At 57.7% G+C, this 57,671-nt stretch carries 34 protein-coding genes (1 of these 34 running past the window's edge); 17 read left to right on the forward strand and 17 right to left on the reverse strand.

The features are described 5' to 3' along the window. On the reverse strand, positions 1 to 1,279 hold the 5' portion of the coding sequence (locus SH410x_RS23245; protein ID WP_473671187.1) for a hypothetical protein. 2,612 nt of this gene lie to the left of the window's left edge; only the first 1,279 of its 3,891 coding nucleotides appear in the window; the start codon lies at positions 1,277 to 1,279; its stop codon lies beyond the left edge, outside the window. A gap of 438 nt (positions 1,280 to 1,717) precedes the next feature. Then, positions 1,718 to 4,417 (reverse strand): DNA translocase FtsK, encoded by a 2,700-nt coding sequence (locus SH410x_RS23250; RefSeq protein WP_473671189.1) that lies wholly within the window; start codon positions 4,415 to 4,417, stop codon positions 1,718 to 1,720. A 370-nt stretch (positions 4,418 to 4,787) separates the two neighbouring features. On the opposite strand from SH410x_RS23250, the gene guaB reads away from it, so the two are divergent. From guaB to SH410x_RS23280, 6 genes are all read left to right on the forward strand, one after another. Further along, complete coding sequence (guaB, locus tag SH410x_RS23255; RefSeq protein ID WP_473671191.1) at positions 4,788 to 6,272, forward strand: IMP dehydrogenase; 1,485 nt, start codon at positions 4,788 to 4,790, stop codon at positions 6,270 to 6,272. Beyond that, the gene (locus SH410x_RS23260) at positions 6,205 to 8,016 is read left to right on the forward strand and encodes a hypothetical protein (RefSeq protein WP_473671193.1); all 1,812 of its coding nucleotides are present in this window, start codon (positions 6,205 to 6,207) and stop codon (positions 8,014 to 8,016) included. Before guaB ends, SH410x_RS23260 begins: the two co-directional genes overlap by 68 nt. Positions 8,017 to 8,128: 112 nt before the next feature. Continuing rightward, entirely contained in the window at positions 8,129 to 8,914 is a 786-nt protein-coding gene (locus SH410x_RS23265) for a hypothetical protein (protein ID WP_473671195.1), read from the forward strand. 293 nt (positions 8,915 to 9,207) lie between these two features. Then, positions 9,208 to 10,395, forward strand: a complete 1,188-nt coding sequence (locus tag SH410x_RS23270; protein ID WP_473671197.1) for a DUF2786 domain-containing protein — start codon at positions 9,208 to 9,210, stop codon at positions 10,393 to 10,395. 16 nt (positions 10,396 to 10,411) lie between these two features. Continuing rightward, the gene (locus tag SH410x_RS23275; RefSeq protein ID WP_473671198.1) at positions 10,412 to 11,314 is read left to right on the forward strand and encodes a phosphatidylserine decarboxylase; all 903 of its coding nucleotides are present in this window, start codon (positions 10,412 to 10,414) and stop codon (positions 11,312 to 11,314) included. A 72-nt stretch (positions 11,315 to 11,386) separates the two neighbouring features. Next, complete coding sequence (locus tag SH410x_RS23280; RefSeq protein WP_473671200.1) at positions 11,387 to 12,217, forward strand: M48 family metallopeptidase; 831 nt, start codon at positions 11,387 to 11,389, stop codon at positions 12,215 to 12,217. A 128-nt stretch (positions 12,218 to 12,345) separates the two neighbouring features. On the opposite strand, the gene SH410x_RS23285 is transcribed toward SH410x_RS23280, so the two are convergent. From SH410x_RS23285 to SH410x_RS23305, 5 genes are all read right to left on the reverse strand, one after another. Beyond that, positions 12,346 to 12,933, reverse strand: a complete 588-nt coding sequence (locus SH410x_RS23285) for an EF-hand domain-containing protein (RefSeq protein ID WP_473671202.1) — start codon at positions 12,931 to 12,933, stop codon at positions 12,346 to 12,348. A gap of 224 nt (positions 12,934 to 13,157) precedes the next feature. Further along, complete coding sequence (locus SH410x_RS23290) at positions 13,158 to 14,474, reverse strand: MFS transporter (RefSeq protein WP_473677382.1); 1,317 nt, start codon at positions 14,472 to 14,474, stop codon at positions 13,158 to 13,160. A 329-nt stretch (positions 14,475 to 14,803) separates the two neighbouring features. Then, a complete protein-coding gene (locus SH410x_RS23295; RefSeq protein WP_473671204.1) occupies positions 14,804 to 15,004 on the reverse strand; it encodes a hypothetical protein in 201 nt (66 codons plus the stop codon). Positions 15,005 to 15,073: 69 nt separating this feature from the next. Next, entirely contained in the window at positions 15,074 to 16,006 is a 933-nt protein-coding gene (locus SH410x_RS23300) for a sugar phosphate isomerase family (RefSeq protein ID WP_473671206.1), read from the reverse strand. Positions 16,007 to 16,189: 183 nt separating this feature from the next. Further along, on the reverse strand, positions 16,190 to 18,730 hold the full coding sequence (locus SH410x_RS23305) for a hypothetical protein (protein WP_473671208.1): 2,541 nt from the start codon (positions 18,728 to 18,730) through the stop codon (positions 16,190 to 16,192). A gap of 181 nt (positions 18,731 to 18,911) precedes the next feature. Here SH410x_RS23305 and SH410x_RS23310 point away from each other — a divergent pair, with 181 nt between their 5' ends. The 3 genes from SH410x_RS23310 to SH410x_RS23320 all read left to right on the forward strand — a co-directional run bounded on the left by SH410x_RS23310 (position 18,912) and on the right by SH410x_RS23320 (position 24,069). Beyond that, positions 18,912 to 21,995 (forward strand): outer membrane protein assembly factor BamD, encoded by a 3,084-nt coding sequence (locus SH410x_RS23310; RefSeq protein ID WP_473671210.1) that lies wholly within the window; start codon positions 18,912 to 18,914, stop codon positions 21,993 to 21,995. A gap of 133 nt (positions 21,996 to 22,128) precedes the next feature. Next, positions 22,129 to 23,163 carry a tetratricopeptide repeat protein gene (locus SH410x_RS23315; RefSeq protein WP_473671212.1) on the forward strand — a complete coding sequence of 345 codons (1,035 nt, stop codon included), beginning with the start codon at positions 22,129 to 22,131 and terminating at the stop codon, positions 23,161 to 23,163. A 198-nt stretch (positions 23,164 to 23,361) separates the two neighbouring features. Beyond that, a complete protein-coding gene (locus tag SH410x_RS23320) occupies positions 23,362 to 24,069 on the forward strand; it encodes a hypothetical protein (RefSeq protein ID WP_473671213.1) in 708 nt (235 codons plus the stop codon). A gap of 432 nt (positions 24,070 to 24,501) precedes the next feature. Here SH410x_RS23320 and SH410x_RS23325 read toward each other — a convergent pair whose 3' ends face one another. Next, the gene (locus tag SH410x_RS23325; RefSeq protein ID WP_473671215.1) at positions 24,502 to 25,773 is read right to left on the reverse strand and encodes a DUF1559 family PulG-like putative transporter; all 1,272 of its coding nucleotides are present in this window, start codon (positions 25,771 to 25,773) and stop codon (positions 24,502 to 24,504) included. 963 nt (positions 25,774 to 26,736) lie between these two features. After that, on the reverse strand, positions 26,737 to 26,913 hold the full coding sequence (locus tag SH410x_RS23330) for a hypothetical protein (protein ID WP_473671217.1): 177 nt from the start codon (positions 26,911 to 26,913) through the stop codon (positions 26,737 to 26,739). Positions 26,914 to 27,364: 451 nt separating this feature from the next. Between SH410x_RS23330 and SH410x_RS23335 the strand changes: the two genes are divergently transcribed. From SH410x_RS23335 to SH410x_RS23360, 6 genes are all read left to right on the forward strand, one after another. Then, positions 27,365 to 30,463: a CRTAC1 family protein gene (locus tag SH410x_RS23335; protein ID WP_473671219.1), complete on the forward strand. Its 3,099-nt coding sequence runs from the start codon at positions 27,365 to 27,367 to the stop codon at positions 30,461 to 30,463. 136 nt (positions 30,464 to 30,599) lie between these two features. After that, positions 30,600 to 31,766, forward strand: a complete 1,167-nt coding sequence (locus tag SH410x_RS23340) for a sialidase family protein (protein WP_473671221.1) — start codon at positions 30,600 to 30,602, stop codon at positions 31,764 to 31,766. Positions 31,767 to 31,889: 123 nt separating this feature from the next. Next, positions 31,890 to 33,149, forward strand: a complete 1,260-nt coding sequence (locus tag SH410x_RS23345) for an N-acetylglucosamine-6-phosphate deacetylase (RefSeq protein ID WP_473671223.1) — start codon at positions 31,890 to 31,892, stop codon at positions 33,147 to 33,149. 1 nt (position 33,150) lies between these two features. Further along, positions 33,151 to 33,330, forward strand: a complete 180-nt coding sequence (locus SH410x_RS23350) for a hypothetical protein (RefSeq protein WP_473671225.1) — start codon at positions 33,151 to 33,153, stop codon at positions 33,328 to 33,330. A 309-nt stretch (positions 33,331 to 33,639) separates the two neighbouring features. Next, positions 33,640 to 36,069 carry a DUF1588 domain-containing protein gene (locus SH410x_RS23355; protein ID WP_473671227.1) on the forward strand — a complete coding sequence of 810 codons (2,430 nt, stop codon included), beginning with the start codon at positions 33,640 to 33,642 and terminating at the stop codon, positions 36,067 to 36,069. A 195-nt stretch (positions 36,070 to 36,264) separates the two neighbouring features. Then, on the forward strand, positions 36,265 to 37,596 hold the full coding sequence (locus SH410x_RS23360; RefSeq protein WP_473671229.1) for a DUF1552 domain-containing protein: 1,332 nt from the start codon (positions 36,265 to 36,267) through the stop codon (positions 37,594 to 37,596). A 64-nt stretch (positions 37,597 to 37,660) separates the two neighbouring features. On the opposite strand, the gene SH410x_RS23365 is transcribed toward SH410x_RS23360, so the two are convergent. The 3 genes from SH410x_RS23365 to SH410x_RS23375 all read right to left on the reverse strand — a co-directional run bounded on the left by SH410x_RS23365 (position 37,661) and on the right by SH410x_RS23375 (position 43,115). Then, positions 37,661 to 39,559 (reverse strand): CRTAC1 family protein, encoded by a 1,899-nt coding sequence (locus SH410x_RS23365; RefSeq protein ID WP_473671231.1) that lies wholly within the window; start codon positions 39,557 to 39,559, stop codon positions 37,661 to 37,663. Continuing rightward, positions 39,549 to 42,473, reverse strand: coding sequence for a tetratricopeptide repeat protein (locus SH410x_RS23370; RefSeq protein ID WP_473671233.1), 2,925 nt, complete (start codon positions 42,471 to 42,473; stop codon positions 39,549 to 39,551). The genes SH410x_RS23365 and SH410x_RS23370 overlap by 11 nt, the downstream gene beginning before the upstream one ends. 228 nt (positions 42,474 to 42,701) lie before the next feature. Continuing rightward, on the reverse strand, positions 42,702 to 43,115 hold the full coding sequence (locus tag SH410x_RS23375; RefSeq protein WP_473671235.1) for a hypothetical protein: 414 nt from the start codon (positions 43,113 to 43,115) through the stop codon (positions 42,702 to 42,704). Between the two features lie 234 nt (positions 43,116 to 43,349). On the opposite strand from SH410x_RS23375, the gene SH410x_RS23380 reads away from it, so the two are divergent. Beyond that, on the forward strand, positions 43,350 to 44,147 hold the full coding sequence (locus SH410x_RS23380) for an endonuclease/exonuclease/phosphatase family protein (RefSeq protein WP_473671237.1): 798 nt from the start codon (positions 43,350 to 43,352) through the stop codon (positions 44,145 to 44,147). Positions 44,148 to 44,376: 229 nt separating this feature from the next. Here the strand turns inward: SH410x_RS23380 and SH410x_RS23385 are convergent, their stop codons facing one another. Next, complete coding sequence (locus SH410x_RS23385) at positions 44,377 to 45,732, reverse strand: APC family permease (RefSeq protein ID WP_473677383.1); 1,356 nt, start codon at positions 45,730 to 45,732, stop codon at positions 44,377 to 44,379. A gap of 32 nt (positions 45,733 to 45,764) precedes the next feature. Continuing rightward, complete coding sequence (locus tag SH410x_RS23390; RefSeq protein ID WP_473671239.1) at positions 45,765 to 48,899, reverse strand: tetratricopeptide repeat protein; 3,135 nt, start codon at positions 48,897 to 48,899, stop codon at positions 45,765 to 45,767. Positions 48,900 to 49,243: 344 nt separating this feature from the next. Between SH410x_RS23390 and SH410x_RS23395 the strand changes: the two genes are divergently transcribed. Further along, positions 49,244 to 50,872 (forward strand): FAD-dependent oxidoreductase, encoded by a 1,629-nt coding sequence (locus SH410x_RS23395; RefSeq protein WP_473677384.1) that lies wholly within the window; start codon positions 49,244 to 49,246, stop codon positions 50,870 to 50,872. A gap of 232 nt (positions 50,873 to 51,104) precedes the next feature. On the opposite strand, the gene nhaD is transcribed toward SH410x_RS23395, so the two are convergent. The 3 genes from nhaD to SH410x_RS23410 form a co-directional block, all read right to left on the reverse strand. Then, positions 51,105 to 52,445 (reverse strand): sodium:proton antiporter NhaD, encoded by a 1,341-nt coding sequence (nhaD, locus tag SH410x_RS23400; protein ID WP_473671241.1) that lies wholly within the window; start codon positions 52,443 to 52,445, stop codon positions 51,105 to 51,107. 280 nt (positions 52,446 to 52,725) lie between these two features. Then, entirely contained in the window at positions 52,726 to 54,951 is a 2,226-nt protein-coding gene (locus tag SH410x_RS23405; protein WP_473671243.1) for an NADP-dependent isocitrate dehydrogenase, read from the reverse strand. Between the two features lie 98 nt (positions 54,952 to 55,049). After that, positions 55,050 to 57,404, reverse strand: coding sequence for an ATP-dependent helicase (locus tag SH410x_RS23410; RefSeq protein ID WP_473671245.1), 2,355 nt, complete (start codon positions 57,402 to 57,404; stop codon positions 55,050 to 55,052). Positions 57,405 to 57,671: the final 267 nt, after the last annotated feature.

Raw genomic sequence — 57,671 nt, forward strand, 5'->3', positions numbered from 1 at the left:
TCGTCGCGAACGAACCTTTTAAAACGCCCTGGAGTGGGTGCACTGCACCCGTTGAAAACGTGCCGTGTGTGCTCACCTGCGCCGTCACCGCTGGAAACACCATTGAATCAAACGCAATTTCTTGCAATTCGGGTTTCGCATCCCCCTGAAAATCGAGTTTGCCATCATGCCATGCCATGCTTGCCGACGCTTGCCCCATCGCGATGGCAGCAAGCTCTGCCAACTCCGGGAAATGTTTCGTTACGTGGCCAATTTGGCAATTTTGCAGCGTCGTTTTCATCTCCGCCGTGATCGCCGGGTGATTGAAATCTGCGGATGCCTGCAATCGGAAGTCGCCACCGAGCGGGTCCGCGTGGGTGTCGATGCGAGCCACACCATCGGCCTGTTTGACGTCCACGTCGAACCGGTGACACAGCCTGCCATATCGTTGCGAGCGAACATCACGCGTGGAGACGATACACTCCAGAGCATGCTGCCGAAGGTCGGTTTCGCTCGGTGGATGCGTCCCCCGCATAGACAGGGCCAAGGACGCGGTGGCAGGCTCGTCGCCGAGTGTCTTGGGAAGCAACGGCAGACGCGCCAACTGCTGCGTGTCGAGTTTGATGCCAAGCACATTCAATTTTGTCGTGCCAGCAAACGTTTTCGCATCGAGATCGCATTGAAAATCAATTTCACCTGCCAAGATCGATGGCACCCGGGCTCGGGCAACAATCGCATCTGAAAACTCGGCTGTCACATCAACGTTCTCGACTCGCAAATCGGTTCGTCCCACCTGATGCACCACCAGACCCGCGTCCTGGACCGTCAGGTACCGCAAAGGGATCGCGCCGACAGCCGGGTTGGTGTCACCTCCGGAACCCTGCGGGAACACCGACAGGAGCTCGCCCTGCTCGTCAAACCTCACATGCAACGTTGGCCGCGAAATCGCGATGCGTTCGACCCATATGCCTTCTGACATGCCACGCCATAGCGTTGGAGCGACCGCAATTCGAGCGACCTGCAGCTGAATCTGGTTGGGAACGGCAGGTTCAAAAACAGTGACGTCGTCAACAACAATTTGTGACCACTGGATATCGAGCTTTCCGATGTCGACACGGGTGTTGAGCGCATAGGAACCAGCAAACATTCCCGCTCGGCGGGCAATAGGATTGCGTGCCAAGAGGCACAAACCCAGCAGCACGCCACTGCCGCAAACCAGGCGCAGCCAAAACGTTCGATTGCGTCGGGCCGCAACTCGGGCGAACCAACTCAGTGGATTCCAGATTGCGACACGTCTCATGCTCGTGGCCGCGTCGCATTCATCTGAGTAGTCGCAATCTTCATTTGCCTTCCAGGACGCGGGGAAACGGCCCAGTCTTCTGACTAGACACTCAATCTCTCCGCTCACTGTTAGGAAATCCCCGGCGGCCAGGTCAAGCCGATGTGAGGAGATTCCAGCTATACCGCGATCCGAACGCGAACATGGCGAAAAACGCGAGCAAGTAGGGCCGGTTCCCACCGGCCACATGCGTTGGACGAGCAAATAGGGCCGGTTCCCACCGGCCACAAGCGTTGGACGAGCAAGTAGGGCCGGTTCCCACCGGCCACATGCGTTGGACGAGCGATGTCGACAGCGTGGCACAGGGGAACCGGCCCACCTTGGACTGTCGGCGGTGCGTCTGGAGAAGCATGCATTGCACTCAAGGAACGCCCCCGCTGCGGACATCGGTGCGTCAACTCACTCGTCAACGTCCTCATACTCATACTCGTCGTCTTCATCGGAGACATACTCCTCCGGTGCCTCGTCTTGCACGACAGCAGCCACACGTTGTGACATGGCGTTGACGGAGGCTGCTGGTTCGTCGGCCTCGACGGGCAAGCCTTGCATCTGTTGCCACTGTGCCATCGTGAGGAGAACCTCGCGTGACTTCGCACCATTGTACTGGCCGACGATACCATCCTCGGCCATATAGTCGACCAGTCGGGCGGCCCGACCGTACCCGATGCCGAGACAACGTTGAATCAACGACAGCGAACCACGGCCTTCGCGCACGACGACTTCGATCGCGCTCTCATAGAGTTCGTCTTTCTTGCGGAGGTTCTCCACATTCAGCCCCCCGGCACCGCCTTCGCCATCGGCGTCAACCTTCAGGTTCATCAATTCACCGATGAATTTCTGTTCGCCACCGCTACTGCAATGCTCGCACACCCGGTCAATCTCGGCATCCGAAAGATACGTGCCTTGACCGCGAATCAATGTGCTCGTGCCGGGCCACAGGAACAACATGTCGCCGTTGCCGAGCAGTTTGTCGGCCCCGTTTTCGTCGAGCACAACGCGACTGTCTGTCTTACTGGCGACCTGAAAGCTCAATCGGGCCGGCAGGTTACTCTTGATCAGCCCCGTGATCACATCGACGGTGGGTTTCTGCGTCGCGAGGATCAGGTGAATCCCCACCGCTCGGCTCTTTTGAGCCAAGCGAATAATGTGCTGTTCAACATCTTTGCCGGCCGTCATCATCAAGTCTGCCATTTCGTCGGCGATGATCACGATGAAGGGCAGTTTGTCGGGCACGTCGCTGCCGCCGTCTGCCTCGTCGATTTCAAGTCGACGCAGGACTTCTTCGCGGCCCAGATCGTTGTAGCTGTTGATGTGCCGCACTCCGGCCTTCGCGAGCAACGAGTACCGTTCTTCCATCTTGTCGACGGCCCAGCCGAGAATGGCTTCTGCCTTCTTCATGTCCGTGATCACGGGGTGCATGAGATGCGGCAAGCGACCATACCCGCTCAGTTCGACCATCTTGGGGTCGATCATCAACATCCGCACTTCGTCGGGTTTGCAGCACATTAGGATGCTGACAATGATCGCATTGAGACACACCGATTTCCCCGTTCCCGTACGTCCCGCGATCAACAGGTGAGGCATCTTGGCGAGATCCACGGGCATGGGCGAACCCGAGACATCTTGGCCCAGAAACACGGGAATGTTCATCTTGTGGACGCGCGAGTCGGATTGTTCGATCACGTCGCGAAGACGCACGACTTGGCGAATTTCATTGGGGACTTCGATGCCCACGGTATTCTTGCCGGGAATGGGCGCGACCACGCGAACGCTCGGTACCCGCAGCGCGATGGCGAGGTCGTCGGCGAGGGCGCTGATTTTATTGAGCCGCAGGCCGGCTTCGAGTTCGATCTCGTACTGCGCGATGACCGGGCCGAGCTGAATGTCGGTGACCCGCACGTTGCACCCGAAGTTGCAAATCGTTTCCTGCAGTAGGATTGCTTTGCGACGGGCCTCGGCCTCCTGCTCGTCGTAATCGAATCCGTCGCTGCTCTCGAGCAATTCGAGGCTGGGCAAGTGGTAATCCGACAGATCTCCACTGGAGTCCTGGACCGCATCGTCGAGTTGTTCCCGCATATCTTTTTTGCGGGGGATTTGAATATTGGGTTCATGCGGCTCTTCGTGAGCCGCGTCGTTGCGGAGGGCATGCACCTCGTCGTCGTACTCGAGTTCGCGGGTGACGCTCTCGTCTTCCTCCTCGTATTCGTATTCCTCCTCATTGGACTCCGGCGGGGCTGCGGCAGTTTTTTTGGCGGGAGTCGAGATCGGAGGTGCCGGCGCTGCAGCGGTTGGTTCTTCCGCATCTTCGCTCGGCCGACGCGGTTGGCGGATCTGGAATTCAGGCGTAACCGTGGCTTTGCCACTGGCGGCTTCCGCGGGCTGCTCTCCATCGAGCACGATCGGCGACTCGGTATCGCTGAAGGGTTGACGTCGACGTTTGAGTGTCACTGGCATTGCGCCAGCCGCACGTGAAATGCCTCGCCGTGACACTTTCGCGCCCCCCAACACCACCCGGCGACCCGCGTAGATCAGCATGTAATCGGTCGTCAGCAGCAAACCAACGGCTAGCGTCGTGAGGGTCAGGATCCACGATCCGATCGGATTGAAATGCTGCAACAGGAACGCCGCACCCATCGCACCAAGGTAGCCACCGTTTCCGACAACCGGCATGCCCGCAAGCTGGATCGTCGTCATCGCGGCTCCGGTGCAAACCGCGATCAACGTCACGCAGCCGCCGAGCGACCGCAGCACGGGCGCATTCATTTGGCCGCGAATCAGCAATGCTGTGGCAACTCCACCACCGGCTCCGATCAGTAGAGCCACGCCGATGCCAACCAGGTCGAGCAAGAACGAAGCGACTAGCGCACCGAGCGAGCCACAGGCATTATGAATGTTCTCGTTGAGCGGATAGACCGAAACGTCGGGCGAATAGAATTGCGAGAATGGCCAGATCGAATTTGGGACCGGGTCGGCTGGATCGTGCGTCAACACCGCCACAAACGTCAACAACGTCGCGGCCACGATGGCGAGCGCAGGAATGTCCCGTCGCAGCGAAACACTGCGGAGGGGCGCGGCGGTATCGAGTTTGGCTTCGGACATGGACGAGCTGAGGAGCTTCTAGCGACTAGCGATTAGGAGAACGTGCGGGCGATTTCGTCATTCGATGCGTTGGTTTCAATGTTGCGTTTTTCGTAGGTCTCGGACGGGAACAAGGCTCTCGTCCTACGCTCCAGTCTTCCTGGGACCGACGGCCCAGGCCAAATGCGACCGCCGATCCGCCATTTTCGAACTGCGTTCGCAGCCAATTTGGGGCAGCCATCGATCCATTGACGGAGAGCTAGTAGCTAGACGCTCGTAGCTATCAACTTCTTTATCGTCATCTTCGGGCCGGGCCCTACAACAGACTTCGCTTTCGCGTCATAATCGCTCGCCTTCCCGACCCATTCCTCGGCAATGGCAGCCCCCAGCGATGTTTCACGACAAAATCGGCGATCTTGGCATTACTTTTGACGACGTTCTCCTGTTGCCTGCCTACAGCGAGGTGGTGCCCAGCGAAGTCGACGTCAGCAGCCAGCTGACGCAGCGGATTCGACTGCAAATCCCGCTCATCTCATCGCCGATGGACACCGTCACCGAAGCGGAAATGGCGATCGCGCTCGCCAAAGAGGGGGGCATGGGCATCATCCACAAAAACCTCTCGGTGCGGCAGCAGACCGAAGAAGTCCTCAAAGTAAAACGGTCGGCCAACGGCATCATCATCGACCCTGTCACCCTCGGCCCTGAAGAACAGGTCGGCAGAGCGGCGGAAATGATGGATCGAGCCAATGTCTCGGGGATCCCCATCGTGACGGGCGACCGGACCCTCGTCGGCATTCTGACACGTCGCGATTTGCGGTTCCTCGAAGATCCGAATCTGCCGGTTTCCGAGGTCATGACAAAAAATAATTTGGTGACGGCTGTAGGGAATGTGAGTCTTGCGCAAGCTGAGAAGATTTTAACGGAAAAAAGGGTGGAGAAACTTCTCCTGATTGACGAAGAAAGAAAACTGACGGGGTTAATAACGATTCGTGACATCGACATGATGAAGCGGTTCCCGCGGGCATGCAAAGACCCGCAGGGCCGATTGCGTGTGGGTGCCGCGATTGGTGTCGGCGATTTCGATCGAGCTGAAAAGCTGATCAAACAAGGCGTTGACCTGCTCGTGGTCGATTCGGCTCACGGGCACAGCAAGAACGTGATCGACACCGTCAGAGAAATCAAATCGAATAAAGGATGGGACATCGATGTCGTCGCCGGAAACGTCGCGACGGCTCAGGGAGCAGCGGATCTGATTGCTGCCGGAGCCGATGCGGTGAAGGTTGGCATCGGGCCCGGATCAATTTGCACCACACGGGTGATCAGCGGCATCGGAGTGCCGCAGGTAACGGCCATCCTCAGTGCCGTGCAAGTTGCACACGAACGGAACATTCCTGTCATCGCTGACGGCGGCATTCGCTTCAGCGGCGACATCACCAAAGCACTCGCCGCAGGGGCGAGCACGGTCATGATCGGCAGCCTATTTGCCGGACTCGCCGAAAGCCCCGGCAAAATGATTCTCTACCAAGGTCGAACGTTCAAAGCGTACCGGGGCATGGGGTCGATGGGTGCAATGGTCAAGGGCAGCAGTGACCGGTATCGCCAAAAAGGCACCGAAGCGGGCAAACTCGTCCCCGAAGGTGTCGAAGGACGCGTGCCGTTCAAAGGGCCGCTGTCGGATTACGCTTACCAATTGGTCGGCGGACTCCGCGCCGGCATGGGATACATCGGTACACGGACGATCGAAGAACTACGTCGAGACGCGAAATTCATTCGCGTTTCGGCCGCCACGGTGAGGGAGAACCACCCACATGACATTGCAATCACGCAAGAAGCGCCGAACTATAGCCCTGACGTTCAGTCGGGCGATTCGTTGTAACCCACTCGCCGCGGCCGCACTGATCGGAGGTGTGTCCCTCTCGCCGGTGGCCGCTCAATCAACCGGTTGGCACGGTAACCCCGGCCTCCGCCCGGTGCCTCAGGTTCGCTCCTCCACCATTGCGGCGAACGCCTCCATTGAATCCAGTGGGACCGCCGACAAGCAGCGTCCGGGCTGGAACCTGAAGTGGCGTACCAGCCCTCAGATTGCCGCCGAACAAGCCCGCCAAATCAGCGACGCCGCCTTCGCTCAGACGCCAACTCAACCGCGGCCAGCCCATCCATCGGGCGACGGCACCTACACCCCCCGAATCGTTGCAACGGCAGCCAACTCGCCCAACGAACCGGCCCTGCCGGCCGCCGAGTCCAACCGCCTCCGTCCAGCCGGCGAACCGAACCTGCGACAGGTGGCCTGGACGAATCCGCAATCGGATTCACCCCGCAGCGGCTTTTCATTGCCTGAGAATGAATTCCGTGGGCCCGCGGTGACACCACCGAGTTCTGCCGTCCCAAACCCAACGGGACCGACGCTCCCTGCGAGCCCTGTGCTTCAGGCACCCAACCGCAGCGCCGCTGAAGAGCTACCGCCGCCGGCCCCCTCCATGATCCCGTACTCACAACCGGCACCTCAACCGACTCAGGAGAGCGTTCAAGGCAAAGCCTCCAACGACAACCTGGAAAGTTTGTTTGGGTTCGGCCCCACCACCGATCAGAAAACGGCACCCCCGAGCACCGCGCAGGTCCGACCGGGTGCCGATGGTTCATCGATTCGCGGGATGCTCGGCAGCGATCCTGCAGAGTCATCGCTGGTCGAACCTGCTCCGCCACAAAAGCCAGAGAACCTGCAAGTGCTGCCTCCGGGCATCCCGCAGAAAGAATCCGCGGACTCACCATCGGACCTGAAGTCCTTCGCTCCCAATCCATTTGAAAACCGCGATGCCAATCGCGGATCCAAACCAGCCCTCGATTCGGAACGAGACCGCCGCGACCAAGATCGTTTCAAAAGCGGAAATCTCCCAGAGATTTTTGATCCCAACGAAGACGGACCGGCCAACAGTGGCACGGGATTGTCCTGCGACGAGTTTCGTGAACGGATTCGCAGCGCCACGATCGACCAGGTTTCTCTCGACCCGAGCCCACCGTTTCGCCCAGACGTGATCGACGTGAAGGAGTTCGACAAGCTCAAAGAACGATTCAATGAGAATCAAAAAGTACGCGTCTGGAGAAGCATTGATGGACGTCCTATGGGCACAGGCCGACTCGATGACCTCGCGTATGAAAATGCAATCATTCGAACGCAGTTTGGCAGCAAGGAAGAACTGCCGCTGAACGAACTCAGCGAAGCGGACCTCGCCTATATCTCACAAAACTGGGGTTTGCCGACAGAATGCTTGATCGAACAAGTCGCCCACACACCGCGGCAATGGACTCCGATGACGATGACATACGCCGCTTCCAACCTATGTCACAAACCGCTGTACTTCGAAGAAGTCAACCTCGAGCGTTACGGCCATACCGCCGGACCGCTGGCCCAGCCAATCATCTCGTCGGCACACTTCTTCCTGAACATCGCCGTGCTGCCCTACAAGATGGGGGTCCACTCACCCCATGAATGTCAGTACGCACTGGGGTACTACCGTCCCGGCAACTGCGCCCCTTGGATCATCCCACCAGTGCCCTTGAGCGTGAAAGGTGCTTGGTACCAAGCCGCCGCCGTCACCGGCACCGCGCTGCTCGTGCCGTAATCGAGCTTCACAAACAGTGGTCTAGTTGCGATCCCCCTACCACATCGATAGCTTAGGAGCTGCCGCCAGACGATCTGGCGGTTTTTTCTTAGCTACTCTGAAAGGGAATTTCATGAGACTGAAGACAACGAGTGCCCTCTGCGCACTCACCACGGCACTGCTGCTAGGCACGGCCTCAACCGCAGACGCCGGATTTGTTTCGTTTGTGATCCGCGAAAGCGGAGGTACTGCACCAGACATTATCGCGAGTGGCGTCCAAACAGAGTTCGTCATTTCCGACTCGGGCCAAAAGGCCGCGTTGGGTTCGTCCGACATCGATGGCACGAAGGTCGGCGAAATCGATCGCATTTCGATTGAACGCCTCGACGACGAGACTCGTTTTACAGCAGGGAGTGGTCCTGCGGTTGCGCCGTACCTGAACATTTGGATCACTGATGGGGCGGGCAACTATGCTGTCCTGGCCAATGAACCATCCAATCCGGCATTTCAGCCACTTTACAACAATGGTTACGACTTGACCTTTGCCGACCTCGCGGGCCAGGTGGCTAAAGTTTATGAGTATGATGCTGGTGCGTTCGTGCTTCCGATTTCTGGCTCTCCATTCACATTTGCGGATTTCGCAAACTACACTATCGCCGCACCCAATGGTGTTCCTGATTGGACGGGCCTTGGCACCGGCGCGCCGATCGTTCTGAACAGTCCAACCAACGAGTCCTTTGGTGTGAACTGGGTCTTCGGGGACACGCTCGCCAACTACGTTTCGGGAGACGATGGATATATTGTGCGAAACCCCAGCGTCAGCAGCACGGTTCCCGAACCGAGTTCGTTCGTCATCGCTTGCTGCGGACTTGCCTTTGCCTTTGTGGGTGTCCGCCGCGGCCGTCGCCGACGCAGTTAGACATTGACCATCTGGCTGGGGAAATCGCCTGAGCCGCGAAGCGGCTGCAGGATCGATCCATGGGCGTGAGCCTATGGATCGATCGTGAATACGAGAATTCAAAAAGTCCAATTCCACGGGCCCACGCCCGTGGCTACAACCTGTCGTCCCATTCGGGACTAAGCTTCATTCATTGTTCCTTCGATCCGACGTCACTGACCTCTTGGCAAAATCCGTTCGATAGCTGACAACATCGTGGTACTTGTGCGGGTGGCAACGCCGCACTGGATTGAACACGAATGGGACGCAGAGCGATGGAATTGACCTGGGATGATGGCGGACGAGCCGACAGCGGTTACGTGGGACTGGCCGGTGACTGTGTCACCCGGGCAATCGCGATCGCCACCGGCACGAGCTATCGCGACGTCTACCGGGCGCTCGGCGCGATCGCCGACATGACACCGCGAAACGGATTGGTAACCAGCGTCGCAGCGGAATACCTTGAAACGCTGGGCTGGGAGTACCATGCTGGATGTGGGACCGTGTTGTCACCTGCAGGCCTGCCCCAAGGCGCAGTGATCGTCAACTTGACCGCTCCGAAACATCGTCGAGCGGGACATTTCTGCAGCGTGATCGACCATGTGATCTATGACACGTGGAACCCCAGCGACGATGATAGCCTGATCGTTACGGGATATTGGACTCGGCCTGCGATCGCGGGTGAGTCGACGCTACCGGTCGCCTCGCGTCAATCAGGTCGGGGCGTCGAACAGACATTGACGCAGAAGGAGTTCGACAAAGTTCTGCATCGCTTGCGTTCGCTCGACAGTACCGCGACCAACGCCGCGAGTACCGAAGGTGAGAAACGCAACGCGTTGCGGATGATGCAGAACCTGCTGCTGCGTCACAATCTCTCTCGCGACGACATTGTCGAGGAGGACAACGTCGACAACATGCGTTTCACTCGCATGGCCTGCCCGGTGAACGGTCGTCGCGCCTGCAACTGGGAAAAGAGTTTGGCTGCGTACGTTGTCGATGAGATCTTTCCCATGACGAGCTGGTATTTTGGTACCCGCGGTCCGCGAACTCTGTTTTGGTTTTATGGCCCCGTCGATGATGTTCATAACTGCATCGCTTTGTTCCGCGAACTGTTGCTGACGATCAGCGCCTCGGCGCAACTGCAGTACGGCGCTTACGCGAGGGGCAGTGGTGCGTCCTATGCGGAAGGTTACGTACGCGGGTTGCCACGCTACCACGCCGACGACAGCACCGCAAACGTCAGCGAGACCGCATTGATTCACGCCCGTACCTTGGCCGTCAAACAGACCGCACGCGATTGGCTAAAACTCGAGTGCGATGTTTCGATCGTCCGCAAAAGTGGTAGCGGGCGCAGCCAACATGACCCAGACGCCGCCAACCGCGGTAAGCAACATGGATCGAAGCACGACCTCCGGGACGCCAGCGGTCGCAAACGTATCGGCCATTCCCCCACTCCCTCCTAACGGCCAAGAGCATACCGTGGACGAAATTGTTTACTACGATCGCTATCTGCAAAAGACTTGCGTCGAGAAAGTTTACGGTGACCAGGCGTTGCGCTGGACGTACGGGACGGTTGTGGGGCGGATTTCACTGAACACCGTTGTCAAGCGAGCCCTATTTTCCCATTGGTACGGCTGGAAGATGGATCAGCCAGGTACCCGCAAGAAGATCGCTCCCTTCATCGACGACTACGGGCTCGATGCGAGTGAGTTTGTCCGTGATGTTGACGACTTTGCCAACTTCAACGAATTCTTCTACCGGGAACTCAAACCTGATGCGCGACCGGTCGATCCCAACCCCGCCTCGATCGTTTTCCCCGCTGACGGTCGCCACCTCTGCGTGCCAGATCTATCGCAGTGCAACGGTTTGTTCGTCAAAGGCGAAATGTTTGATCTGGCGACACTCGTCGACGACGCAGAGCTCGCCGCGGAGTACGCCGCCGGCAGTCTGTTGCTATCTCGATTGTGTCCGGTCGACTATCACCGCTTTCATTTCCCCGTCGCGGGTGTGCCAGGGCCAACGCGACTGATCAATGGCCCGTTGTACTCGGTCAATCCGATTGCCCTGCGGCAGAACATTCAAATTCTGGCGAGGAACAAACGATGTTTGACCGAGGTCCAGACACCTTCCATGGGGAAAGTCCTGGTGATGGAGATCGGCGCGACCTGCGTGGGCAGTATTCGCCAAACCTACCGTGAGGCCACGGCGGTTTCCAAGGGCAGCGAGAAGGGCTACTTCCGCTTCGGCGGTTCATCGACCATCGTCATTTTCCCGCCGGGGCGAGTTCAATTCGATCCAGACCTGATCGAGAATTCAAATCGACATCGCGAACTGTACGCGCGGGTGGGTGACCGGATGGGGATCTCCCTCCAGGGGAAGTGACTCCCCCACATAGCGTTTGGGTTCTGGTATTTTATCGGTTCGTTCCAATCCGATATTGCCCCAGGATTTCTCATGTCTAGCGTCGCCCCTGTCCCCCAACCGGCCGCCAATGACCTGCCAGCTGGCAAACCACCGGCCGCTGGCAACCCAGTCCATGCCAAGGACTACATCGTTCCCGGGACCGGTTGGCACCAGACTGTCGGCAGCTTGCTCGCCGTGATCAGCTTCGCAGTACCGATAATCATATTCATCACTGCCACGGTCGGGATTGGCCTCATCTTCGTGCTGATCGGGATATTCGCGTTTTTCATGAATCAGAAGAAGCACCTCGCGAAACTGCACGGCAGCGCGATCAAGCTCGGGCCGAATCAATTCCCGGACGTCTATAACATCCTGCGTCAATCGGCAATACAAATGCAGATGACCGATATCCCGGACGTGTACATCTACGAGGACAACAGCCAGAACGCTCATGCGGCAAAGATCAAAGGCAAACGCATTGTGCTGCTGACCGACGACATGGTGTATGGCGCCTTAACCACCAAGAGTGCCAAGGTACTACAGTTCGTGATCGCACATGAACTCGCCCATCATCAACTGGGACACAGCGGCTTGATTCGCAGCCATATCGCGATGGTTTACAAACCGCTATCTCGACTCAACGAGTTCACGTGTGACAGTGTCGCCGCAGCGATCGTCAATGACCAAGAGGCCAGTGGCAAGGCACTGGCTCTCTTATCGATTGGCCCGCAACTGCTGCCCAAGGTCAACATCGATGCGCTCATCGAACAAGCCCAGCAGGTTGCCGCCAACAAGCAGTCCAGGAAATCCGAAGGCGGACTCACTCATCCACTGCTGCTACGACGTCTCGCCCGCGTCGTTGGCGTCTCGATGAAAGTTTGAGGCTGCTCGACAGGGTCATCGGCAACCGCGCCGCCGATTAGACACGCCCCACCGCCTCTGCGGCAGAGGCGAAACGAAAGATCGACGGACGAGCCCGAAAATTTGCGTTTGCGGACCGCCGGTGGGCGTCACTGAGCACGACCGCCTCGTCTCTGCTCCGGTCCCTGCTCCATGTCTTGGGGGCCACCGGGTCCCCTCGGACCTTGTTTCATTTGCTGTTGTTGTTCAGGGGTCAATATCCGGGACAACTGTGCGTCGACCTCGGCTTGTAGTTTCGCGATCGCAGCTCGCTGATCGGCCGTCAATTCAAGTTGGTCCTGCATAAACGAAGGGATAATTTGCCCAGGCTGCGGAGGACCAAAGCCACCGGGGCCGCCGGGCATCCCGCCGGGAGGCGGTCCGCCAGGACCACGCTGGCCGCTGCCATTGGACTGTCCCCCGGCCATCGCTGTCAGTTCCGCCCTCGTGACCATCCCGTCTTGATTGGCATCCGCTCGGTTTAGCATCGTTCGCAAACGGACGTCCGTGACCTCATCGACCGTTAATTGTCCGTCCCCGTTGGTGTCCATCGTCATCAGGCGATCGACAGGAGAGACACCGGCGCCAGCGTTATTGAATCCACCTTGGCCGCGTCCGCCGCCAGGGGGCTGAGCAATTGCGGAAGTCGTGAGTGTTAACACAGCGATGGAACCGAGCAATCCGGAGATGGCTTTCATCGTTTGATCCTGAAGAGAGTGAAAAGGGGAGAACCGACAAAGCACATCGAATCGTCAGCCAAGGAGTTCGTTGCTTACCACTCCAGAAACCGCCACGGAATCACTAGAAAATTTCTTGGGCAGGAACCTGCATCGCTCCCGCGACGGATTGTTCGTGTCCCAATCCATCAACCCCACGCACCACCTACCGAGGCATCATGAAACCACTCCAGCGAATTCCATCGTCATGATCCACACTCATCCTCGGCACTGGCCAGGATCGGTGCCACGACGCTACCTGCCCCCGGACGAATCGACAAAAAACGCAAGCGAATCTGCCGCAGGGAGTGTTGAGGGAGTGCGATCCCCGCCAGCAATCCCAAACACAATAATCGTCCACCCGACGAGATGCCGAACAGGGTGTGGTATCCCTCTGCGGAGTACCCGATCCATCCCATGATCGCGGCTCCCGTCAACGCGCCAACGCATACCGCCAACGTGTTGGCAAAATTGTAGTAGGTCAACAATCTCGTCCGCTGCGCAGGCGGCATGATTTCGAAAAACATCAAAAAGAAGCCGAGTTCATACGCCGCCCAAAAAAATCCACTGAGCAGCTGAACCAGGAATAGCCAAGCCACATGGTCGGAGCAGATCCACAGCGCCGACAACGGCACCAGCCCCACTCCGCCGATCCATAACGTACGCGTTGCTCCCGATCGCTCAGCGATACGGCCCCAGAATGACATCGACAGCACCTTGCTGATGAATGCCACCGAAACCAACATCACGAACGTGCCATAACCGAAAGATAATTGCTTCAGCATATACGGGGTGAAAAACGGACCGCTGATTTGCACGAATGCCTGCATGAGGACGAGATAGGTCAGCAATTGACGCGCCTCGCCGCCAACCGCCTGCGGAGAATCGCCACGCGTTCCGCCGTGTGCCACTGATTCAGCCTTGGCATGCGGTGCAGGCACCTCCGACGCGTCCGGCGCCGCACCGCTCGAATCGGTCCGATGCAGGAACACGGCGGACACCAAACGAAACAGTCCTGCAGCGAAGAAGAGAGCGGCAAACCCCAGCAATGTTTGATCGCTCTTGCTCGTCCACTGCAAAAACAGCCCAGCCGACATCAACGAGGCGAACGTGCAGATCTGCTGCAGTCGCGACCGGCGAGCAAAAAAACGAGTGCGACGGTCTGCCGGAACCACTTGTTCGATCCAAGTGTTCCACGCCGGGCCAATCGCCAGACCTGCCGCCCAGTAAACCGACGCGATCAACAGCAGCATCACCAGGGAAAGTGACCCCGACCAAGCCGCCCAGGCGAGCGGGAGAAAGGCCGCCGATTGAAGCACAGCCCCCAGGACAATCCAACGATGAAAACTGCCCAACCATCGGATCGCCAGCGGCGAAACCAATTGCATCGTTCCACCGACCAGCAGCGGAACACTCGCCACCATTCCCGATGCGGTTTCGCCAAGCCCCATCGCCAACGCGAAAGCCGAGAAATACGTTTCCCCACAGCCGACCATGCCGCCAAAAAACGCTGCATCCCCCATACTCCGAGTCAGATTGCGATTCTCTGTCGCGCGGGGATGCGGCGTGAGGGCAGCGGAAGCATGCGGCGGCGAGGCAAGATCCATCGAGATGGCGGCAAACGATAGACGTGAGTAGGTGAAATCGCGAGCAAACGCTCGCGAGAATTCACCTTTGTAATGCCAATGGACACGTGACGGCGAGGCCACTTTTCAAGTGCCCTAACCGTGCACGCATGACCACTCGGTTGGAGCAATTCCATCTGCCAACGCCAGTCAGCTGACTGACATGGAATGCATGGTCGCCGGACGACTCGGTCCGGTGGCAAACTTCAACATGCCCGTTCGAGGCGTTAACGCGTCTCGACGCGGGTTGCATGTTCTTCCATCAGCCCCGCGAATTTCTTCCAACTCATCTTGAGCCCGTGTTGGGTATAGGGTGGGAACCAGACGACGGAGCCATTGGAGATTTCGAGAGTTCCGAACTTCTTACCGTCACGTTCGACGTCGAAAGTAGCGTCCGCCCTTTTGATTTCGCGCGGCGGAAGAGTCATTTTTACTTTATGCGTTGCCATACCGAATTGCTTTCTACAGGTTGGAGTTTGTTGGCACTGGAACGGGGCCTAATGCATTTCGACAGAACAGGTACCGATGCCGCCTCGGTAGTAATTGAATTGGACGTTGGGATGATCAGCGAGCAAGGACATCGGGACAGCCGAATTCGCCATGCCTTTGGCAATCATCAGGCAGGTCAATCGTTGACCAAAAGGGTTGTCGTGGGCGCCCGCGTGCCAGATCGATACTTTTTCTGCCTGCCACGTTTCGACGGGGCCGACCGTGACGGCAGCCGTCGGCACCAACGAGATATTCCCCCCCCCGCTCGTCCGTGCGTTTTGAGCGATCGTCAGCGGGTGCAGGTCGACGACTCTCGTCGCCAGTTTACGATACTCCTCTGGAGGCGGCGGGGTATCTTTCCATTGTCCTTCACGACGTAGCGGGTCGTTGAAGGCCCAGTGTTTGACGTCGCCCTGTCCGCCCTGCATGACGGCGCATCGCACGCCGCTATCCCAACTCTTTCGGTACGGCGTCACATCCGCTTTGGGGAAGTGCAAGTTTTCGTCCGCCATCCGCAGTTTGGCATCGATACGATCAAGTAACATTTCACGATCGCATTTCTCAAACGACAGCGGATGGTCTGCGGGAACTTCGGTGCCGTCAACAATCCACTCATCCATGCCCCAGAAGTGACCGCTCCGCACGTCGAGCTCGAGCGAATTGATCATTCGTGTCACCAGTGGCAACTGTTCCGTTGGACCGATGGGGCCACACACACCGACCGGATTATCGTCCGTCGATTGTTTCCACGCTTCGAGGTACTCGAGCGCTTCGGCCAGGTAAAAATCTTCCAAGGTGTCGTAGAAGACGACGCGAAATCCAGGCCGTGAGAGGGCGAGCATCTCACTGGGCGAGAGCGCCGCCGCTTCGTCGATGATGTCTTGGTCGAGCGTCGTGTAATCCCACCAATCCGATGCGATCACGCTGTGTTTTGCAGTCATTCATGAAACCTTGATGTATCGAGTAAAGAGGTGCGTAGCATAACATGTATTCGGGTATCAGTTGGAACGCTGCCTGCCTGTTCCCACGCGTGATCCGAGCCCGACGCAAGACGCTGTCCACGCAGCTCGATGAAGCGTGCGGGAGGGTGTCTCGAGGGACTGGCGAAGGAGTCCCGGAGAGGCTTAGCAGTCATCGTTTTTTCGCTGGCGCGCTCGACGGTCGCCACGCCGCGTCACAACGCCAAAGATGATAACGGCAACAATGGCTGCGACCACACCGACCGCGGCGAGATTGCCAATCGCTTGGACGCCGAGTGGATCGGCCGAACCCGCACGCGCGTCCTCGATCACACCGGCGATGACCAAGGGTGCGAACTGCTTTCCACCATGCGATCGCATCAGATCCGATTCGTAGCTCCATAATCGATAGAAAAAACCCTCCACCCGAATCGGCACCTTGCGGGTGCTGACGAGTTGGGCTTCGCCACCACCCGCCTGCTCGAGAAATGCTGGGAGCTCGGCGGTGACGATCGTAACAGGATACCGATTCTCCATCGTGACGGGATCGCCACCGGGAACCTCTATCTTCAGCTCCACATTGCCGAGATCACCAATCGCATCGATTTCATAGTAAAAGTCACGACCGACCTCACCCCTGCGCTGCTCCGATTGGATTGCCACCCGGGTGATCCGCACGGTCTCGACATCGAGCCCAATCCAGTCGCCGGTGAACTTGTGTGGATTCTGCAAAAGTTCCACGGGCGAAACCGCGACGGTGGATTCACGCATCGAGCGGATGGCTTGGTCCCACTGAGCCTTGTCGCCGACGCGATTTCCATTGACGTTGGCAGCCCCCATCATCGGATAGAACAGTGGCGAATCAGACCCCGACAATGGTTGCCGATCGAGCTTGTCGATATCCTCCAATCGCCCCAGGTCCAGCCCCGACATCGAGAGCACCTTTTCGGCAGGTGACCGCGGATGGGCGGGGGTCCAGTTCAATCGCCCCGCCACGTCGACAATCAAGTCGCGGGGTGCTTGCTCAACCGTTGTTGGGATTGGGTTGTCGGTAGGGGGGGCGGCCGCAGCACGGATCCGAACCGCGACGCCGGAAACACGATCCCCCGCGGCAGCCTCGGTGGGCAAGCGTTTCGAAAACAGCACATGGGGTACTCCCACGACATCGGCCAGCTGAATCATGTCGATTTGCTTGAGCTCAAGATACTCCTGCAGCTCCGTTGTGATGCTCAGGGGAGCGTTCGCGACAATCGCTTCATCGATTTCGATGGCATCGCCCACGATCGGCACTGAAGCGGATTGAGCGACGCGTTGTTGCAAGGACGGCTCACTGAGCCGGTTGATGCGGAACACCATCTTGGCGAGTTCGTCGACGTCAATCCGCGGACTGCCCAGGGTCGGCTCGGCCTGCCGCGTCAGCTCTTGCATTCGCGGAACATCGTAGCCGGGTAACAGGTCCAGCATCGATTGGGCCGATGCGAGTGACGGCGCGGTGATGGAACACAGTATCCACGCGAGTCCCAGTTTGACCTGATGCCGATTCCGTCTCGCCCGCAGCTGTCGGTTCAGCGTCGCCGTCCGCCACATCACCCACATCGCAATCAGCAAACCAACGCCGACCGAGCCGGCGACGATCCACACCAGGGGGATCGCGTCAGGCGAATCGCTCGCCACCACGTCACGGGGTTCGGATTGCCCGATCGCTGCGGCAACAACACGGTTGCCATTGGCATCAATGGCGGCAATGTGACCGGTGACGACGGGCGTGAGCTCGGCGCCTGCGGCGGATTGATAGGATAGCCGTTTGAGAAACTCTCCATCGACTTCGATCCGAGGTCGCGGTGCGTTCACCGGCCACGATTGTTTGGCGACGGGGGCATCGGCAGATGGCGCCAGATCCTGTGTACCGTTTGTAGTCCCGACAAGAGCCGAAATTTCCGGCGGCAGTTCGGGCACGATCACGAGCCACGGCCGATTGCTGGCGTCGAGCGGCAGTAGCCACAGATTCCAATACGACGAGACATTAAAAGGATTGTCGGCCGCCTGCACGCGTTCGATTTGTACCAGCTCGCCGCTGGCGATCACGGTCGCTCCGCGATAGACACTCGGCTGTTGTAGCAGAGGCAGGACGCCCGCCGGGATCGCTCGTCGCCGCGCCGCATTGAGCTCTGCAAATCGTTGCCCCGAGGGGAGGTGCATCGCCAGCGTTGCGGTCAGACCGGGTCCGTCGGCTGCCCGCCAAACCGTACCGTCATGCATGGCTGCGATCAGTTTCTGTTGCATCGCCAGAGCCATCTGAGGTTGACCACCAGCCGGATGGGGAATGGGCGTTCCGCTCTCACCGAGTTCGTCGGTGTGGCCATCGAGCCAGCTCGCAAGTGCCGTCGTGACGGCCTCGCTCGACTGTTCGCTCACCCATGCCTCGAACCCCGGTGGGACGGGCTGCGTCTTTTCAGGTATGTGTTGACTCGCGACCGTTCGCTGCGCCTTGGCGGGCGGGCGTCGCTGAGTCAGCTGTTTGTGTTCCGTCGTTGGGAAGAAAACTTCAAAGACCCCCGAACGGGCCGCCTGACGCATGACAACCAGGATGAGCGCCATGACGATGAGCAGCCGGATGACTCGCCGCCACGATTGGCCTGGCGGGGTGGAGCGACCGGTTTTTCTGCCGTAGAGGGATTCGCCGTGAAGTTCGCTGGGGATTCGCATCGGACGCAGGTATGATGAGTGGTGAAACGATGCAGACTCTCGAATTTGAAAACAACCTGGCTGCATTGAATGCGAAAAGGTTGCTAGTCCGCTACCGGCACTTTAACCTAGTGTAGTGCTGCTCAACATGCCGAACTCCCGCCGACACGCCCGTCGATTCGTCTCTTGCTCGATATTTCCCATGCCGCGATCGCCTCTCGTTGTCCAGTCTCCATCGCCCAACTCGCGTGGGCGTCTCACTCGACCGGCCATCGGTCGCATCGCGATCGTCAGCGCCGCGTTGTATTTCGCTGGGACGATTGGAACGACACACGCTCTCGCCCAGGGCGAACAGGCGGCCGATTTCGTCAAACGTTTGCGAGCGGCGGAGTACTACGAACTGGCGATCACGTATCTTGATCGGTTGGACCAATATCCGGGCGTCGATTCCGCGTTCATGACGACCGTGCCGCTGGAGAAAGCGCAAACCTATATCGAGTCAGCGGGTGTCGCCCGCTCGGTGGAACGACGGGACGAAGCCTTTGCCGCAGCCGAAGTGCAACTGCAAGCATTCCTAAAAAACCATCCGGACAATCCCCGCGCCTCCGAAGCGCATGCACAACTGGGAAAACTGAGGCTGTTTCGCGGCTCGCAGTTCATGGTGGGGGAACTCGACGATGGCAAACGCGAACAGGCCCGCGAACAATACCAGGCGGCCGCCAAAACGTTTGACGAGATCATCGCAACGCTCCGGGGAAAACTCGAGAAGATGAAGGTTGCCGACATCGATCTCGTTAACGAACCGGACAAGGCGGCGCTCCGGGACCAGTACCGCGGCGAGTTCTTGATGGCGTTACAAAATGCCGGTGAAGCAAAAATGCTCGCTGCGGAGACTTACCAAGACCCGGTCAAAGAAGCTCCTAAACTGCTCGAACAAGCACTCGAGAGCTACACCAATCTAAGCGAAAAGTACGACAACTACGTGCTCGGGGCGGCCGCGTTCTATGCCCGCGGCAAGGTTGAACAATTGCTTGGCAAACGCGATCAAGCTTTCGAAAGCTATACGCGAATGCTCGAACAGAGCGATGCGCCGGAGTTCCGGGATGCGAAGATTGGCGCCGCCGCAGGCTTGGTCAGTCTGATGCTCTCAGGTGAGAAGAAGGACTACGCCGCCGCAATTGAAACGGGTGAGCCGATGGAACGATCGCTTCGCCCCAACGAGCAACGCACCCAAATCGCGCAAGACCTCCGAGTTCAACTCGCCCGCGCCTATCTGGCCAAGAACGCGGACGAAGAGAACAACAAACCCAACGAACGAAAACGGGCGATCTCCGACGCCAGAAAACTGTTGATGCAGGCCAAGAAGATCCCGGGAACACATGAGGCCACAACGCTGAAACTGCTCGCCGATATCGGTATCGATGCCACCGCCACCGAAGCCGTCGCTGACATGCCGACCGCCGATGATCCACAAAATTTCTCAGCAGCGCTAGCGGCGGCGAGAGAGCTATTTCAAACCCAACAGTTGCTCACCGAACAGGTTGAGACACTGAAAAAGCAAGACGGCAACGCAGAACAGATCGAGTCCCTGAACGAGTCGTTGAAATCCATGCGGCAAACCGGGACCGTGATTCTGCGACGTGGCTTGTCGATGATTAACGCGGAGACCGAATCCGCAGAGATCAATGAGGCTCGCCAGTTTCTCGCGTTCCTCTTATTGCAAGAAAAGTACTATCGAGACAGTTTCGTTGTCGGCAGTTCACTCGCGCATTTTGCCCCCGGCACCGATATCGGACTCAGTGGTGGCTTGATCGCATTGAACTCGGCCCAGCAGATCATCTCGGCCGAAGGAACGGGCAGCGACTTTTGGGTCAACCAGATCAAAGAACTCGGTGATTTTTTAGTCCAAAAATGGCCCGACAACCCCAAGGCGGCATCCGCCCAAGGCATCTCGATCGCCATGGCGTTGAAGAAAGGCGATCTGGCGGAAGCCAAGGCCATGATTGACGCGATGCCCGAAAGCCCCGGACGGGCCCAATTCCGGCGAACGCTCGGTTTGTTTTTCTGGAATGAAGCATTGCGACTTCGCAGTGAGGACAAGGACGAACTGTCCGATGCACAACTGGTCAATGCTGCCCAGGAACTGACCTCCGGTCTCAACCAGATCCAAGGTGGGTTGGTCGATGCTGACGCGATGAATGCGGCCCTGGTCCTCGCCAAAATCCGCTTGCGTCAAGACAGACCCGACGACGCGGTCAAAGTGCTCGACCAGCCGAAGTACGGCCCAATCACGCTGCTATCCAAACTCGAAGCTCCATCGCAAGATTTTCTGTTTGATCTGTATCGAACCGAACTGCAGGCGGTCGCTGGGCAGATGACCTCGCCGGGAGGCAACCAGGAAAAACTTCTCGCCCGCGCCTCCAAAGCAATCGATCAGCTGCAACAGGCGGCCCAGGACGCTGAGGGAAAGAAGAAATTGGTCGCCACGTTCCGAACGCTCGCGGTCGACATTCAAGCACAAATCAAAAATGCGCCCCCTGCACGGCAGAAACAGCTCGTCGATGCCTTCAACGTGTTCTTGTCGCAGATCGCTAGCATTTCTCAAGATGACACGACGTTGTTGTGGGTCGGCCAAACGATGTTGGGGATGGCTGAGTCGGCCATGCCGGCAGGCCAAACCAAAGCGGAAGGACAAACCGCAGATCTCTTGAAGACGGCTACCAGCACTTTTCGCACACTCAAAGAGAAGCCGGAGGCATCCGATACGATTCCTTACATGCTGGGCAAAGCACTGCGTTTGCAAGGCGAGTATTCGGCGGCACTGAAGGAGTTTCGGGAGATTTTAAAAGCCAAACCGACCATGATCGACGCCCAGGAAGAAGCCGCCTTGACGTACGAGCAATGGGCGATGGTCTTGCCAGCGAAGTATAAACCCGACGCTTACGATGCCGCCGTCAGTGGCGGTAAGAACGGTGCGATTTGGGGCTGGGGTAAGATCAGCGTGATGACGCAACGAAGCCCCGCGTTTCGCGAACGCTTTTTCAATGCTCGCTACCACCTCGCGGTCTGCCGATTTCGGCAAGGTGAGGCTGCCAAGGACCCCAAACTTACCAAGAGCGCGGCAAGTGTGATCACCGGGCTGGCGGGCCTATACCCCGACATGGGCGGCCCCGATCAATTTAGAAAATTCGATGCACTGCTCAAGAAAATTCAAGTTGCCACGGGCGACAATCCAACCGGGTTGCCGCCGGCACCGAAACAGCCCGAGCCCCCTTCGAATGGCTAACCGGCCGCTGAACTCCCATACTGATTAGCCGTGTTGGCGATCACCTCGGTTCCCATGGAACGACCGGGGCGAGCGCCCCATCGGCGAACATGACAATTCTTTCCGTTTGAAACCAACCGAACTCAACTCTGCCATGACTTCTCATTCGCCAAAGCGTTGCTGTTGTTTTGCCCTTCTGCTGGCCCTCCTGTACACAGGCACCGTCCAGGCCCAGACAGACCGACTCTATCCAGACGACGGGGCGGCGGTGATCGGGCGGACCAAATCGCTCAGCAAGAATGAGATTGTGATGACGGTCGGTGGCAAAGATCAATCGTTCTCGCCAAGCGATGTCACACGCATCCTCTTCCAAGGTGATCCCGCTGAGCTCACCCGCGGCCGAGAACTGGCGATGGAGGGACAATATCAACAAGCCTTTGACGAACTGAAGAAAATTGACATCGCAAAACTGTCGCGAGACGTCATCAAGGCAGATGCCGAGTTCTACCTGGCCGATGCGCAAGGTCAGATGGCCCTCTCGGGGCAAGGCGACCTCAATACAGCCACCACGAACGTGATCGGATTCGTCAAAGCCCACCCGGACTCCTGGCATTTTTACGCTGCGGCCCGGTTACTCGGCGATTTGGCCAAAGCGTTGGGCAATCATGACAAGGCGGCACAGTTCTACGGATATTTAGGCAAGTCCCCCTCACGTGAGCTGCAGATTGAATCGGTGTACCAACTGGGCATGATCAAGCTGCTGCAGAATGAGCTCGATCCGGCCAAGGACGCGTTGGCGAAGGTTGCCGGTCTCAAACCGAACTCAGTGGGTGAACGACGGTTGCAGACGTTAGCGAAGGCCGGCATCGCAGTGATCACCGCGAAACAGGGACAGGGCGAAGAGGCGATCAAGATGGTCAACGACATGATCGCACAACTCAACCCAACCGATACGCAAACCGCCGCCGCCATCTACAACGCACAGGGTGCCAGTTACCAGGCACTCGGCGACGACGAGGGCGCGCTGCTCGCGTACCTGCACACGCAACTGTCCTATTCCACTCACGCCGCCGAGCACGTCGAAGCGCTAAAACAACTGATCGATTTATGGACGAAGGTAGGCAAGCCGGATCGGGCCGCTCAAGCCCGCGGGGAACTGCAACAACGCTACCCCGGTTTGAGCGGTTAGCAAGCACTTGAATCAAAATGTTTTCCCACGCACCTTTTCTCTGTGCTGCGGGATGTAACCCTTGGATAGAAAAGCAAACGGAAATGCTCAAGGTCGACGCGAGAACGGTCGGCGCGGTCTCCGATAGGAAGTATTGATTGATGGTGCGGAGGTCGTCTTTGCTCCCAATTCTCTGCTCACCGTGGACCCCCTCCCACCATGCGTTGCAATCAAAATTTCCGGAACCTCAGCGGGATCGTCATCATGACGCTCGCGGGGTGGCTCACCCTTGGCACCGCGACAGCCTCCGCCGTCGACGGCTCGGAACTGAACTCGTCCGTGGGCGTTTGGGCACCGCTGCTACCGAGCCTCGGGACCAGTTCGGGTGATTCCATCGGCACCATCGTCGGGCTCGGTGGCCACCATCGATTTCAAGGATATCGCACGAGCGTTGAATCGAATATCAAATACGGGGTTACCAATACCACGCAAATGATCAATTTCGATGCCATCATGCGAGATACCTGGGATTTCGGCGATCACCACCTGTCCGCCGGTTTCGGCTACAGCATGATGAACTGGGATCAAGATGCAGGCAGCCAGTCGATCGATTCCGACTACCAAGGCGCCAAGATTGTTACCGGCTGGCAAACCGTGTTCGGCCGCACGCCGGTTTGGCTCGACCTGTCGTTGGGTCTGTACGATCTCAACGGACGCTACACCAGTGGTGCGGTCACGGACCACATCAGCGATTTTGCCACGACGTACGGGATCGACCTAAAAACGGACTTCCACACGTTCGGCATCCCCTCGCGAGCCGTTCTCGGTGTGAACTACCTGGACAACTTCGCCGCCTGGCAAGCCGGCCAACTCGGCACCGACGACGCCGTGGTCCTGACAGGCGCCATCGAGTTTCTGCTGTACTAAGGGCTCGTCCCACGCTGCGTTGAATCGGATGAACTGGAGTCGTCGCTCGGGGCCATTGTCCCGAGCGAGCATTTTCACGGCGGCTCACCCCCCAATGAATCCGCCCACGGAACAGTCATCCTCTTCTGCGGCTGAAAGACATGCTTCCCAGCTTGTTCCGGCGGGCCACTGTCACTGCTGCGACGCTCGATCGCACGATCGAATGTCGTCGCCAAGCCAACAGCCGAAACATCACCCTGGAAACAACCATGAGTACTGGCCAACGCCTAACAGGCTGTTGATTTAGCCGAACCTCGACCGGCAATGGTAAGCCGAATGTGGTAGCGCATCGGGTGACGCGAGCAATCCGAGAATGGATGCGGGTGCATAAAAAACCTCGCCTACGGGGTGCAGGCGAGGTTCGATCCAGATCAAGCGATTGGCGATTGGCGACTAGAAGCTTTCGACAACCTCTTTCGACGCTCGCGTACCGAGTGAACCCCACAGACCGTACGGGCTTTTCGCACCGGGGTTGCTGGAATTGGTAACAATCGGGGCATTCTGATTGCCGGATTCGATCGAATCCGTAATGAACTTCACGGCACCATCACCCATCAAGACATGAACGCCACCTTGGTGAAAGCTGCTTGGTGAAAATGCTCCCGGGTTATCCGCCCATTGGCCGATGCACAGCTCACTATTGGGTGGGCGAACCGTGTAGACAGCCGAAATGCCAGAACGGAGTGCTGCCGCCCAGCGCATCCCACGGCTGTTACTGGAGTTAGATTCCAAGCTGACCGGAGGCGTGCAACCAACGCTCGATGTGCCGCACCAGAATTGGGGCCGCTCAGGATCAAGCTCATTGGATGCCACACAGTGCGAAGGATTATTTTGCACATCGTTGGCACTCCCACCAGCATCCCATGAGTAAGCGCCGCGTTTGTCTCTGTCGCCTTGGTCGGAGATAATCTCGCCCATTGCGATCGTATTCGATAGGCCATCCTGCACGTCGCGGAAAGCTCGCGCGACGTGAATCGAAAACAGCCCGCGGTGAACGGCCTTGGCGTTGGCGGCATTCCCCGAACTGGTTGTTGGACCGTACGGTGGCAAGCTCGATCCATTGACGTTGATGTGGTTCTGATGCTGCGTACTGTACGAGTCACCCATGCACGTGCCGTAGTTTGTACGACCGAGCCCAGGCAAGCCTCTTCCCGGATCGCTGGGGCAACGGATGTTTGAAATTTCCGTCGACCACGGAATGTAACCCGGATTGGTTGAAAACGACTTCGGGCTCGGCCCCATCGCTGGCCATGCGCCGGGAGTCCCTGTATCTGCCGGTGGCGCCCCACCGGTCACCGTTTGAGTGTCGGGGTTCGAAATTTGTTGCCAGAGTGCTTGTTGCTCAAAAAATGGCGTCAACCCAACCATGGCGCTCAAGCACAGCTTGTTCGAACTGTTGGACGCTTGCCACCAGTTTGAAGAGCCTGCGGTTAACCCCACGCCCGTTCCGGAACCGTGAATAGGCAACTGATCATACGCAGAATGATAGTTGTGCATTGCCAAGCCGATTTGCTTGAAATTGTTACTGCAACTCATTCGACGCGCCGCCTCTCGGGCGGCTTGGACGGCGGGCAATAACAAGCCCACTAAAACTCCGATGATGGCGATCACCACCAATAGTTCAACCAAGGTAAAGCCCCTGGCCTGACGATCTCGACGATTCATGTGACTGCTCCAAAAGAAGAAGAGTAAAGAGAATTCGCCCGAAGGGGACCAACCCAAACCGTAAGTCGAATTAGCAAGAGTTTCTCCCACCGTAACATCGGACCCGCCAAGTCTAACGACTCCTGCGGGGGGGAAACAACGAAAAAGAGACGCTGTCTTAGAAAAAAATACATCTTTGAAGGGAACATGCAGGCCAGGACGAGCGATATCCGACGAAACAACCCGATCGAGCCCGTATTGCGGTACGCCCGCGCAGCCGTTTTTCGCCTACGGAAACTCTCGCCCATCAAACCGAGCGTGGCTGATTGAGTCATCCCTGGGGTCGCGATCGCTTGACGGATCCAAGCGACCAACGCGCGCAAAACGTTTTAAATCAATGCTCCGCTGAATCGGCGAGATTCGCGTTTTGTATACGCGAGTGCCCCGCCCGCACGAGCAGTGCATGCGGGCGGAAGCCCCCGCCCTACCATGCGTTGAATTCACCCCAGACACGCAGGCCGCCCTTTTTATGGGTCCATCCGGCCTACCTTAGGTTTCGCAGCGATGAGCCAGGTGTGCGGCGTTGTCAAGGATCGCGGTGCCGTCCGCTATTTTTGTCAGTTAAATGTAACTGCGGCAGGATCGGTGCGTCGGGAGAAGCGGGAAGCAAGCTTTGTTGGAACGCAAACTGCCGAGGACTCTCTGGGGCGCACATGAGCCGAAAGGTGCCTTCGGCTGGTGGCGGCTGCGTCCGCCGTCAGCATTTCGTCTGCGACATCGCTCATTTTGGACGTCACCGCCATGCCTCTCAAATCCAACAGGCTGGATTCACCCGCGATAGCCCTGGATGAATCCTTTTTTAAATAGCAATGTGGTTTGCGTTACGCCGCCAATCGCAAGCCCTCTACCTCTCGCGCGGATGCGTCTTGACGAGACCACACCCGCGAGGTTGAGTGGTGCTTGGTGACGATCGCTGATCAGCGTTTACCTCGTCGCTTCTCTCATCGACTTCTCATACGCCGCTTTTTCTGCATCCGTCATCTCCGGCTCTTCTGGCGGAGTTTCTCGGATGACCTCGGTATCACCTGACCCACCACAACCAACGAGGGGAAACGAGCAAAGGCAGAGAATGGCGATCCAAACAAAGCAAAATTTCTTCATGATAGGTCCTTGGAGGTGATGGATTCAGAAGACAATCAGATGATGACGGAACACGCCGTATGCCTTCGATGTCGGGGTAGTCTAGCAGTGTCAAACTGCAGTCGCCACCAAATTTTCGGAGAAAAAAATGGCCCGCGATGCTCCTTGACGCGAGAAGATCACCCGCTACCGGCAGCAGCGAGGAAGTCGCCGGCCGGTCGCTGCTGACGTGCACGGACCCCCGCAAAAGCGACGGTTCTGCGATGACGCCGCCCTATCGGCCTGCGCCGCCTTTGAGGATTCGAACCCGATCTGAGTGGCAGCGGCCACGACGATTGAGCATCGCCAGCATTCAAAACAGCTTCGTTTTAAGAAGTTCCGCCCCTCTCGTTCCGCTATGATCTAATCCGACGATGGTGGCGACAATGTTGCTAACACCGACCGATAGATCGTTCATTTTGCTTAGTTGGTCATGAACCTGTTTTTTTTCAAAGCGATACTATTGCGACATGGGTGCCGTGTTCGCTTTGCCGTGCGAGTGTTCAGCGGAACGTTTCTCCTGCTGTTGCTGGTCGGCTGTGGTCACGACGCCACTCCGATTGAGTCGCCCCTGAAGTTGAGTGAGCCCGATCCATCGTTTCCTACTGATCCGCGTCACCAGTTACGTTCTTTGATACGGGCGCGGGATTGGCAATCTGCTCGCCCGGTAGCGCGGCAGGCGATCTTGGCCAATCCGAACGACCCCGACTTGTTGTCCGACGCGGCGAAGGTTTTTGGATTCAGTGGTCGGGCACGTGAGGCAGCTGAGATGCTGGTCGAGGCGGCGCGGGTTGCCGACTATCACCCAGCATCACGTGTGAATTATGCGGTCCGAGCGTTGATCGAGGTGGGCGACCTTTACGGTGCGATTGAGTTGCTCGAGAATTCGCTCGACGTGGCCCCTGAGAATAGTGAACTGCGTCGTGTGTTGGTTGGCTTCTTAGGCGAAGCGGAGCGAACCGAGAAGATCCCGCCACATTTCTTGCGTCTGATTCAAGATCGAGATTTTGACTTCCCACTGCTGGTGGCGCTCACGGAAACCTCCGCGAGGCGGTTCGCGGTAGACACGATTGAGATCCTATTGGAACGCAATCCAAACGATCATCGTTTGAACCTGGGGCAAGCGTCCACGTTGATCGCCGAAGGAGACGTTCCGGCGGCGGTCGAGGTGCTCGAGGAAATCTTGGAACACCATCCGGACTTCGCACCCGCTCACGCTTTGTATGGTCAAACGTGGATCCTGCAACAACGCTTTGAGGAGATTGCGAACTGGAGCGACACCGCCCCCCCAGGGACAACGTCGTACTGTGACTACTGGCTGACACTCGGAGACTGGGCGGCACATTACGATCGCGCGGACGAAGCCGCCCGCGCCTACTGGCAGGCAACTCGTGTGGATCCAAATCGCAGCCTTGCCTGGTCCGGTTTGGCTCAAGCGATTCGTTCAGGAACGGCAGATGACATTTCCACGGGCGTCGACGATGAACGAGCTGAAATGTTACTCGCGATCGATGAACGCATTGTCAACCTGCTGGAACTACGAAAGCGGTATTACGCCTTCAACGCCGGGAACCGAATCAGCCAGTCTGATGCCGTCGCCGTTGCCGAGTCGCTGTGGAAACTGGGGAGGCACTGGGAGGCAGAGGCCTGGACGGCCGCTGCGACCAGCCTAACGGACTCACCCTCGACGCAGCTCGTGGACCTGCGGACGAAGATATTGACGGCACTCCAGAAAGACAGACGCTGGCAATCCGACACGGGGCAGGATGCGTTAACCCTGGATCTTTCCGATTTCCAGTTGCCAGCTCTCCATGAAAGCAAGAGTGCCGATGACATCAATCAATCATCGCTCGCTCAGGCCCATGATCGTTCCGCTGTGATCCCGGAAAAGCTGACAACGGAGCACCTTCGATTCGTCGAGCAAAGCGACCGATGGGGACTCCAGGCAATTGGCGCCAACAACAATCCGATCGACGTCCGATTGGCAGCCTTGATCCGATCGACCGGGGCTGGGGGTGGTGCAATCGACTATGACCTGGATGGTTACTGCGACTTCATTGTGATGAATGCGGGTGGCACGATGCTGGAACACGACTCGATCCCCAACGACTTGATGCGAAATTTAGGTCAGCGATTTACGAAGGTCACTGACTCGGCAGGTGTCGGGGACCGCGGTTTCGGTCAGGGGCTCGCAATTGGTGACTACAACGAAGACGGTTTTCCGGATTTATTCTTTGCGAATTTGGGAAGCAATTCGTTACTAAGGAACAATGGGGATGGAACATTCACCGAATGCTCCGAACAGCTCAATGACGATGAGCGGCAATGGACGACCAACGCGATGTTCGTGGACGTGAACAACGATGGCGTCTCCGACTTGTTGACAACGAATTACTGCGCCACGACCGATTCACTCAGTCAAGGATGTTACGACGACTCAGGGCAGGAGGGACCCTGCCATCCGCTGCGATTTCCGGCACACGCGGATCAGTTTTTTGTTGGCGATGGCAATGGAGAGTTCCACGATGTCTCGAAGCAATCGGTCGGCAACGTGTCGACCGGACGCGGGCTGGGAATCCTGGCCGGAACGCTCGACAACGCACATTTGGGGATCCTGATCGCCAACGACATGTCTGCGAACTTCTACTTCACTCCTCCGGCTTCAACGCGTGGCCATGAACTGGGACGTTTATCCGAAAGCGCCGCTGCAAGAGGCGTCGCGGTGGACGGTCGCACGATGACCCAAGCCTCCATGGGCATTGCGGCAAGTGATTTCGATGGAGACGGCGACCTGGATTTCTACATGACAGGATTCGCTCAGGAATATAATATTTTCTACGAGCAGATCTCCGCAGGCTATTGGCGAGATCAAACGAGGAGACTGGAACTCGATTTACCGACGCTGTCGATGGTCGGTTTCGGTACCCAAGCCATTGACTTGGACGGCGACGGAATTGATGAAATTGCCGTAACGAACGGCCACATCGGAGATTTCCCTGATCCTGAAGCTCCTCCTTATGAGCAACCGTTTCAAATCTTTCGCCGTGGTTCTCAGGGGAATTTTGTGTTGCTTGAAGATGACTCCTGGGGGACGTACTTCCAAACGCCGCATGTCGGGCGAGCGATGTGGCGAATGGATGTTGATCGCGATGGCCGCGACGATCTCATGATCACCCATTGTGCCGAGCAGGTTCGCTTGCTCGTCAACCAATCGGATGATGAGAACCATCGGATTGCTTTCCGGCTCGTCGCTACTCGATCGGCCCGCGACGCAATCGGCGCCATCGTTCGCTTTCAGGCCGGTGGCCGCACCCGGACGCTCTGGCAACTCGCGGGCGATGGTTACCTTTGCAGCAATGAGCGCATTCTGCGCGCGGGGCTAGGCAATGACCACGAAGTTACCAACGTAACGATCACCTGGCCCGATGGCAGCATCTCCGAGCTCGGCACCCTCGCTGCGAACTCGGAGTATCTTATCGTGCAGGACCAATCGCGGGCTTACGAATTGAAACGGTGGGACGACGGTCGTTGACGCCCTGTCACTATCTCGCCCCATCTCGCCCCCCGTCTCCATGCGAACCCACCATCCCCACCTCGCAAACGGATATATTGCTCCCTGCGATACACCGGAGCAATCTACAACCAACAGGAATCAAATGAACGTGATCATGAGACGCTCAACACTTTACTCCAATACAGTTGCTTTCCTGCTTCTGGGGTTCACGATGGCTCCTGTTTGCGGCAGTGAAACAGACGGCATCACGGAGCCCTCTGACACCATTTCGATTCCGACGATCGACATCTCGAGCGAGACAGAGCGTCATTCGATCGTGGCCCAGGGAACCCCTGAGAGATATCAAGGGCACCCCTGCACGGTCTTGCTCCCCGACGGGAAGACAATGTTTTGCGTGTGGTCGATCAACCACGCCGGTTACCTTGGCCCGCTCGCCCGTAGCGATGATGGCGGCAGGACATGGAGCGGTTTGCTCGAGGTGCCTGATAGCTGGCAAGAGGTCACCCAGACAACGCCAACGATCCACTATTTAGTCGATCCTGATGGTGTGGGACGCATCTTTGTGTTCGGTGGCCTTGATTTCCCTGGTCGCCTTCGACAGGCATACTCGGAAGACAATGGGGTGACCTGGACAGAGATGAAGGACACTGGGTTAGCGGCCGAGTGCGCCCCGAAGACCATCATGTCCTTTGACAACGGCAAGCGGTTGGTGATGTGGTGCGACCGCCGCGGGGCGTTTGCTGCCAATCGCCCCGATGCCGATCCCTACGTTTGGGCGGCCGAATCGCTTGATGGTGGTCTGACCTGGTCGCCGGAGCGGCCGGTGGTCCGCACCCAGTCGCGTTGGGGCCAGCCCGCTGTCATCCGATCGCCGGACGGGGACCAACTCCTCATGGTGCTTCGCAACGAGAAATCGCATTCGCTCTTTTCGGTAAGTGACGACGAGGGAAAAAGCTGGAGTGAGGTCCGGCCGCTACCAGCGGCGTTGACCGGTCACCGGCCCAAGATGCTTTACGCACCCGATGGACGCCTCGTGATCGTGATGCGCGACACAGCAAAGACCTCAAAGACGCTCGGGCACTTTGTCGCCTGGGTCGGAAACTATGAAGATGTCGTCTCAAACCGTCAGGGGCAGTACCGGATCAAACTGTTGCATAGCAACGCGGGGTGGGATTGCGGCTACTCGGGCTTCGAGTTGCTTCCTGACGGGACTTTCGTCGCGACCACCTATATCAAATATCGTCCCGGTCCCGAAAAACACTCCGTCGTTTCAACTCGATTCAAGCTTGAGGAGATCGACCAGAAAGAGCCGATGGAATAGCCCTTGGTTTTATCACAACAGGTGGCCTAGGATGGTCCCTTCGGTTCAGTGAACCATCGGGACCTCCCTCGGATGTGCTTCGTTGTCAACCATTTATGTCACAAAAGTCTTTGCGAGGTCGTGATGGAATCCAGTGCCGATCAATGTCACCCATCCGAACCCTTGGTGTTTGTGGGGGGCACAGCCATTCTTGCTGATCGTTTATTACCCCACGCGGTCGTCGTCTGCCGCGGAGGTGTGATTGAGTCGATCGGAGATTCACAGACGATCCCAGAGGCCAGCCACGTGATCGACCTGCACGGAGCATACCTGTCTCCCGGGTTCGTGGACCTGCATGTTCATGGCGGTGACGGAGCGGATTTCATGGACGGCGATGAGGATGCCGTGCGGACCGCCGCGGCGGCGCACCTCCGCGGTGGGACAACGACCATCTTCCCCACCTCGACGACGGGAAGTCCGCAACTGATTCACCGGATGATCGACGCCTGCATGGCGGTTGCCCGGGAATCGTCGCAGCATTTGGCGGCGACTTCTCCGCCGACGAGCAACGTCGTGTTGCCGCACTTGCCGGGAATTCATCTCTATGGCCCTTTTTTCGCGGAAGGAAAAGTGGGGTGTCACGATCCCCATGCGCGCAGGGATCCCGAGCCAGATGAATATGAATCTTATTTCGATCGCGATTTTGTTCGGATCGCGACCTGTGCGGCCGAGTTGCCTGGCGCGACGTCTTTCTATCACTTGGCCGCCGAAAAGAAGTGCTTGATCACCTGTGGTCATTCCAACTCCAGTTGGACGGAGATGCAGGCAGCCTTCGATGCCGGCATGCGGCACGTCGACCATTTCTGGTGCGCGATGAGCAGCGTCCCCTCGCTGAGAACACGATTTCAGGTGCCGATGCAGGCGAGCATGACGGAGTTTGTTTTGATGAACCCTGCGATGAGCACCGAGGTGATCGCCGACGGTTGCCACCTGGCTCCCGAGTTGCTTGAGTTCGCCTACCGCATGAAAGGTCCCGAACGACTCTGTTTGGTTACCGATGCCAATCGTGCCTATGGGATGCCGCCAGGCGAATACGTGTTCGGTCATCGAGATTTAGGAGGCCTGATATATAGCGACGGCAACGTGGGCTGGACGCTCGATCGATCCAGCCTGGCGAGTTCCGTGCAGGGCATGCACCACATGGTTTCCCACTTTTTCCAATCGACTTCCGCAACGCTGCCGGACGTCATCCGAATGGCTTCGCTAACGCCTGCTCAGCGAGTGGGGATCGACCACGAGACAGGAAGTTTGTCACCGGGCAAACGAGCCGATCTGTTGGTTTTGGATGCCGATCTGAAGATCCAACAGATCTACGTGCAAGGGCGACGTACCGGCTCAATTTAGCGTGAACGATTCGCCTCTTGGCATCCCACTCGATTCCCTCGTCGCCAGCAACGAAAACCGCGATTACCGAAAATATCAGCCCGCAAAAACCAACTGTCCGCATGGCAGCGGCGGCGGTCGAGCAGTCATCGGGGAGGCCGAGCGAGGATTCGCGTTTGGGCGGTTGAATCGCAGCGGCTAGGCGAATCCACTCGCCGGGACATCTTTCGATGGAACCGTCCACTTCGCTGGTTGATTATGTTGAGGACGACTTTGCCAGAATCGATGGACTGGAGCATCTCGCCCATGAAACCGGTCTCGGCCGAGCCGATGATTGCGACGACGTCAGCTGCGGGGTTCCCGAGGAGCCGCTATTTGCCGTTTCGGCCCAACTTATTTGCCGTTTCGGCCCAACTCACGTAGAATAGCGTTATCCCCCCGCCCCCCATTCTCCCCCGCTTGAGAAAATTCCGCGCTGCCATCGATCAGATGGCCCTGCGGATCCTGCGCAATGAATATCAAACAGCTCTATTTGGTAGCGTTCCTGTTGTCGCTTGGGATCCATCCACTGACGTGGAACGTGGTCTGTGGCGCGGAGCCTGCAAGCAGCACAAGCGAAGATCCTGAGGGGCAACTGGAAGCGGGGGCCGCAATTTTTGCGGCCCAATGCGCCAGTTGCCACGGGGGTGGCGGCGAGGGCACTGCCGAGAACTACCCTGATCCGTTAATCGGTGATGCATCGATCGGCGAACTGGCCGAAATCATCACCGACACGATGCCCGAGGAGGATCCCGAGAAATGCGTTGGCGTGGATGCCAAGGCGGTCGCCGCCTACATTCACCACACCTTCTACAGCGAGGCCGCTCAACTACGAAGTCGCCCGCCCCAACTGGCGTTGCAGCGATTGACGGGCGACCAACTCCGCAGCAGTTTGTCGGATTTGTACGGGCATTTTTCCAATATCCGTCGTGATAAGTGGGAAGAGCGGACATCCCAGCAAGGCTTGGAAGGGAAGTACTACACCGGCAAAAAGTGGGATGATGCGAACCGAAAAATCGTTCGCACCGACCCCGTGATCGATTTTGATTTCCAGCTCCATGGCCCCCAAAACGCCGATGGCAGTGATGCAGGGATCGACGGGAATGAATTTCATGCCCATTGGCAGGGTGGTCTGCGCGTTGAAGAAACGGGGCGGTATGAATTGATCGTCCGCAGCACCACGTCGTTCACGTGCTCGTTTGGGCACGATCGCAACGAGCTCATCGACAATCACGTCCAATCGGCCGGTCGCAACGAATTTCGACGCTCGCTCATGCTGACGGGCGGCCGGACGTATCCGATCAAGATCGATTTGAATCAACGCAAACGCAAGGGCGAGACGCCGCCCTCGAGCATTTCACTGTCGTGGGTGCGGCCTGGCGGCGTGGAGGAGATTTTGCCCGCGAGGAACCTCGTTCCAGGCTGGGTACCGGCTGCCTTGCGCTTGGAAACGAACATGCCACCGGACGATCAAACCTACGGGTTCCCACGGGGGATCTCGGTCGATCCGGTCTGGGATGAGGCCGTGACATCGGCCGAGCTGGAATTCGCCGATTTGGTCTGCACAGAACTGTGGCCTGACTATCGAAACCAACACAAACGGGACAAACTGCCCAACGAAGAACTCCTGCGGCGGTTCCTCAGTGAAATGATCGCGGTGGCTTATCGCGGCACGCCCGATCAGGTGGGTGCGGACCGGATAATCGATATCGCGACGGCAGCGCACGTCGACGAAACCGAACAAATTCGGCATGCCATTCTGTTGACGCTCAAATCGCCTCGGTTTTTGTATCCAACGTTGGATGCCGACCGCACAGCATCCCAGCAAGCCGCCGATCGAATTTCGCTGACTCTGCACGATTCCTTGCCAGCGGACGGTTGGCTCGTCGACCAAATCCGTAAAACCCCCACAACGGACGAGAACGGACGACGTAATTTGGCACGGGTGCTCGTTGATGATGCCCGCACGCGTGCGAAAGTTCGCGAGATGTTTCATCACTGGCTCGAGATTTCGCCCGCGGACGACTTGCGAAAAGACGAGGCAAAGTTCCCCGGCTTTGACGCTGCGATTGTCAGCGATTTACGAAGTTCACTCGACGCCTTCATTGATGCAGTCGTGTGGAGCGAGGCGAGCGATTATCGTCAGTTGGTTGCCGCTGATTGGACGCTCACCACGCCCCGACTGGCCGATTTCTACGGAAAGGCCTGGCAGCCCAGCGATAGCAATCCCGCTGAGGCAGGCGCCGTGAACGTGGACTGGGCCGGCGGCATGTCCCGCAGCGTGGCCGATGCCCAAACCCACGTCGGGGTGCTCACCCATCCGCTCGTGATGGCGAAACTCGCGCACCACCGGACAACGTCACCGATTCATCGCGGCGTGTTTTTGGTCCGGCATGTGATGGGACGCGTGCTCCGGCCGCCCAATGCGGCGTTCACGCCGCTGAGCCCGGACCTGCATCCGGACCTCACCACCCGCGAACGAATTGAATTGCAGACGGGCCCAGAGAGTTGCCAAACCTGTCACTCGAAAATCAATCCGCTCGGCTTTGCCCTCGAAAACTTTGACGCGGTGGGACATTACCGTATAATGGAGGGCGATAAACCGATCAATGCAGCCGGCGGTTACACGACTCGAGACGACGAACAGATTCAAATTGATTCGGCGCGGCAGCTTGGCGATTATGTCGCGAACGGCCCCGATGCCCAATCCGCGTTTGTTGAGCGAGTGTTCCAGTACTTCGTCAAGCAACCCATTGCCGCCTACGGCACCGACCAACTCGAAAAACTCACCGAGCAGTTCCGAGACTCTAATTTCAACATTCGAGAACTGCTCGTCGAAATCGCAGTAATCAGTTCGCAACCCGCCCCCAAACCGGAGCCGTCCGGAAACGTCAAAGAGTAAGATTGACTGTATGAGCCATGGGGTCGCTAGCCCCCGTGAATGCGACGAAACATGGCTAACGGCCTGTTGATTGAGTGAGCCGAGACGCGTATGCGCCCGATACAGTATGCTACTGGAGGCCTTACCGGCATTCGGCTCACCCGAAAACGAAAGATTGACCGCCTCCCCTCCCTCCTCCTCACCCCACCTCCCGCTATGCCTACCTCACGTCGACGCTTTCTTAAGCAAACGGGCATCAGTGCCGCAGCGGCACATTTTGCCATGAATCTACCCAGCCTCGCGTTGGGTGCCGAATCAGCGAACCGCCAACGTGTCGTGTTCGTGTTCAGTCCTAACGGGGTGATCCCAGATCACTTCTGGCCGACCGTCGACAAGAAGGAGAGCGAGGGCGAATTGGAGTTCAAACGGATTCTCAAACCGCTCGAACCGTTTCGAGACCAAACCGTCACGATGCATGGACTTTGCAATCAGATCCAGGGCGACGGCGATGGACACATGCGGGGGATCGGTTGCCTGTTAACCGGCGTGGAGCTATTTCCCGGCGACATCCAAGGCGGCAGCGACACGCCAGCGGGTTGGTCGCAAGGGATCAGCATTGACCAGTTTCTCAAGAATCAATTGCAAGCGGACACGAAGACTCGGACACGGTTCGGATCGCTGGAATTTGGCGTGATGGTGCCCGATCGTGCCGACACCTGGACACGAATGTCCTACAGCGGACCGAACCAACCGGTCGCGCCAATCGATGATCCGTACAAGATGTTCGATAAATTGTATGGGCAGGCCAAGAACCGCGAGTTGCTTGCCAGCGTCCTCGATGACCTGACCGATGATTTCCACACGCTCGAGAAGATGGTCAGTGTGGAAGACCGTCATCTGTTGCAGCAGCACCAGGCTTTGGTACGCAAGGTCGAACAAGACTTGCAGGTCGAGTTGGCAGCAAAATCTGACGCGATCGGTCACGCGGTCCCTGAATTGCCGCCTAACGTCGAAGATCAGAACGACAACATGCCGCAGATCACGCGGATGCAAATCGAGTTGTTGGTCAATTCATTCGCGGCGGACTTCAACCGCATCGCCACCTTCCAGATCACCAATAGTGTCGGCAATGCCAAACTGCGCTGGCTCGACATTGACGAAGGCCATCACGCCCTATCGCACGAACCCGACAGCAATGAGGATTCCTACGAGAAACTGATCAAGATCAACACTTGGTACTGTGAACAGGTCGCCCACTTGGCCAAACGATTGCAGGAGACACCCGAACCGGGTGGCGAAGGATCCATGCTCGATCACACAACGATCGTCTGGACAAACGAACTCGGCAAAGGCAACTCACATACTCGCAACAACATCCCGTTTGTCTTGGTCGGTGGCGGATTGGGGATTCGCGGGAACCGAGCGATCGATTTCAAACGAACACCCCACAACCGATTCCTGATGACGCTGGCCGAGCGAATGGGATTCCCTCAAACCTCATTTGGGAACCCCGATTTCTGCGGCGACGGTGTGCTGACGGGCGTGTAGCCGATCGAGCAAAGGGGAGGCGAAGAGGGTTGGCCGCAAAAACCGCGTTGACAACCCTCTCCACTCAACGCTCAATCACGTGAAGTTGATCCACCGCGAGTGGTCCGATGTCGACGCGTTCGCCATCGGGCCATTGCACCGTTACATTCTTGACCGTGTCGGACTCACCGAGGCCGAACGTGAGCGGTAATTCCACCTGAGAAAGATAGCTGCGAGTCGGCATGACTTGCTTCGCGAGCACCTCGTCGCCCACCGTCACCTCCACCCACGCTCCGATCGCGTCACGGTTGCCGTGTTCAACGTCACCGACCAACTTTAGCCGCAGCCAGTGGTGCCCCAGGCTTTGCTCATTGCGGAGCAAGCGCGGCGCTCGACCACTCGCTGTGATCAAGATATCGAGGTCGCCGTCGCCATCGATGTCCGCGTACGTGGCGCCACGACCGGCCATCGGTTTGAGCAGATCAGGGCCAACCTGTTGTTCGCCGACGGCTAGGAACTCAGTGCCGAACTCGGGTCCCGCGTTCCAGAACAGTTGCGGTGGCTGCTCATAGTGCTGGCTCGGCTGCACCCGATTGATGTCCTCCTCGAGGTGTCCGTTGGCACAGAATAGATCGAGCCGTCCATCCAAATCAAAATCCAGATAGACCAGTCCAAAGGTCAGCAGCAGTCGTGTGCTCGGCCCCAAACCCGTCGAGACGGCTTCGTCGAAAAACTGCATCTGTCCCGCTTTCGTAACGTACAACGCCGTCATTTCATTGGAGAAGTTGCCGATCGCAACCGCCATCGCGCGGCGGTCCCGGAACGAAGTCACATCGATCCCCATCGCGCCTCGGGCAGCACCGGTGGAGTCGAATGCGATCCCCGCGAGAGCCCCCATTTCGGTGAAATGACCTTGGCCATCGTTGCGCAGGAGGAGATTCTGCACGGTGTCGTTGGCGACGATCAGATCGAGCGTGCCGTTGTTATCAAAATCACAGATCGCCAGTCCCAATGATTTGGACAGCGGCACGCCCGTCGCTGGATTGCGAATCTGAACCCCCGACGATTCCGAAACATCGGTGAATTTGCCGTCGCCTTCGTTGCGATACAGATAGGGAAAGGAGCCTTCAAAATTCTGAGGTCGTCCATAAGCACGTCCCCCACCAACGAGCTGGAACCCCTGGGACTCGTCATACTCGCGGCTCCAACTGACGTAGTTACACACGAACAGATCGAGGTCACCGTCGTTATCAACGTCGAGCCAACCCGAACTGCTGCTCCAGCGATTCTCGTCGCCTCCGACCCCCGCGGCGTCGGTAACGTCTTCGAACTTGCCTTCACCTAGATTATGGAAGAGCCGGTTCGTGCCTACGGCTGTGATGAACACATCGACGAGCCCATCATTGTCGAAATCACCGACCGCGGCGCCCATGCCAAAGAGTGCCACATCGAGCCCCGACCCCGCCGTGACGTCGGTGAACGCGCCATCGTCATTCCGATAGAGCGCCGAGGTGTTGCTTCGTTCACTCGCATCGTCCCATGGCCAATCCTTGGAATTTACCAGCAAGAGGTCTTGATCGCCGTCGTTATCAAAATCAAAGAAAGCGGCACCGCCACCCATCGTTTCGGGCAACAGCTTGTCACCGCTCGCACCGTTGTTGTGCACAAAGGTGATGCCCGCTTGCTCGGTGATGTCCGTGAACAGTGCGTTTGGTATCTCCACTGTCGGCAGCTCACGCAGTTCCACCGTAGCGAGTTTGGATTCACGCACCGGTGGTGCTGGTTCTGGACGCGAGACGGCGTACGCAATCACCGCCCCCGTCACCACCAGGCAGGCTAAGGCGATCAATGATCCCCGCATCGCACGACCGATGGCCGCGTCATCACGCAGTTCGTTCTCATCGACCTCACCCGGATCAACCGCACGGGTAGGGGCCGGAGCATGTTTCGCCGAACGTTCGTGGGGTCGTCGTTTACTGGGCATCGTTGGCCTCCTCTTGGGTTTCGGTCGCGATTGATTGCGATTCATTCGTCTTCCTTTTCGAATCGGCTTCCGACTCGTCTTGCGAGACTGCTTGCAAGTCTCGCTGGAGTGAATACTTCACGACAGCTTCGGCAGCATGATTGGCCGCCGGATACTTTTCTCGGGCTAAGCGAATCGCACGGCCGGCCGCGTTATCATCCGCCTTATAAAGGAGGTGCAACTTGCGCTGGACGTCCGCTTGTTCAGGCTCACCGAGCTTTTCAAAGAGCAGTTGCAGATTGTGGTGCGCCGCCACATTCTCGGGATCAATGGTGAGCGTCTTCTCAAACTGCTCAACCGCATCGCGGTAGTATCGGAGGCTTTCCTCGGGACGCTGTTGACGCTCGCGCATGTTGCCGAGGTCAAACAAGGTCCGCCCCAAAAGATTGATGACCTCGATGTCGATACTGAAATCAAACCCTCGTTTTTGCATCTCTTCGGTGTCATCTTCTAAGACACTTCTCAAATTCTGCTCGGCTTCTTCGAGTCGGCCCTGTTGTGCGTTGACGTCACCGGAGAGCCATGCCCAGGTCCACCGGGGGAACCCATCGGTTTCTTGATATTGAGCTGCCCGACGGAGAGCATCGACGGCTTCATCTAAGCGACCTTCTGTATTCAGGACGCGGGCCAAGTTCAAGGCACCGTCATACCTGCCGAGTTTCTCGACTTGTAGGAACGCCTCTTCGGCCTGCCGCAGTTCGGCCTTGCCCTTGAGCAACAAACCGATGCCGTAATCGTTCCAGCGTTGCCACGCGGGAATATCGCGTGGCGGGTTTTCAACCGTTTGCGTTGATCCCTCGACTGGAAACTCGATCGTGTCCACTGCCATCGTCGTAACGGGCAGGTCATTGACGTATCGCTTACCCGCTTCATATCCGCGGATGGGCCGTCCCAAATCCGCGTTCGTTTGGGCAACGAATTCCATAAATTCAGTGTCAAACTTGCGGTAGAGAAGTTTCAGCTCGACCTTGATGGGTGCGGTCACGTCTTCGGGGACATGCAGTTCAAAGTGGACCGTCTGTCCCGCGCCCGGCGGAATCTGGTGGTTGTAAAGTGGCGTGAAGATATCCTCGGGATTCCGGCGGCTGATCCGATTGCCATCCTTGTCGAGCATGAACACGTTGACGAAGTGCGACCAAGGATCGACTTGATTGCCGTTCTCTTCGTCGATCATGCCGCTTTGCCCGATCACACGATCGCCGCTCGTCACCTTCACCTGCAGCCACACCTCGTTGCTGTCGACGGTTCCCTGCGTGAACAAGTGGCCGAGTTTGAGCGTGCGAATCACCGATTCAATCAAGTACTTCCCACCTGGTTTCATGGTGGGAACCGTCGGTCGCAGCGGTGCGATCAATTCGCCATCAATTTCAGCATCCTCGCGAATGCCAAAGATGTCGACACGCACAATGTCTTGCAAATACGCTTGATGAATGGCGATGATATCGTCGCGATCCCGCAACCATGCGATGCCCGTGTTGGCCGATGGAAACAGGTGATCGTGAACGCTCAGCTCCGCGGCGCCGTCAAAATGCTTCGCGCCAAAGTCATCCGATGCGACCAGTGGCATGTGACATTCGTTGCAGTTGTCGACTGCCTTGGGTGGATAGTAGAAACTTCTTGCGCCGTGCCCCGAAACACCACTGAACAGATACGGATCGTAGTGATTTTGGCCTCGCAGAAACTCTTTGTATCCATTGAGTGCCATGGGCAAATGAACCTTGTGGCACGTCGAGCAAAACTCTGCTGTCTTGTGAAACGGTTTCAGGAACGTCTTCTTATGGAACGAGGGCTTGGCTTTGACGAGCTGATTGTTGATCCACTGCAACGCCGCATTTTTGCTACTCGCAAATGGATATTGCAACGGTTCCTCAATCGTGTAGTCAGCGTTACCGCGAACACTGTTAACGTGGGTGATCGCGTGACAAACCGTGCAGGTAATACCCGCATTCGCCGTGGGATGATCGAGCATATCAAAACCGGGGTCATCGAACGCACCGGAGAAGAACGGGACCGGATCGTGGCATCCCGCACACCACCGTGACGCCTGGACCGAGCCGTCACGTTCGAGCGACATCGCACGCGTCGCACTCACGCTGGCAAAATAGGGCGGATTGTTGAAGGAACTGAAGTGATGGACGCTGTCGGCCCAATCCTTGTGGATATCAGCATGGCATTTCAAACAGTACTCATCGTTCATCATCGCTTCAGCGGGAATGAAGTTGCCACTGGCGGTACGGGCTAACGATGGCTCGAAGTACTGCACCCCCGAGTCCGGACCGACAGCGTTCCATTGACGCGGGTCTTGCATCTGCAAAACCACCATGACAGCGATCGCTGCGACAGCGACACCGGCAAAACTCATCCCGATTCGCCACTTGATCCGCGGCCCGGCAAGTCGATGCAACCAGTACAACCACACGGCAGCCAACGGACAGGCCACATGCAGCCAATACACCGTGTTGCGAGCCAAGGGTTGCTTGAGATCGAATCCGCCGATCCGGACCAACAAAACGCCGGTGACAAGGATGACCAGACTGACGACCAGCAATGCATAGCCGATCCTGACCGCACGGCGATTGCGGCGGTCCTTGGTATTCCAAGTGTGAATGAAGCCAAAAATGACGAGCGGCAAGATCAACAGTAAACCGAGCACCAAATGTGCCAAGAACATGTATTGGTAAAAAAAGTCCTGATAGGTTTGTCCACTGAACCATTCCAAGAATGTAAAGATGGACAGGTACCCTGAGTTCGCAAACAACAGGGCAACAAGGATGAAAATCAGATAGAGGAGTTTGCGCAGTCGCGGCCCGACGGCGCGCACGTATTTCTTGCGGGGTACCGGCGCAGCGGTACCCGCATTGGAAACGGATGACATGAAAAGCGTCCTAGTGAGATAAGCGAGAATAAGAGCGCAGCATCACCATCAGGCAATTGCGGCGGGGCATGGGCGTTTCCGACCACGATGATCGCGGCACGGAAAATCAACGCCCACGCCGGTTTGGGAGCAAGTGCGCATCTCGCGCTACGAAATGACGTCAACTTGCTGCACCGCGTGACACAGGCGTTTACCAAAACGCGTGCCCACACAGCCCGTCGTGTCTCACTAGGATTGCGGAGGCCGCTCGATTCCCATCTTATGGCCAACCGGCAGAAACAGGCCGTCCGTGACAAACCAATCGGCATCGAGTGAACCGGCCACCGCGATGGCGCGATGTATCCACGCCGCATCGTGATGATGCCGCTCACTGCTCGGGCTCGCGGGCGCCGGGCTGGGACCGCTCGGTGACTGCCGACACAAGGGTCCATCGCAGGGTGCCGCAGGGGCGGGCAACGGATCAGCACCGACGGTGTCGGTGGCCTCGGGCGAGGCCGAATGTTGCAACCAATCACCGCAGCTCGCATGGGCTGAGCGAGGCGCGCACACGCCCAGCAGAACCACTAGAAAAACGGCGAGCGGGGAATATCGCAACATCAACACATGCTCAGGGACGGCAGAACTCTCTGTAAGCGTATTCACTTCTACGTTGTGAGTCAACAAACCGCCTGGCTTCATGGTGTAAGATGGACGAAATTCGGCTCCCCGCCTCTCAATCCTCCCTTCCAACCTCGAAGTGTGACCCCTACCGTGAAACGATCCATTTTTGCCCCGCTTCCGTTGCGGAACGTCGTCCGCAGCCTTCGCCCACTCGTTATCTGCCTCGCAGCCTCCGTCTGCGCAATCCCTGTAGCGGTGGCCGAGGAAGTGAAGGTGATGAGTTTTAATATTCGTTACGGGAGTGCTCAGGACGGCGACAACCACTGGGACAAAAGAAAGTCGCTGGTCGCCCGAACAATCCAGGCATTTTCGCCCGATCTGCTCGGCACTCAAGAAACGCTCGGGTTTCAAAAACAATTCTTGGAAGCGGAGTTGCCGCAATACACCAGCATCGGTGTCGGCCGCGATGATGGCGGACAAACCGGCGAGATGACCGCGATTTTTTACCGCACTGAGCGTTTCGAACGTCTCGCTGAAGGACACTTTTGGCTCAGTGAAACGCCCGAGGTGGTCGGTAGCAAATCATGGGACAGCAGCCTGCCGCGGATCTGTTCGTGGGTCAAACTTCGGGACCGTCAAAACGACGGCCAGCCGATTCTCTTCGTCAATACACACTTTGACCACCGCGGTTCCGAAGCGAGAAAACAATCCGCGATGCTGTTGCGAAAGAAGATCGATGAGCTCGGCAAGGGATTCGCATGCATTCTGACGGGTGATTTCAACGCTTCAACTAACAGTGAACCTCACCGCATTCTGTTTTCGGATGCCGGCCAAGCAAACTCACCAAGCATCGTGCTGATTGACACTTTTGCGAAAACCCACCCGGACGCATCAGGCCGCCAGGCAAGTTTCTCAGGATTCCGTCCCAACGTTCTCAAAGGCAACCGTATCGACTGGATCGCTGTCAGCAAAGACTGGCAAATCGATGCGGCCCAAATCGATCGGATCGATTTCGACGGGCGGACTCCGTCGGACCACTATCCGATCACAGCAACACTGCAGATTGCCGAGTGAATCACCCAATCGATTGAATGAGCCAAGACGTGTCAGAGCCCCGGTGCCGGGCGTTCCCCGGTGCCGGGCGGCATGCGGCGCACCAGGGCGTCACCGAAATGGATTCCATCAACAGGCCGGTGTCGATTCTCAAGCAGCGGGATCTTGACCAAGGTCGCCTGCGTTCGAATCAGCTGCGGAATCGCAATCGCGGCAATGATGCTGTCTGTCCGTCGCGCGTATTCGTGTTTTATTCGAAGGTCCCAGATGATGCCGGAGTGTCGGCCTCATCTTCACGCGGTTCCAATGGGTCATCTAACGGGGCCCCGCCCATCGCAACGGCAATGCCATAGCCCACCGCACCGAGCCCGAACGTGAGCACAGTGCCAGCCACCTGCCAAGGATCGTTGATGGTCAGAATCGTTGCCGCGATCAGCGTGCAGGCAACATAAAACACAGGCAACCAATGCACGGGATGCCAAACCGCCTTGGTGCGAACCGACGGCAAGAGTAACGTGCAAACCGAACAGGCGGCACAAATCGATAGCGTCAGCCCCAAATAAGACAGCAGCCCCTGCAGATCGGACGCCAGCACCAAAACGACCGCGAGCACGATTTGAATAACGGTGGCCGCAAGCGGACTGTCGCCTTGGAACCGCAAACCTGCAGGCATCAAACCGTCATCTGCCATCTTTGCATAGACGCGTGGTGCAGCCATCATCATGCTGAATACCGATGTCAAAAGACACGCGACGATTGTCAAACGCACAAAGGTCTCGAAGTGCACTCCACCGAGCGACTTCGCCGCGATCGCCGCCACATCAGCCTGTCCCTCGATGGACGCTGCGGGCGGAACGTAAACAAAAATGGCGTTGAGCAGCACGTACAAGATAACAACCAACATCGTCCCAATGACCATGGCCCGCGGAACAACGCGGCGGGCGTCGCTTACTTCACCGGCCACGTAGACCGCTGCGTTGAACCCGGAATAGCTCAGTGAGATCCAAACCAAGCTTCCCGCCATCGCAGAGATGAGTGCCCATCCTGTCAGCGTGTCGTTTCCAGGAACGACATCAGGCGTGATCTTGCCGGACTCCATGGCGAAGGCGGCATACCCCAACACGGCGGCGAGCAGAGCCAACTTCAACACGACAACCGTATTTTGCACCCATGCTCCGGCGCGCGGTCGCAGCCCGTGGATTGCTCCCGCGATCACGATTGCCGCAATTGCCCAGGTTCCTTCGGGTAGCCATGCCGGCCTTGAAAACACCCCGGTGACGTAACTTTCAAACGCTGTCGCTGCGAACGCGATCGCTCCGGAGAACCCCGCGATCAGTGACACCCACCCAGCGATGAAACCTGCCAGAGGATGAACCTGCCGAGACAAAAACAGGTATTCCCCACCCGATTGCGGCATCACCCGCACCAGCATGCCATAGCTGAACGCCCCCGCCACGGCGATCAAACCACCGATCGCCCACGCCCATACCACCAATCCCGGCGACCCTAAATCCGCCAAAGCAAATCCCGATGTCGTGAACACCCCGGCACCAATCATGTTGGCAACGACAAGGAACGTGAGTGTCCAAAAACCAAATTTCTTCATATTCAAGTTGATCAGACGCGGGTAGATTCAGTTCAGTCGGATTCGGTCGTCAGTTTCGGTGTGAATGCGTCGTTCGGTAACGCATCGAGTCTCCGGAGTCCAGCGATTGCTGGGCCATAGACGGAATAGGACCGGGCTCCCGCAACGTCTAGTACGCGATTGAAGTGGCTGACTGCTTGATCGCGCTGGCCGTGCAGTTCCAGCCAGCGACCAACAACGTAATTGAGATTGATTTGATCCTCCCTGGGGGCCGATTTCAATAACAGGTCCGTTCGATTCAGATCGAGCTCCCCTGCATGTTCGTTCACCGCAATCGCCAGCATCGCGGCTAGCTGGATCGTGGTGGCTTGAGATGGATCGCTCAGCGCCGAAATTCTTTTTAGCGTCGCATCGCGGACCTTTTCATCACCGAGCTCTTGGGCAACGAGCACGAGAAACATCCCGTTGTAGCAAAGTGAACGTGCGTTCGTGTTGTTCTCGAGGGCGCGAGAAAAGACCTGCTCCGCCTCAGGCAGCTTACCGGCGGCCAGCATGAGTAGACCGGGGCCGTAGAGTCTTTCCGGCGGCGACTGCGCCACCATCGCCTTGACGGCGTCCGTTGCAGCGGCGTAGGCGCGGTTGACGTCGGGAGACCCATTGCGCTGGCACCACTGTAGGAATTCCAATTCATGGCCACCATAACGTTCATTGAGGCGATCGAACCAGAGAACGGCTTCATCAAGTTTCCCGAGCCCGGTATAGCAGCGGATGACCGTGCTGATGGTCGTGGCCGCATAGCTCTCGGACGCCTCGCGAGCGTAGGGAAGTGCCGCTTGATAATCACCCTGGTCCATCAAATGGCTAGCAATTTCTGCGCGCACGTACGCCTGCTGCAACCCCTCGTTGGGCTGCTCCAGATACTCTTCGAGCGTTTGTCTCCAGAGATCCATTTGGTTACTGTCTTTGTAGATCGTGGCGAGTTCATGGTAGGCCCACCAGTCTGGCGAGAGTGAGATGTAGTCGCGCAGGACACCGATCGTATCAGCGAGATCCGCACCCTTTCGCTTCAAACCGGCCACGGCGGCGAGCACCTGTGGGTTGTAACCAAACTCCTTCGACCACAGATCTCGGTGCGAGAACGCATAATCGGGATTAGCACGAATGATGGCGACCCAAGCGGCGGGGCAGTGTGGGCTGACCTGTCGCAGTGCGAACCCCAACTGCTCGTATGTCGTCCGAGTGATACCGCCCGAGCATGCTCCGACGATCTCGGGACATAACGCGTCGAGCTCGCGATGCAACGCGGGCCCCGAGGCTCTCAGGGGCGGAAAGGCACGATCCGAGGCCGTCCGCAGAGACAGATTCTGCCGTGGACTCAGTGACGGTGAATCGATCAAGTTGGCGATCACCGCCAACATCGACTTAGGCGGAATGGGTTTCGAACCCGACGGCCGAGGATCCTTTATTTCCAGTACATTGATCAGACGATCACGACGCCTCGCGTCCAGCTTGTCCCAATTCAAAATGAGAGACTTCGTGCCAGGATCGTAGTCAAGGGCGCGATCGGCTGGATTGCCAAGCAGCACCGTCAACGCCTCGGGTAGAAACTCGTCGACGGGTGCGCTGAGCATATAATCGAGAAACACCAGTCGACGCCAAATTTGCGCCCGATGTTCTTGCTCAATGAGCTGACCGAGCGTTGACCAGGATAGGGTCTCGGTATCACTTTTCGAAGTGTCCCCCTTTCGCATGATGGAGGCAATCTCTGCCACATTTAATGATTTGCCTTCATTCTGAGCTAGATACGACTCCAAACCTGTCGGCAGTTCTCCCATTTCAGAACACCGTTTGCGGATGCTGTAGTCGAGTGAAGCGGGCGCCAACTGAACCATCGATCGAAAGTTACCAAACAATCGCACGTCGCACATTCTGTCAATCAAGAGGCCACATTCCGGATTGGACTTCAATACCTTGCGGCCCATCCGCACGCTCCTCGTTTGCACTTTGGGGGAGAGCGACTGCACGATCAACAACACTCCCGCGAGCTGTGAGCTTGGTGAATTGTCGGGCACCGCCTGCAACGCGGCGTCATCAAATTGGCAGTGCAACTGGATAACCTCTACCCAGTCAGGAGTCTCGCCCGTCGCGGCTTGATCAGACGACGCGGACTTGACTCGCTCATCAGCACGACGCAGATCGTCCATTGCCAGTGCATGTGCCCCTGCGAGCGCCCACGCATAGGCGCGGTGCCAGTATCCAAGCGGTGATTTGGGATTCTCGACAACCATGCGTTGGGCATATAGCAGCGAGCGTGCACGGACCGCGCGGGATAGCGGCGACCAATGATGTTCGGTGAGCAATCCCAAATTGGCGTAGCCGCGAACGAGAGCCCCCATGATCGCGGGCGACGCTTCATTGGTATCCATCAAGTCATTTGACTGGCGAATCGCGATGAACTGTGAGATGAAGTTCATCTCATGCAACGATCGTTCAATGTCCCGCAAGCTGGCCTGCGACTTCTTCACGCCATCATCTTGTCCATCGAAGCCAGCGTTCTTGATGACATCGCTCATGCCGCCAGCGGCCCAACGCTCGGCTGCGGCCAGGACAGCAGAATAGTTCTCCATCGCAATCTCGCCGACCTGCTCCCCTGCCTTTTGATTGAATTGGTTGGGCAGTGCTCCGTTTGGTTTCTGGAATCCTTTCAGTTGCACCGAGTCCGACCATAGGATCGCCGGGGCCGCGTCACCCTGCTGCATTCGTGTTATCGAAACGGTCAGGTTGTTTGAAGCGATGGTTGCATCCAGGTGCAGCGAGGATTCCTCCGGCACGAACTCGCGACCGTGCAACTCGCCCAATGCGTCGTCATACGTCACGAGACCGGGCTGGCTTTCCAAGGAGACGCTCACCGCTTCGCGTAACAATTCGCGAATCAACCGCGAGTGAGGCTGATCGGCAAGCACGGGTGCCTCCGTCAGGAACATGCCATCGTGTCCCGGAAGCATACCGAACACAGCCACGGTCCCATCCTTCGCAACCGCGACGTCGTCCGCCACGGCCGTGTACGAGTGAGGGCTAACCATGAGCGAGACGGCCAGCACGAAACTGACTCGCAGCATCCATCTGGAAGCCTGGTGCCAGTCTCCATCGCTGAAACCAATACCACGAAAATCACCTGCAATCATCATTCCGCCCTCGATCCATGAATTGTTCGCTTAAGAAACCGGTGTTTCAGTCGCGTCGCCATTCTAACGCAATCGACCATACGCTGGACCGGTGAAACCCGATTCTCTCGTGGCATTCTCTTTCCCAATTCCATTCCCGGGTGACATCGGCAGTCAAAGGTTCGCAGCATCATCGATGCTGAACCTCATCACTAAGCCTGAAAGCGGCAACGGAAGTGGTATAATGTCGCACTGTCGAACTTGTTCGAGCGGTTAGCTTCTGTCATTTTTCCTTAATCACTTCTGGATAGCGGATGTCACTTTTATCTCATCGAATTCACCATGGGCTGGTCTGCTTTGCCATGTCGATGTTCGTCACCTCGGTCATGGCACCTCGTGTCGATGCCGAGACGTACGACATTGTGATTTATGGTGGCACCTCGGCGGCGATGACGGCCGCCGTCCAAGCCAAACGGATGGATCAGTCGGTGATCGTGGTGTCGCCTGATCGTCATTTGGGCGGACTGACCAGCGGCGGACTCGGATGGACGGACACCGGAAACAAATACGTCATCGGTGGTTTGGCGAAGGAGTTTTACCAAGCGGTCTATCGCCATTACCAGGACGACAAGTCTTGGAATCTTCAAAAACGAGAGCAATACGGTGACCGTGCCCAGGGACACCGAGCCAGTGACGACGAAGCAGCGACGATGTGGGTTTTCGAGCCTCACGTTGCCGAAAACGTCTTTGATACCATGATGGCTGAAAACGGCATCCCCGTTGTTCGCGATGCGTGGTTGGATCGCGAACACGGCGTGACTGTTGAGGATAACCGAATTGTTTCCATCACGACGCTTGATGGGCAGACCTACGCCGGGCGACAGTTCATTGACGCGACCTACGAAGGCGACTTGATCGCTGCGGCGGGCGTGCAAACCACCTCCGGTCGCGAATCGATCGCCGAATTCAACGAACCCCACGCGGGTGTTCAAACCGGTGTGCTCCATCATCAACATCACTTCAGTGTGCTCGATCGCTCAGTCGATCCCTACGTCATTCCCGGAGACCCATCGAGCGGCGTGATCCCCCGGGTCAGCCCCGATCCGCCTGGGGAATTCGGCAGCGGCGACGATCGCATCCAAGCCTATTGCTTTCGCACCTGTTTGACCAATCACGACCCGAACCGGGTACCGTTTCCGAAACCCGAGGGATATGACCCGTCGCAGTACGAAGTCTTGGTGAGATGTTTCCAAGCCGGATGGACAGACGTTTTTGGGAAGTTCGACCCGCTGCCCAATTTCAAAACCGACACCAATAACCACGGTCCCGTCAGTTTTGACAACATTGGTTACAACTACGATTACCCCGAAGCGAGCTACGAGCGCCGGGCAGAAATCATCCGTGAACACGAAACGTATCAAAAAGGAATCTTGTACTTCATCGCCAATGACCCGCGGGTACCCCAGCCGATCCAGAGCAAAATGCGTCGGTGGGGACTCGCCAAAGATGAGTTCACTGACAATGGAAACTGGCCACACCAGATCTATGTCCGCGAGGCGCGACGGATGGTCGGCCAATTCATCATTACCGAAAACCATCTTCGCAAAAAACTCGAGACGCCTGATTCGGTCGGGATGGGATCGTACAGTATCGACTCTCATAATACGCAGCGATACATCACGCCCGATGGCACGGTTCAAAACGAAGGCGACATCGGCATCAGCACCCACGGCCCTTACCAGATCGCCATGGGCTGTCTGTTGCCGCGATCTGAACAATGTGGCAATTTAACGGTCCCCATCTGCGTTTCCTCCACACACATGGCATTCGGATCGATTCGAATGGAGCCTGTGTTCATGATCCTCGGGCAATCCGCCGCGACCCTCTCTGCGATGGCCAATGAACGGGGAATCGACGTCCAAGAGGTGGGGTATGCCCCATTGCAAAAGCGATTGCTCGAGGACGGTCAGATTCTGCAAACCCCGACGCGTCCGTAACCGAATTGCTCGCGGGGCTTCAACACGACGCTGTTTGCCATCAGCCAGCGAGTCGCTTGGCGACCGCGAACGAGTAACCCGAGTAGCTACGTTCGCCAGAACGTGGATTCCACCACCTGGCGACGGTAGTTACATTTGATTCGGCGCGTTTTATGGTCTCGCTGTCGCTCAGGGAATCGCCGCAACACAGGCTCGACCGCTGAACCGTGAGAGCACACTTCCCCAGCAAGCCCTACGAGCGTGTCAGCGTGGCAATCACGACGCCAGCACCGATCAGATATCCGACGACGGCCAGTAGCGTGATTTTGCGGAAGTACCAGAGAAAGTCAATGTGCTCGAGGCCCATCGCGGCGACGCCTGCCGCCGATCCGATGATCAGGCAACTGCCGCCCGTGCCCGCACAGTAGGCGAGCAACATCCAAAATGGATCGTTGATTGGTAGATCATACATCTCCATCCCAGCGGCCACCAACGGCACGTTGTCCACCACCGCCGATACCAGCCCAATCACGACCGCGACGATGTCTCGGTTTGGCAAAATGCTGTCGAGCCATACCGCCGTGGACTGCAGCATCCCGGTCGCACCGAGAGATCCCACGGCCAGCAAAATCCCCAGGAAAAACAGGATGCTCGACATGTCCACTCGTTTGAGCGCAGGCAGCACCCCCGTCGTCGAACGGGTCTCTTCCCCCAGCGTGTGCCCGACCAACTCTGAGACAATCCACAATACCGAAAGGCTCAACATCATTCCCATGTAGGGTGGCAGGTGGGTATAGGTCTTAAAGACGGGGACTCCAAGCAGTGCGATCAGCCCCAAAATCAAGAATATCCATTGATGCCAGGGGCGAATGTCAGGCCGAATCGAACGCTCCGTCTCGACCGGTGCCAAAGTGCCCGGCATCGTAAACGAGAAGCCGATCAATGGCACCAGCATGCACACCAAGCTGCCCCAGAAAATCTCCTGCATCACTTCGACGGTACCAATTTTATGCTGGATCCACAGCATCGTCGTTGTCACGTCCCCAATCACGGTCCACGCCCCACCGGCGTTCGCCGAGATCACGACGAGACCCACGAATTTCAATCGATCATCGCGGTCATGGACCAGCTTTTTCAGCAATGAAACCATGACGATCGTCGTCGTCAAATTGTCCAGGACCGCTGACATAAAGAATGTCAGAAGGGCCACAATCCACAGCAGCGTACGCTTATGGGTGGTGCGGATGCGGTCGGTGATTAAAGCAAAGGATTCATGCGAATCGACGAGCTCGACGATCGTCATCGCGCCCATCAGAAAGAATAGGATACTCGCGATCTCGCCAGTCTGATGCAGGTGCTGCGCATCGATGGCGAAGTGCAGCGGGACCTGCTTGATCCCCTCCACTTCGGCCTCCATGCGAAACCAATCTGGAATCGTGTCGGGCGTGATAAACGCTCCCACATCGACCACATACAACGCCCAACACACCACACCAATGAACAAGGCACTGGCGGCCTTGTTGATGTGTATTTTGTGCTCCAGTGCAATCGCGAGGTAGCCAACGACAAAGACAACGAGAATCGCGGTTTGCATCAAAGAACTTTGGTGAAATAGACATCGGCTAGCTCTGCCGGAGGCCCCTTCAAATCTTTCACGGGACGCGGCGCTAAATGCATTTCACGTGCCATCGACGATCCCGGACGTCATTTCCTCCGATGGGAAAAATGAATCGCCGTAAAGCTCGGCTAGGGCGAAACGCCCCCTGGGCGACCTGCAGGTTACTGCAGGTCGCATGCAGGTTACTGCAGGACGTGCAAGTCTTGTATGCCAGAGACGTCCGCAGTACCCAAGATCGACATGCCCCCACGCACGGCTACCGCGATGCGAGCCCGTCGATGATGCTGTTGAGCGTGGCGCTCGGCCGCATCGCTCGTGACGCTGCGGCATTGTCAGGGAAGTAGTAGCCTCCGATGTCCATGGCGACGCCTTGCACTTCGTTCAGTTCGCTGACGATCTTCGCCTCGTCCTCGGTCAACTGGCGTGCGATCGGCGTGAAGTGTTCCTTCAACGCGGCGTTGTCGTCTTGGGCTGCGAGCGCCTCAGCCCAGTACATCGCGAGATAGAAATGGCTGCCGCGGTTATCGAGTTCGTGCACCTTCCGGGAAGGTGACTTGTCCTCTTCCAAAAAGCGATCGGTCGCTGTATCGAGCGTTTTGGCGAGCACCGCTATCGCACCATCATTGCTCTTCTGAGCGAGGTCTTCGAGCGACACGGCGATAGCAAGGAACTCGCCGAGCGAATCCCAACGCAAGTGATTCTCGGCTTCGAATTGCTGTGCGTGCTTGGGGGCCGAGCCGCCTGCACCGGTTTCGAACATCCCTCCGCCGGCCAGCAACGGCACGATCGACAGCATTTTGGCACTCGTGCCGAGTTCCAAAATTGGGAATAGGTCGGTGAGATAGTCTCGCAGCACGTTGCCGGTTACCGAGATCGAGTTGAGTCCTCGACGACAACGACGACAGGCGTGCTGGGTCGCCTCGATCGGTGCCAGGATCTGAATATCGAGTCCCGTCGTATCGTGCTGTTTCAGGTACGTCTCGACTTTGGTGATCAAATTGCGATCGTGGGCGCGGTTGGCATCGAGCCAGAACACGGTCGCATCGCCGGTGGCGCGGGCACGGGCGACGGCCAGTCGCACCCAATCGACAATGGCAACGTCCTTGGCTTGGCAGGCCCTCCACAGATCGCCTTGAGCGACCCGGTGACTCAGCAATGTCTTGCCGGCGGCGTTGACCACCCGGACTTCGCCGGGCCCGGCGATCTCAAATGTCTTGTCATGCGAGCCATACTCTTCAGCTTTCTTGGCCATCAATCCGACGTTGGCCACACTGCCCATCGTCGTCACATCGAAGGCGCCATTGGCTTTGCAGTCGTCGATCACAGCCTGATAAACGCCGGCGTAACAGCGATCGGGAATCATCGCAATGGTGTCTTGCAGCTCTCCGTTCTTGTCCCACATTTTGCCCCCCGCCCGGATCGCCGCTGGCATCGAAGCGTCGACAATCACGTCGCTCGGGACATGCAGATTGGTGATGCCGCGGTCGGAATTGACCATCGCCAAGCACGGCAGTTCGGATTCAATTCTCGCCATCATCGACTCGATTGCGGCGCGGTCCTCGGCTGGCAGTGACGCGATGATTCCGAGTATTTGGCCGAGTCCCTGATTGGCGTCGGCACCTGCTCGCTGCAGGATGTCGCCGTACTTCTCGAACAAGTCCGCATACAGAACACTGACAACGTGACCGAACAGAACCGGGTCGGAGACTTTCATCATCGTCGCTTTGAGGTGCAGCGACAGCAGCACGCCATCAGCTTTGGCCGCTGCAGCGGATTCGGCCACGTAGGCACGCAGCTGTTTTTTGCTGAGCACGGCGGCATCAAACACCTCGTCTTTGTCAACCGCGATCGCATCCTTCAGCACGGTCACGTCGCCGGAGTCGGATACGTGCTCGATCCGCAGAGTGTCGGCAGCGGGCAGAACGACGGACTTTTCGCTGCCGTAGAAATCGCCTTCGCGCATATGTGCCACCCGCGTCTTGGACTGAGGTGACCAAACACCCATCGAGTGCGGGTGTTTCTGTGCGTATTTCTTGACCGGGGCCGCGACACGGCGATCCGAGTTGCCTTCACGCAGGACCGGGTTGACGGCGCTGCCGAGGACTTTGGCGTATGTGGCTCGAATCGCCTTCTCGTCGTCTGTTTTTGGATCTGACGGAAAATCGGGAACGCCGTATCCCTTGGCTTGCAGTTCCTTGATCGCCGCGGTGAGCTGCGGAATGGACGCGCTGATGTTGGGCAATTTAATGATATTGGCGGTGGGCTCTTTGACGAGCTGACCGAGCTGGGCGAGGGCGTCGGCGACGCGTTGGTCATCCTTCAATCGTTCCGGGAAACTCGCCAGCACGCGAGCCGCCAGAGAAATATCGGAGGCTTCGAATTCCAGTCCCGTCGACGCAGTGAAGGCTCGCAGGATCGGCAGCAGCGAATGCGTCGCTAAGGCTGGGGCTTCGTCAGTAATCGTGTATACAATCTTTGCCATGGAATATTCTGCCGGGAAGGGTAATGCTACAAAAGGCACGAGGGTGCACGACATGGTGGAGTGACAGCCGGTAGATTACGCGAAAACCGGACGATGCACTACCGGCTTTCCGTATCGAGCAACTCCAGCTTTGCAAAGGCGAGTCGAAATGTTTGCTCGCTCTGGCCGCCTGAAAAACGAATTTTAGCAGTTCGTTTGGGGCCTCGCCCGCTTAGCTCCATGATCGTACCGTCACCATATTCCGCGTGCCGCACAACGCTGCCTTCGCGGTACGCACCAAGCGGCACGCGGTCCGACGACATCAGGTCACTTGCCGTCTGCAGCACCGTCGTGATCGCCGGCTTGCTGCGTTTGGGCTTCGGCTTGGGCTTGCTGACAGACGGGTCGCGATAGATCTCGGGGATCACTGAATCGTCGTCGCCCTTGTACTCTTGCTCAGCGGGTTCCGGTGGCGCGGGTTCTTGGACGAGGTCCCAGGAATCCGGGTAGGACTCATCGGCTCCATCGTCAAAGAAGTCGCGATCGGTGCGGGATTCGATCACGTTCATGTCCGCCCGCGGCAACTCGCTCAAAAACATACTCGGGATGACGACACGAATTTCACCCCGCACACTGCGACGCTTGGCGTAGCTGAGCTGCAGCCACTGCTGCGCCCGGGTGATCCCCACAAACAGCAAACGACGTTCTTCTTCGAGCTGTTGTTCGTCTTGTTTGCTGCGGTAGTGCGGCAGCAGATCATCTTCGACGGCGATCACGAATACGCGTGGGAACTCGAGTCCCTTGGCGGCGTGCAGCGTCATCAGCGTGACCCGGTTGCCGGAGTCTTCGAACTTGTCCGTGTCCGACACTAACGCCACCTGTTCCAAGAACGCGTCGAGGGAGCCGTCCTCGGGATGCATGCGATCAAACTCGACCGCCGCGGAGACCAGCTCGTCAACGTTCGCGATCGGGTTGGAGTCCTCTTTTTCGACACCCGTACGCTCCAGGTATGCGATGTACTTCGTTTCTTCGACAAGGAATCGCAGCAAGTCCTCGAGCGAAGCCGTCGCTTTCTTGCGCAACCGATCGTAGAGCGTGACGAACGATCGCAGCATCGTTTGCGCACGCTTGGACATCGTGTCGATTTCCCCCGCCCGACGGGCCGCCTCGAGCATCGGAATCTGCTCGGTATCGGCGAACGCTTGCAGTCGCCCGAGCGTCGTTGCCCCAATGCTCCGCGTCGGCGTGTTGATCACCCGCTGCAACGCCACGTCGTGGTTAGGGTTGTTGATCAAGTGCAGGTACGCCAGCAGGTCCTTGACCTCTTTGCGCTGATAGAATTCGACGCCATTGATGATTTGATAGGGCAAACCACGGTTTCGCAGCGCATGCTCGAGCGACCGGGTCAGTGCATTCATGCGACAGAAAATCGCAAAGTCGCGAGGTTCGGCCTTGCCCGCGATCATCTGAGCAGCGATCTCATCGGCGATCGCGTCGGCCTCCTGGTAACCATCTTCGTACTGTCGCAGGATCACGTTGTCGCCGTCCGCGTTCTCGGTGTAGAGCTCTTTGGCTTTGCGGCGACGGTTATGCCGGATCAATTGATCGGCAACCGCGAGAATATTCGGTGTGCTGCGATAGTTCTGTTCCAGACGAACCGTTTTGACGCTCGGATAGTCCTTCTCAAAATCGAGAATATTGTTCAGGTCGGCACCACGCCAACCATAGATTGACTGGTCAGGGTCCCCCGTCACGGCCAAGTTCGGATGATCGACCGACATCGCCCGCACGATCGCGTACTGGGCCAGGTTCGTGTCCTGGTACTCATCGACCATGATGTATTTCAGCTTCGCATCGAGCTCGCCGCGAACCTCAGGGTTCTCACGCAACAGTCGTGCGAAGTGGTACAGCAGGTCATCGAAATCGACCGCGTTGGCTCGCAAGAGCTGCTGTTGATAAACCGGATAAACACGCGCCGCCACACTGTCACTCGCCCGTCCTGATTGCTGTTGCATGATCTCGGGCGTGATCAAGCGGTTCTTGGCGTTCGAGATCGACGAGGCAATCTGTTCGGGCGTGGCGTGACTGGTCGAAATCCCCGCGGCCTGGATCGCTCGTTTCATGGCCGATTTGGAATCGGACATATCGTAGATCGAGTAATTTTCAGCGAGACCCACGTAGGGCGCATAGCGGCGCAGCTGTTGGGCGCAGAACCGATGGAAGGTGCCCATCCACACCGGCTGGCCGGGCGCAAGCAGATCCAACCGCGTCCGCATTTCCTCCGCCGCTTTGTTGGTAAACGTCAGCGCCGCGATCTGCCAGGGTCGCACCCCCTGGCTGAGCATGTGGGCAACCCGGTGCGTGACCACCCGGGTTTTCCCGCTGCCCGGGCCAGCGATAATGAGCAGCGGTCCGTCGATGTGCGTGACCGCCTCGGCCTGAGCCGCGGTCAGATTTTTTGTGATGGCATCCATCCCGTCCAAGATACCCGACGGGCCTCATGATCGGCAACTTGGCAAACGGGCACGTTCATTTTGAACGTGCCGATTTCTGAATACGGTCAGCCACGGCCGTGTGAAGTCGAGGGAGTCAGCCCTCCGGATGCCCTAATCGCGTGGGTTTAACGCATCCGGCGGTGTTCGCTTCGCTCGACCGCCGGCTATTCTCTTAAACGCCGGCGGCGTGGGGGGAAAACGGGGGAATCCGCAGCGCGTCAGCCCCAGGATTTACGATGCCGAAAC

The organism is Rhodopirellula sp. SH410 (assembly GCF_055811895.1).

Excerpts from the sequence above, each read along its gene's own strand:
- SH410x_RS23250 (WP_473671189.1), bottom strand. The coding sequence starts at position 4,417 with ATGTCCGAAGCCAAACTCGATACCGCCGCGCCCCTCCGCAGTGTTTCG.
- guaB (WP_473671191.1), top strand. The coding sequence starts at position 4,788 with ATGTTTCACGACAAAATCGGCGATCTTGGCATTACTTTTGACGACGTT.
- SH410x_RS23260 (WP_473671193.1), top strand. The coding sequence starts at position 6,205 with ATGACATTGCAATCACGCAAGAAGCGCCGAACTATAGCCCTGACGTTC.
- SH410x_RS23265 (WP_473671195.1), top strand. The coding sequence starts at position 8,129 with ATGAGACTGAAGACAACGAGTGCCCTCTGCGCACTCACCACGGCACTG.
- SH410x_RS23270 (WP_473671197.1), top strand. The coding sequence starts at position 9,208 with ATGGAATTGACCTGGGATGATGGCGGACGAGCCGACAGCGGTTACGTG.
- SH410x_RS23280 (WP_473671200.1), top strand. The coding sequence starts at position 11,387 with ATGTCTAGCGTCGCCCCTGTCCCCCAACCGGCCGCCAATGACCTGCCA.
- SH410x_RS23285 (WP_473671202.1), bottom strand. The coding sequence starts at position 12,933 with ATGAAAGCCATCTCCGGATTGCTCGGTTCCATCGCTGTGTTAACACTC.
- SH410x_RS23290 (WP_473677382.1), bottom strand. The coding sequence starts at position 14,474 with ATGGGGGATGCAGCGTTTTTTGGCGGCATGGTCGGCTGTGGGGAAACG.
- SH410x_RS23295 (WP_473671204.1), bottom strand. The coding sequence starts at position 15,004 with ATGACTCTTCCGCCGCGCGAAATCAAAAGGGCGGACGCTACTTTCGAC.
- SH410x_RS23300 (WP_473671206.1), bottom strand. The coding sequence starts at position 16,006 with ATGACTGCAAAACACAGCGTGATCGCATCGGATTGGTGGGATTACACG.
- SH410x_RS23305 (WP_473671208.1), bottom strand. The coding sequence starts at position 18,730 with ATGCGAATCCCCAGCGAACTTCACGGCGAATCCCTCTACGGCAGAAAA.
- SH410x_RS23310 (WP_473671210.1), top strand. The coding sequence starts at position 18,912 with ATGCCGCGATCGCCTCTCGTTGTCCAGTCTCCATCGCCCAACTCGCGT.
- SH410x_RS23315 (WP_473671212.1), top strand. The coding sequence starts at position 22,129 with ATGACTTCTCATTCGCCAAAGCGTTGCTGTTGTTTTGCCCTTCTGCTG.
- SH410x_RS23320 (WP_473671213.1), top strand. The coding sequence starts at position 23,362 with ATGCGTTGCAATCAAAATTTCCGGAACCTCAGCGGGATCGTCATCATG.
- SH410x_RS23325 (WP_473671215.1), bottom strand. The coding sequence starts at position 25,773 with ATGAATCGTCGAGATCGTCAGGCCAGGGGCTTTACCTTGGTTGAACTA.
- SH410x_RS23330 (WP_473671217.1), bottom strand. The coding sequence starts at position 26,913 with ATGAAGAAATTTTGCTTTGTTTGGATCGCCATTCTCTGCCTTTGCTCG.
- SH410x_RS23335 (WP_473671219.1), top strand. The coding sequence starts at position 27,365 with ATGAACCTGTTTTTTTTCAAAGCGATACTATTGCGACATGGGTGCCGT.
- SH410x_RS23340 (WP_473671221.1), top strand. The coding sequence starts at position 30,600 with ATGAGACGCTCAACACTTTACTCCAATACAGTTGCTTTCCTGCTTCTG.
- SH410x_RS23345 (WP_473671223.1), top strand. The coding sequence starts at position 31,890 with ATGGAATCCAGTGCCGATCAATGTCACCCATCCGAACCCTTGGTGTTT.
- SH410x_RS23355 (WP_473671227.1), top strand. The coding sequence starts at position 33,640 with ATGAATATCAAACAGCTCTATTTGGTAGCGTTCCTGTTGTCGCTTGGG.
- SH410x_RS23360 (WP_473671229.1), top strand. The coding sequence starts at position 36,265 with ATGCCTACCTCACGTCGACGCTTTCTTAAGCAAACGGGCATCAGTGCC.
- SH410x_RS23365 (WP_473671231.1), bottom strand. The coding sequence starts at position 39,559 with ATGCCCAGTAAACGACGACCCCACGAACGTTCGGCGAAACATGCTCCG.
- SH410x_RS23370 (WP_473671233.1), bottom strand. The coding sequence starts at position 42,473 with ATGTCATCCGTTTCCAATGCGGGTACCGCTGCGCCGGTACCCCGCAAG.
- SH410x_RS23380 (WP_473671237.1), top strand. The coding sequence starts at position 43,350 with ATGAGTTTTAATATTCGTTACGGGAGTGCTCAGGACGGCGACAACCAC.
- SH410x_RS23385 (WP_473677383.1), bottom strand. The coding sequence starts at position 45,732 with ATGAAGAAATTTGGTTTTTGGACACTCACGTTCCTTGTCGTTGCCAAC.
- SH410x_RS23390 (WP_473671239.1), bottom strand. The coding sequence starts at position 48,899 with ATGATGATTGCAGGTGATTTTCGTGGTATTGGTTTCAGCGATGGAGAC.
- SH410x_RS23395 (WP_473677384.1), top strand. The coding sequence starts at position 49,244 with ATGTTCGTCACCTCGGTCATGGCACCTCGTGTCGATGCCGAGACGTAC.
- nhaD (WP_473671241.1), bottom strand. The coding sequence starts at position 52,445 with ATGCAAACCGCGATTCTCGTTGTCTTTGTCGTTGGCTACCTCGCGATT.
- SH410x_RS23405 (WP_473671243.1), bottom strand. The coding sequence starts at position 54,951 with ATGGCAAAGATTGTATACACGATTACTGACGAAGCCCCAGCCTTAGCG.
- SH410x_RS23410 (WP_473671245.1), bottom strand. The coding sequence starts at position 57,404 with ATGGATGCCATCACAAAAAATCTGACCGCGGCTCAGGCCGAGGCGGTC.